The organism is Pseudomonadota bacterium, assembly GCA_026388275.1.
Lineage (GTDB): Bacteria > Desulfobacterota > Syntrophorhabdia > Syntrophorhabdales > Syntrophorhabdaceae > JAPLKB01.
In genome coordinates this window covers 1-55,162 of the sequence record JAPLKB010000004.1, presented here as the reverse complement: position 1 = coordinate 55,162, position 55,162 = coordinate 1, and the positions used below count along the sequence as shown (strand labels likewise).

General features: G+C 41.9%; 49 protein-coding genes, 3 tRNA genes and 1 riboswitch. Of the genes, 28 read left to right on the top strand and 24 right to left on the bottom strand.

The window, feature by feature from the left end:
- Positions 1-4,389: hypothetical protein (locus NT010_00780; protein ID MCX5804589.1), on the bottom strand; the 4,389-nt coding region annotated here is incomplete at its 3' end.
- A gap of 95 nt (positions 4,390-4,484) precedes the next feature.
- Positions 4,485-4,560: riboswitch (cyclic di-GMP riboswitch) on the bottom strand.
- A 237-nt stretch (positions 4,561-4,797) separates the two neighbouring features.
- Here NT010_00780 and NT010_00775 point away from each other — a divergent pair.
- Positions 4,798-5,853, top strand: a complete 1,056-nt coding sequence (locus tag NT010_00775) for a DUF933 domain-containing protein (GenBank protein MCX5804588.1) — start codon at positions 4,798-4,800, stop codon at positions 5,851-5,853.
- A gap of 47 nt (positions 5,854-5,900) precedes the next feature.
- Here NT010_00775 and bioA read toward each other — a convergent pair whose 3' ends face one another.
- From bioA to NT010_00750, 5 genes are all read right to left on the bottom strand, one after another.
- Positions 5,901-7,253 (bottom strand): adenosylmethionine--8-amino-7-oxononanoate transaminase, encoded by a 1,353-nt coding sequence (bioA, locus tag NT010_00770; GenBank protein MCX5804587.1) that lies wholly within the window; start codon positions 7,251-7,253, stop codon positions 5,901-5,903.
- 67 nt (positions 7,254-7,320) lie between these two features.
- The gene (locus tag NT010_00765) at positions 7,321-8,490 is read right to left on the bottom strand and encodes an 8-amino-7-oxononanoate synthase (protein ID MCX5804586.1); all 1,170 of its coding nucleotides are present in this window, start codon (positions 8,488-8,490) and stop codon (positions 7,321-7,323) included.
- 365 nt (positions 8,491-8,855) lie between these two features.
- Positions 8,856-10,574: a glutaconyl-CoA decarboxylase subunit alpha gene (locus tag NT010_00760; GenBank protein MCX5804585.1), complete on the bottom strand. Its 1,719-nt coding sequence runs from the start codon at positions 10,572-10,574 to the stop codon at positions 8,856-8,858.
- A gap of 231 nt (positions 10,575-10,805) precedes the next feature.
- A complete protein-coding gene (locus NT010_00755) occupies positions 10,806-10,958 on the bottom strand; it encodes a hypothetical protein (protein MCX5804584.1) in 153 nt (50 codons plus the stop codon).
- On the bottom strand, positions 10,958-12,268 hold the full coding sequence (locus NT010_00750) for an AMP-binding protein (protein ID MCX5804583.1): 1,311 nt from the start codon (positions 12,266-12,268) through the stop codon (positions 10,958-10,960). The genes NT010_00755 and NT010_00750 overlap by 1 nt, the downstream gene beginning before the upstream one ends.
- 306 nt (positions 12,269-12,574) lie before the next feature.
- Here NT010_00750 and NT010_00745 point away from each other — a divergent pair, with 306 nt between their 5' ends.
- Complete coding sequence (locus tag NT010_00745) at positions 12,575-13,612, top strand: pentapeptide repeat-containing protein (protein ID MCX5804582.1); 1,038 nt, start codon at positions 12,575-12,577, stop codon at positions 13,610-13,612.
- Position 13,613: 1 nt separating this feature from the next.
- Here the strand turns inward: NT010_00745 and NT010_00740 are convergent, their stop codons facing one another.
- Together NT010_00740 and NT010_00735 are read right to left on the bottom strand one after the other, a co-directional pair.
- Positions 13,614-15,626, bottom strand: a complete 2,013-nt coding sequence (locus NT010_00740) for a PAS domain S-box protein (protein MCX5804581.1) — start codon at positions 15,624-15,626, stop codon at positions 13,614-13,616.
- Positions 15,627-15,983: 357 nt separating this feature from the next.
- Positions 15,984-17,006, bottom strand: coding sequence for a TRAP transporter substrate-binding protein (locus NT010_00735; protein ID MCX5804580.1), 1,023 nt, complete (start codon positions 17,004-17,006; stop codon positions 15,984-15,986).
- A gap of 311 nt (positions 17,007-17,317) precedes the next feature.
- On the opposite strand from NT010_00735, the gene NT010_00730 reads away from it, so the two are divergent.
- Genes NT010_00730 through NT010_00705 form a run of 6 tightly spaced genes read left to right on the top strand, consistent with a single transcriptional unit; the run spans position 17,318 to position 22,120 of the window.
- The gene (locus tag NT010_00730; protein ID MCX5804579.1) at positions 17,318-17,638 is read left to right on the top strand and encodes a hypothetical protein; all 321 of its coding nucleotides are present in this window, start codon (positions 17,318-17,320) and stop codon (positions 17,636-17,638) included.
- 40 nt (positions 17,639-17,678) lie between these two features.
- Positions 17,679-18,542, top strand: coding sequence for a xanthine dehydrogenase family protein subunit M (locus NT010_00725; protein ID MCX5804578.1), 864 nt, complete (start codon positions 17,679-17,681; stop codon positions 18,540-18,542).
- 20 nt (positions 18,543-18,562) lie between these two features.
- Positions 18,563-19,048, top strand: a complete 486-nt coding sequence (locus NT010_00720; protein MCX5804577.1) for a (2Fe-2S)-binding protein — start codon at positions 18,563-18,565, stop codon at positions 19,046-19,048.
- A complete protein-coding gene (locus NT010_00715) occupies positions 19,045-21,354 on the top strand; it encodes a xanthine dehydrogenase family protein molybdopterin-binding subunit (protein ID MCX5804576.1) in 2,310 nt (769 codons plus the stop codon). Before NT010_00720 ends, NT010_00715 begins: the two co-directional genes overlap by 4 nt.
- A 20-nt stretch (positions 21,355-21,374) precedes the next feature.
- The gene (locus tag NT010_00710; protein ID MCX5804575.1) at positions 21,375-21,614 is read left to right on the top strand and encodes a hypothetical protein; all 240 of its coding nucleotides are present in this window, start codon (positions 21,375-21,377) and stop codon (positions 21,612-21,614) included.
- A 53-nt stretch (positions 21,615-21,667) separates the two neighbouring features.
- Positions 21,668-22,120, top strand: coding sequence for an SRPBCC domain-containing protein (locus NT010_00705; protein ID MCX5804574.1), 453 nt, complete (start codon positions 21,668-21,670; stop codon positions 22,118-22,120).
- Between the two features lie 384 nt (positions 22,121-22,504).
- Here the strand turns inward: NT010_00705 and NT010_00700 are convergent, their stop codons facing one another.
- Positions 22,505-23,812 (bottom strand): hypothetical protein, encoded by a 1,308-nt coding sequence (locus NT010_00700; protein MCX5804573.1) that lies wholly within the window; start codon positions 23,810-23,812, stop codon positions 22,505-22,507.
- A 297-nt stretch (positions 23,813-24,109) separates the two neighbouring features.
- On the opposite strand from NT010_00700, the gene NT010_00695 reads away from it, so the two are divergent.
- Both NT010_00695 and NT010_00690 read left to right on the top strand, forming a co-directional pair.
- A tRNA-Gly gene (locus NT010_00695) sits at positions 24,110-24,184 on the top strand.
- A gap of 144 nt (positions 24,185-24,328) precedes the next feature.
- Positions 24,329-24,403 (top strand) — tRNA-Cys (locus tag NT010_00690).
- A gap of 120 nt (positions 24,404-24,523) precedes the next feature.
- Here the strand turns inward: NT010_00690 and NT010_00685 are convergent.
- The 3 genes from NT010_00685 to NT010_00675 form a co-directional block, all read right to left on the bottom strand.
- A complete protein-coding gene (locus tag NT010_00685; protein ID MCX5804572.1) occupies positions 24,524-24,985 on the bottom strand; it encodes a hypothetical protein in 462 nt (153 codons plus the stop codon).
- Positions 24,986-25,085: 100 nt separating this feature from the next.
- On the bottom strand, positions 25,086-25,472 hold the full coding sequence (gene nifU, locus NT010_00680; GenBank protein ID MCX5804571.1) for a Fe-S cluster assembly scaffold protein NifU: 387 nt from the start codon (positions 25,470-25,472) through the stop codon (positions 25,086-25,088).
- 1 nt (position 25,473) lies between these two features.
- Positions 25,474-26,694 carry a cysteine desulfurase family protein gene (locus NT010_00675; GenBank protein MCX5804570.1) on the bottom strand — a complete coding sequence of 407 codons (1,221 nt, stop codon included), beginning with the start codon at positions 26,692-26,694 and terminating at the stop codon, positions 25,474-25,476.
- 204 nt (positions 26,695-26,898) lie between these two features.
- Here NT010_00675 and NT010_00670 point away from each other — a divergent pair, with 204 nt between their 5' ends.
- The 5 genes from NT010_00670 (at position 26,899) to NT010_00650 (ending at position 31,193) form a co-directional block, all read left to right on the top strand.
- Positions 26,899-28,038, top strand: a complete 1,140-nt coding sequence (locus NT010_00670) for an alanine--glyoxylate aminotransferase family protein (protein ID MCX5804569.1) — start codon at positions 26,899-26,901, stop codon at positions 28,036-28,038.
- Positions 28,035-28,694 carry an HAD-IA family hydrolase gene (locus NT010_00665; GenBank protein MCX5804568.1) on the top strand — a complete coding sequence of 220 codons (660 nt, stop codon included), beginning with the start codon at positions 28,035-28,037 and terminating at the stop codon, positions 28,692-28,694. Before NT010_00670 ends, NT010_00665 begins: the two co-directional genes overlap by 4 nt.
- A 382-nt stretch (positions 28,695-29,076) precedes the next feature.
- Positions 29,077-30,642, top strand: a complete 1,566-nt coding sequence (locus tag NT010_00660; GenBank protein ID MCX5804567.1) for a long-chain fatty acid--CoA ligase — start codon at positions 29,077-29,079, stop codon at positions 30,640-30,642.
- Positions 30,643-30,677: 35 nt separating this feature from the next.
- Positions 30,678-30,753 (top strand) — tRNA-Ala (locus NT010_00655).
- A 194-nt stretch (positions 30,754-30,947) separates the two neighbouring features.
- Positions 30,948-31,193 (top strand): cytoplasmic protein, encoded by a 246-nt coding sequence (locus tag NT010_00650; protein MCX5804566.1) that lies wholly within the window; start codon positions 30,948-30,950, stop codon positions 31,191-31,193.
- Between the two features lie 205 nt (positions 31,194-31,398).
- On the opposite strand, the gene NT010_00645 is transcribed toward NT010_00650, so the two are convergent.
- The 9 genes from NT010_00645 to NT010_00605 all read right to left on the bottom strand — a co-directional run bounded on the left by NT010_00645 (position 31,399) and on the right by NT010_00605 (position 41,076).
- A complete protein-coding gene (locus tag NT010_00645) occupies positions 31,399-33,861 on the bottom strand; it encodes a pitrilysin family protein (GenBank protein ID MCX5804565.1) in 2,463 nt (820 codons plus the stop codon).
- A gap of 82 nt (positions 33,862-33,943) precedes the next feature.
- Positions 33,944-34,540 carry an indolepyruvate oxidoreductase subunit beta gene (locus NT010_00640; protein ID MCX5804564.1) on the bottom strand — a complete coding sequence of 199 codons (597 nt, stop codon included), beginning with the start codon at positions 34,538-34,540 and terminating at the stop codon, positions 33,944-33,946.
- Positions 34,541-34,548: 8 nt separating this feature from the next.
- Positions 34,549-36,360, bottom strand: a complete 1,812-nt coding sequence (gene iorA / locus NT010_00635; GenBank protein ID MCX5804563.1) for an indolepyruvate ferredoxin oxidoreductase subunit alpha — start codon at positions 36,358-36,360, stop codon at positions 34,549-34,551.
- Positions 36,361-36,602: 242 nt separating this feature from the next.
- Complete coding sequence (locus NT010_00630) at positions 36,603-37,916, bottom strand: M20/M25/M40 family metallo-hydrolase (GenBank protein MCX5804562.1); 1,314 nt, start codon at positions 37,914-37,916, stop codon at positions 36,603-36,605.
- Positions 37,903-39,312 (bottom strand): diguanylate cyclase, encoded by a 1,410-nt coding sequence (locus NT010_00625; GenBank protein ID MCX5804561.1) that lies wholly within the window; start codon positions 39,310-39,312, stop codon positions 37,903-37,905. Before NT010_00625 ends, NT010_00630 begins: the two co-directional genes overlap by 14 nt.
- Positions 39,313-39,503: 191 nt before the next feature.
- The gene (locus NT010_00620; GenBank protein MCX5804560.1) at positions 39,504-39,722 is read right to left on the bottom strand and encodes a NifU family protein; all 219 of its coding nucleotides are present in this window, start codon (positions 39,720-39,722) and stop codon (positions 39,504-39,506) included.
- 173 nt (positions 39,723-39,895) lie between these two features.
- A complete protein-coding gene (locus NT010_00615) occupies positions 39,896-40,345 on the bottom strand; it encodes an Hsp20/alpha crystallin family protein (protein ID MCX5804559.1) in 450 nt (149 codons plus the stop codon).
- A 20-nt stretch (positions 40,346-40,365) separates the two neighbouring features.
- Entirely contained in the window at positions 40,366-40,638 is a 273-nt protein-coding gene (locus NT010_00610) for a hypothetical protein (protein ID MCX5804558.1), read from the bottom strand.
- Between the two features lie 177 nt (positions 40,639-40,815).
- Positions 40,816-41,076, bottom strand: a complete 261-nt coding sequence (locus NT010_00605) for a hypothetical protein (protein ID MCX5804557.1) — start codon at positions 41,074-41,076, stop codon at positions 40,816-40,818.
- A 66-nt stretch (positions 41,077-41,142) separates the two neighbouring features.
- On the opposite strand from NT010_00605, the gene NT010_00600 reads away from it, so the two are divergent.
- The 3 genes from NT010_00600 (at position 41,143) to NT010_00590 (ending at position 42,872) form a co-directional block, all read left to right on the top strand.
- Positions 41,143-41,877, top strand: a complete 735-nt coding sequence (locus tag NT010_00600; GenBank protein ID MCX5804556.1) for an alpha/beta hydrolase — start codon at positions 41,143-41,145, stop codon at positions 41,875-41,877.
- Between the two features lie 40 nt (positions 41,878-41,917).
- On the top strand, positions 41,918-42,349 hold the full coding sequence (locus tag NT010_00595) for a peptide chain release factor-like protein (GenBank protein ID MCX5804555.1): 432 nt from the start codon (positions 41,918-41,920) through the stop codon (positions 42,347-42,349).
- A gap of 226 nt (positions 42,350-42,575) precedes the next feature.
- Positions 42,576-42,872 (top strand): hypothetical protein, encoded by a 297-nt coding sequence (locus NT010_00590; GenBank protein MCX5804554.1) that lies wholly within the window; start codon positions 42,576-42,578, stop codon positions 42,870-42,872.
- A 75-nt stretch (positions 42,873-42,947) separates the two neighbouring features.
- Here the strand turns inward: NT010_00590 and NT010_00585 are convergent, their stop codons facing one another.
- From NT010_00585 to NT010_00575, 3 genes are all read right to left on the bottom strand, one after another.
- A complete protein-coding gene (locus NT010_00585) occupies positions 42,948-43,649 on the bottom strand; it encodes a hypothetical protein (protein MCX5804553.1) in 702 nt (233 codons plus the stop codon).
- 62 nt (positions 43,650-43,711) lie between these two features.
- Positions 43,712-45,115: a hypothetical protein gene (locus NT010_00580; GenBank protein MCX5804552.1), complete on the bottom strand. Its 1,404-nt coding sequence runs from the start codon at positions 45,113-45,115 to the stop codon at positions 43,712-43,714.
- On the bottom strand, positions 45,112-46,077 hold the full coding sequence (locus NT010_00575) for a glycosyltransferase family 4 protein (GenBank protein MCX5804551.1): 966 nt from the start codon (positions 46,075-46,077) through the stop codon (positions 45,112-45,114). The genes NT010_00580 and NT010_00575 overlap by 4 nt, the downstream gene beginning before the upstream one ends.
- A gap of 897 nt (positions 46,078-46,974) precedes the next feature.
- On the opposite strand from NT010_00575, the gene NT010_00570 reads away from it, so the two are divergent.
- The 10 genes from NT010_00570 to NT010_00525 form a co-directional block, all read left to right on the top strand.
- Complete coding sequence (locus NT010_00570) at positions 46,975-47,421, top strand: hypothetical protein (GenBank protein MCX5804550.1); 447 nt, start codon at positions 46,975-46,977, stop codon at positions 47,419-47,421.
- A 121-nt stretch (positions 47,422-47,542) separates the two neighbouring features.
- Positions 47,543-47,860: an antibiotic biosynthesis monooxygenase gene (locus NT010_00565; protein MCX5804549.1), complete on the top strand. Its 318-nt coding sequence runs from the start codon at positions 47,543-47,545 to the stop codon at positions 47,858-47,860.
- Positions 47,861-48,804: 944 nt separating this feature from the next.
- The gene (locus NT010_00560; GenBank protein MCX5804548.1) at positions 48,805-49,137 is read left to right on the top strand and encodes a hypothetical protein; all 333 of its coding nucleotides are present in this window, start codon (positions 48,805-48,807) and stop codon (positions 49,135-49,137) included.
- A 151-nt stretch (positions 49,138-49,288) separates the two neighbouring features.
- Positions 49,289-50,512 carry an acyl-CoA/acyl-ACP dehydrogenase gene (locus NT010_00555; protein ID MCX5804547.1) on the top strand — a complete coding sequence of 408 codons (1,224 nt, stop codon included), beginning with the start codon at positions 49,289-49,291 and terminating at the stop codon, positions 50,510-50,512.
- A 187-nt stretch (positions 50,513-50,699) separates the two neighbouring features.
- Complete coding sequence (locus tag NT010_00550; protein MCX5804546.1) at positions 50,700-51,986, top strand: FAD-dependent oxidoreductase; 1,287 nt, start codon at positions 50,700-50,702, stop codon at positions 51,984-51,986.
- Positions 51,983-52,267 (top strand): 4Fe-4S dicluster domain-containing protein, encoded by a 285-nt coding sequence (locus tag NT010_00545; protein MCX5804545.1) that lies wholly within the window; start codon positions 51,983-51,985, stop codon positions 52,265-52,267. The genes NT010_00550 and NT010_00545 overlap by 4 nt, the downstream gene beginning before the upstream one ends.
- 20 nt (positions 52,268-52,287) lie before the next feature.
- Complete coding sequence (locus NT010_00540) at positions 52,288-53,070, top strand: electron transfer flavoprotein subunit beta/FixA family protein (protein MCX5804544.1); 783 nt, start codon at positions 52,288-52,290, stop codon at positions 53,068-53,070.
- Positions 53,071-53,072: 2 nt separating this feature from the next.
- Positions 53,073-54,065, top strand: a complete 993-nt coding sequence (locus NT010_00535) for an electron transfer flavoprotein subunit alpha/FixB family protein (GenBank protein MCX5804543.1) — start codon at positions 53,073-53,075, stop codon at positions 54,063-54,065.
- A gap of 525 nt (positions 54,066-54,590) precedes the next feature.
- The gene (locus NT010_00530; GenBank protein MCX5804542.1) at positions 54,591-54,818 is read left to right on the top strand and encodes a dodecin family protein; all 228 of its coding nucleotides are present in this window, start codon (positions 54,591-54,593) and stop codon (positions 54,816-54,818) included.
- Between the two features lie 128 nt (positions 54,819-54,946).
- Positions 54,947-55,162: hypothetical protein (locus NT010_00525; protein ID MCX5804541.1), on the top strand; the 216-nt coding region annotated here is incomplete at its 3' end.

Here is a 55,162-nt window from a genome sequence, read left to right as displayed (position 1 = left end):
GAAACCTCCTGTAACAGTCAAATCCGTGTTGACATTAAATGTACCTGCATTTGTAACGCTTCCGTTAATAGTAAGAGCATTAACTCCTGATATATTTGCTGTACCGCCTGTATTATTATAGATATTGGCATATACATCACCGCCTGAATAATTAAAAGTACCTGTGTTAATAACAGCAGCTGCGCTCAGAGACCCTGCCTGCTGGTTGAAGGTACCGCCCTGGATGTCAACTATTGCCTGGGTTATGCTGCCCGTATTGGCGGTGGTGCCTGCAGTCTGGGTGTAGGTGCCGGAACCGGTGATTGATCCCTGGTTCACTACCGTGCCGGAATTTGTGATTGTACCATAGTTGTCCAGCCAGCCGCCGGCATTATTGTTCAGTGTGCCGGAGTTATTTACTATTGTGGAGTTGCCCAGATAGCCGGAGTTGTTCAGAGTACCTGAGTTAGTTAGCACGGTCATGTCGTTGTAAAGGTAGCCGTAGTTATTAAGCATGGCTCCGCTGTTATTGTTCAGCGTGCTGTAATAATTTTCCAGAGTGGCACCAGCATAATTATTCAGCGTGCCGGAGTTTGTAATCGTGCCCCAGTAGTTGGCCAGATAGCCCGAGTTATTCAGAGTGCCGTAGTTTGTCAGTGTGCTGCCGGAGCTATCCAACCAGGAACCATTCTGCATATAACCAACATTGGACAGGACAGCATAGTTCTGAAGATTGCCGCCTGCGTTCAGGTTTATGGTCCCAGCCCTGGTTTCGCCGAAGGTGAAATCAGTCCGTAAAATCAATGTACCGTTGTTATTCAGTGTGCCGTCTGTGAAATCATAGGAACTTCCTGCTGCGAGTTCCAGAGTGCCGTAGTTGTTAATATTGCCGTGGTTGTTCAAAGTGCCGCGGCTTGTCAGCGTACCTGAATTGTTCAGTGTAGAGCATATCCACCCGTAATTCCAGTCATAGTAATAGCCATTGACCGTCAGCGCTGAATAACTCTGCAGCGTGCCGCCTGCATTAAGGTTTATGGTGCCTGTTCTTGCTTCGCCGAAGGTTAAGTCAGTCCGGAAAATCAATGTGCCGGAATTATTCAGTGTACCGCCGGTAAAATCATAGGAGCTTCCTGCGGCAAGTTCGATCGTGCCGTTATTATTCAGCGTACCGTAGTTTCTCAGCGTGCTCCCCGAGTTATTACTCAGCGTACCGGAGTTGTTCAGGGTATAGCCTACTGTATTGGTCAGCACGGCATAGTTCTGGAGTGTACTCCCTGTGCTCATGTTCATGGTGCCGGCATTGGATGCGCCGAAGGTGAAGTCAGTCCGGAATATGAGCGTACCGTTGTTATTCAGCGTACCGCCGGTAAAGTTGTAGAAGCTGCCTGCGGCAAGTTCCATTACATTGTTGTTGTTCAGAACACCGGCATTGTTCAGTGCAGCGTAGCTCGTCAGTGTACCTGAGTTATTCAGCGTGCTGCCGGAGTTGTTATTCAGAATACCGAAGTTGTTAAGCGAATTTTCTGCCAGATTAGTAAGCACTGCATAATTTGTCAGTGTGCCGCCATTCATGTTTATGGTACCCGCCCTGGTTTCGCCGAAGGCAAAGTCAGTTCTGAATTTCAGGATGCCGGAATTATTCAGTGTGCCGCCGGTAAAGTCGTATGAGCTTCCTGCGGCAAGTTCGATCGTGCCAGTGTTATTAAGAACAGCGCTGTCTTTATTATTCAGTGTGCCGTAGTTTACCACAGTGCCTGCGTTGTCCTGTGTATGTCCATCCCGATTAGTCAGTACCGCATAATTCTTGAGCGTGCTTCCTGCATTGAGGTTAACAGTGCCTGCTTTGGTCTCGCCGAAGGCGAAATCACGGTTGAATTCCAAAGTTCCTGAATTATTCAGTGTGCCGCCCGTAAAATCATAAGAGTTCCCTGGGGCAAGGATCAGCGTACCGCCGGACATATTGTTCAGTGTACCGGGGTTGCTGAGGGTATAGCCTGCAGCACCGGTCAGTATTGCATAGTTGTTCAATTTACCGCCTGCTGTGAGATTCACAATGCCTGCCTTTGTTGCGCCGAAAGTGAAGTCACGTCTGAATATAAGTGTTCCGGAATTGTTCAGCGTACCTCCGGTAAAGTCATAAAAGCTTCCTGCAGCAAGTTCCAGAGTGCCTGTATTATTAAACACAGAGCCGACGTTGTTGAGCGTGCCATAGTTTATCAGAGTCCCGGGATTGGCCTGCGTATGCCCTGCCGGATTGGTCAGCACTGCATAGTTCTTGAGCGTGCTTCCTGCCGTGAGATTCACAATGCCTGCCTTTGTTGCGCCGAAAGTGAAGTCACGTCTGAATATAAGTGTGCCGGAATTATTCAGCGTACCGCCGGTAAAGTCATAAAAGCTTCCTGCAGCAAGCTCCAGCGTACCGGTGTTATTCATCGTGGCGCTGTTTTTGTTATACAATGTATTGTAGTTTACCAGTGTGCCGGCATTGTCCTGGGTATACCCTGCTGTATTTGTCAGCACCGCATAATTTTTTAGCGTACCGCCTGCATTGAGGTTCACAATGCCTGACTTTGTTCCGCCGAAGGTAAAATCATTATGGAATAAAAGTGTTCCTGAATTGCTCAGCGTGCCGCCTGTAAAATCATAGGAACTGCTTGCGGTGAGATCGAATGTACCGGTATTGTTGAATGTGCTAAAGGTTAACGATCCTCCGGAATAGTTGAAGATGCCGCTGTTGGTTATTCCTGGCGCTGTGAGACTGCCTGCCTGCTGATTAAAGGTGCCGCTCTGGATGTTTATTGATGCCTGGCTCATGCTCCCTGTGTTGGTAGTTGTACCGGCTGTCTGTCTGTACGTGCCGGTACCGATGATATATCCGGAGTTTGTCAGTGTACCGGAGTTTGTCAGTGTACCGGAGTTGTTAAAGGTGCCGGTGGAATTATTGTTAAGTATACCGGAACTGGTCAGTGCAGCGCCGGATTTGTTTTCCAGTACCCAGGAGTTGTTCAGCGTACCTGAGTTGGTGAGAGTACCTGTGTTGGCAAGCCAGCCGGAGTTGCCGTAAATGTTCAGTGTGCCTGCATTCGTTAGAGTACCTGAGTTGTTCATCGTACCGTAATTGTTCAGCGTGGCTCCGGAGTAATTGGTCGTGGAGGGACTGTTTAAAGTATAGCCTGCTGAGTTCGTCAGTACTGCATAGTTATGGAGCGTACTTCCCGTATTGAGGTTAATGACACCTGCATTAGCTGCGCCGAAGGTAAAGTCGCGGCCGAATATCAGCGCGCCTGAGTTGTTCAGCGTACCGCCGGTAAAGTTGTAGAAACTGCCTGCGGCCAGATTCAATGTACCTGAGTTGTTTAGTATACCGTAGTTGTTCAGTATACCGCCGGAGTTATTGTTTAGTGTACCGGCGTTGCCCTGGGTATGTCCTGCAAGGTTAGTGAGCACTGCATAGTTCTGCAGGGTGCCCCCATTGAGATTAACAGCGCCTGCCTTTGTTTCGCCTAAAGTGAAGTCGCGTCTGAATATAAGTGTACCAGAATTATTCAGCGTACCGCCGGTAAAGTCATAGGAGCTTCCTGCGGCAAGGATCAGCGTACTTCTGCTGTCGCTGTTGTCGATTGTGCCGTAGTTGTTCAGCGTACCGGTGTTGTTGATGGTGCCGCCGCCGCCCCATGCATTGTCCAGTATACCATAGTTAGTCAGGGTGCCTGAGTTGTTGATGGTACCCAGTTGGTTAAGTATCTTGGCACCGGAGCTGTTTATCAGCGTACCGGAATTGTTAAAAGTACCGTAGCGGTTATATAGGTAAGTGCCGTTGTTGGTCATAGTACCGGCGTTATTCACCACGGCTTCGTTTTGAATCCCTCCTGTGCTTGTAAATGCCCAGACAGCGCCGGCGTAATTGTTTACTACGGACTGATTGTAGTTCTTTAAAATGCCCTCAAAGACCGTGTTATTGTAGTTGTTAAAAACACCCGAACTTACCGATGGTAACAAGTTGCCCTGGTAGAAGTAGTAATAACTGGTAACATTCCCGTAGTTGTTCACAGTGCCGTTGTTATAGAAAGTATTGCCGTTCCGGAGGAAGGCATTGCCGTCACCGATCGCCCAATCATAGTGGATGATGTTTACAGTGCCGTTGTTGGTATAGGTGGCGTTATTGTACAGCCCGGCAGGGCTACCCAAGATCCAGTTCAACCAGTCCGGTGAGAAGTTCATTGTGGCATAGTTTTCCAAATTCGCATAGTTGTACATAGATTCGCTCCAGGTCGAATCCGTAACATATGTGGGATATGTTCCCGCAGGCCATTCTCTCCACGCCCGTGCCTGATCCGGCACAGCCAGAGTTATGAAGCACACTGTACATGCCAGTAAGAATATGGATAAAATGGTCTTTTTTGTTTTCATACGATTGTCCTTTTTACGATGTATGATTTTGATGCCTCGGGGTTAACGGATGCATGGAAACTGCCTGGCATAATCTCTCCTGTTGTTCAATAACTCACGGCAGTCCAGCTTGCACTTGCAAGGCCCGTGACTTTCTGTCCCATCCTTGCGAATGGATTAGCCTTATCGTTATTGATTGTTACAAAATATTTATATTGTATGTAGGATAAGTACGTATCTTTGTGTAGGATATTCAGCAAAATCATTCGGCAGTACAATTTGGTAAAATCCCTGAAGGAAATCCCCGGAGTACAAATCCTTGTCATGCATGCCTTATTCAGGTATAATATCGGTTGTAAATAAAAAAAGCCAAGCAACAAATCTCACACCGGCATCAATGCCCGTTCCGGTTGGCAATGAGAGGAGAAGATGAATATTTCAGTCATAGGCAGTACAGGATGCGGTAAAACAACGCTCTTTCAGGCACTAAGCGGCATAGCCTCAGAAAGCAAGCCCAACTCGGATGCTGTCGCGGTGATCGACGTCCCTGACGAGCGCGTTGATAAATTGACGGAAATTTTTAAACCTAAAAAGACGATATACGCACGAATAGCATTATCCGATACTGTAGCAATTGAAGAAGGCAACGTAAGAAGTGAAACAATAAGTGCTAAAACCCTACGGGAAATGCGCAACAGCGACGCATTCATACTTGTTCTGCGCAACTTTGACAACGGGAATCCAGTAGATATCTCAGGTGAATTCTATACGATCTTTAATGAGTTCATCTTTGCAGACATTCTGCAGATTGAAACACGTCTGGAGAGGATGCGCAAGCAGCAGGGCAAAAAGGAAAGCAATGCTCTTGCCCAGGAAGAGGCCCTGCTTGTCGAATGTCTCGACCATTTGAACACCGACAAACCCCTTGCCACCCTCGAATCCCTTAAAGAACACGGAAAAGAACTAAGGGGTTTTCAGTTTCTCTCTCAAAAACCCATGATGGCTGTTTTAAACTGTGATGAAGAGAAGCTGGCTGCCTCCGAATCCGCGATTGACGACATCAGAAAAATTATTCCATCCCATATCCCGATAATAACTGCCTGCGCTAAACTCGAAGCCGAATTTGCGCTTATGGAGCCTGAGGAAAAAGCTGTTTTTATGGAAGAATACGGTATTAAAGAATCAGTGGCCGGACGCATTATACGGCTTGCCTTTGAAACGCTCGGCCTTATCTCATTCTTGACTGTTGGAGATGATGAATGCCGTGCCTGGCCGATTAAAAACGGGATGAATGCCCAGGAGGCTGCCGGGGCGATTCACACTGATCTTTCACAGAAATTTATACGTGCAGAGACGGTTTCCTATGACGACTTCATGCGCTACAACGGTTTTGCAGGATGCAAAAAAGCCGGTGTCTGGCGGCTTGAAGGCAAAACCTACATTGTGCAGGACGGGGATATACTCAATATCAGGGCAGGGAACTGATTCGCCATCGGCTAACGCCGGTGGCTTTCCATAAGAATATATTGGAATTATGTGCCCGTTACAGCCTTTATGCTCTCGTAGGTTACATTTACAAGTTCCTGAAGTGTACTTTCCTCTATGGCAAGAGGCGGCATAAGAACGATTACATCGCCGAGGGGGCGAATGATGACGCCTCTTTTTCTTGCTTCCATGATTACCTGTTGGCCAATTTTTTCTTTCGGCTGATAAGGATGTTTTGTCTTTTTGCTTTTTACAAGTTCTATGCCTACCATAAAACCTGCCTGACGTATCTCCCCGACGTGAGAGAGCCCGTTAAACTTCTGTAATTCCCTGGTTAGCAGAGCTATCTTTGTTTGCAGGTTTTCCAGTGTGCTCTCTTTTTTGTAAAGGTTAAGATTTTCTATTGCTACGCTGCATGCGACAGGATTCCCTGTGTATGTATGTCCATGGAAGAATGTTTTGAAATCCTCGAATTGACCGAGAAAGCCTTTGAAAATCTCATCAGTTGCCAGAGTTGCAGCAAGCGGGAGGTAACCGCCGGTAACGCCTTTAGCAAGACACAGAAAATCAGGTTCAACTCCTTCTTTTTCACAGGCAAACATTGTGCCGGTTCTACCAAAACCGGTAGCTACTTCATCAGCAATGAACAACAGCCCGTTGTCTTTGGCTATTTTATATATTGCAGAGAGAAAACCTTCGGGTTGGACGATAATACCGGCAGCTCCCTGGACAACAGGCTCGATGATTACAGCGCAAACTTCATCTCTGTGTTTTCTGACAACTTCTTCAAACTGTTGAATACAAGCCATGCCGCACGATTCTTTTTCAAGCTTTAAAGGACATCTGTAACAATAGGGTGCGGGAGACTTGTAAGTTTTGAAAAGCAACGGTCCGTAGACTTTGTGAAAAAGATCAATGCCGCCTACACTTACAGCGCCGATCGTATCGCCGTGATATCCGTTTGTAAAGGATATGAAACGTTTTCTCTTTTTTTCTCCCTTTTGCTGCCAGTACTGGTAAGCCATCTTAAGGGCAATCTCAACAGATGTTGAACCATTATCTGAGTAAAAAACTTTAGACAGGCTTTTTGGAGAAATATCAATAAGCATTTTAGCAAGAACAACGGATGGAACATTGGCAATACCGAGCAAGGTTGAATGGCATAGGGCCTCTGCCTGTTTTTTAATTGCTTCTACCAACTCCTTTTTCCCATGGCCATGGATAATTACCCATAGAGAGGATATTCCATCAATGTATCTTTTACCATCAATGTCAACAAGGTAGCACCCTTCACCCTTCTCTATTACCAGCGGATGCATATCCATATAGTCTTTCATCTGAGTAAAAGGATGCCAGATGTATGTTTTGTCCCACTCAGTCAGTTTTTCTTTGTCGTACACGATTCCTCCATTAAAAATTGCAGGGGTCAAGAGTAAAATCCTGGTTTAACTAAACGCATCGCTACTTTTATATAAGCCCCATCTTTTTCCCGGCATCAATAAGTGTCTCTATGGCATAATCCATATCTTCCTTCGTAAAGCCTCTCACAATAGTTAACCTGAGCCTGGATGCCCCCTCCGGTATGGTAGGCGGACGTATGGCCTGCAGAAAGAGCCCCTTTTTCAAAAGAATGTCCTGCATTTTCACTGTTTTTTTATCCTCTCCGACAACTATTGGTACAATAGGGCCTGTACTGTTTTTTAAATCAAAACCGGCCTTGAGGAGATTTGTTCTTACATATTCGATGTTTTGCCATAATTCATCCTTAAAAGATGTGTTATTTTCAATAAGCCTTAAAGCTGCAAGTGATGCAGCCAGGGATGACATAGGCAATGCCGTCGTATACATAAATGTCCGGGCTCTATTTATAAGAAATTCTATTACTATTGGATCTGCTAATGCAAAAGCACCGAATGAACCAAGCGCTTTGCCGAAGGTTGCCATATGTGTATCCATTTTTCCGGATAAACCGAATGATTCTTCGACGCCGGTACCCTTTTCGCCAAAAATACCTGTTCCATGTGCATCGTCCAGCATCATGTGTGCCCCATACTTTTCCTTAAGCTGATACAAATCCTTCAGGGGGGCAATATCGCCGTCCATGCTGAAAACAGATTCTGTAAGAATAAATTTTTTACCACGGGCCCTGTCCTTTTTTAGTTTTTTTTCAAGATCATTTGCATCGCTATGCTTGTATATTACTTTTTTTGCACGGGAGAGCCGGGTACTGTCTATAAGGCTTGAATGGTTCAGTTCATCTGTGAAGATTACATCCCCCTCCTGTGTGATTGTAGAGACTATCCCGATGTTAGCCATATACCCGTTTGAAAAAATAAGTCCGCTTTCATAACCTTTATATTCCGCAATTTCATGTTCAAGCGTCTTACACAGATCGATACTGCCTGATACACTCCGGGAGGAACATATACCGGCGCCGTATTTATCAATAGCATCTCTGGCAGCATCAACGACATCAGGGTGAACATGTAAAGAAAGATAACTATTTGAGCATAAGTTGAGATACTCCTTTGAATTGTAAAGTATCTTTACGGCAGAGATGGGCTTTACATATTTTAATGACCTGTAATTGCCTGTTTCTTTAAAATATTCCAGTATTTCATAGATTCTTTTACGCATTGTATAGTACCTGCATTTCGAGCTTCCTGCAAAATTTTGTATTTATTGTCCTTTTATATTATTCCGGCAGAAGAAGAAATCTCCACTCGCAAAGCAACACCTTGTGATTTTAAACACGTCCCGGATTCTTGCCTGCACAGAAAAACGACTTTAAATACATTTGCAAAAGGCTCATTTAATAGTTTTATAACCTGATTCAAATGCGGCAATGTCTGTTTCCGCCAAAAAAATAATATATAATCGAAAAAGTTTATAGCACTAACAGCCTGCGCCTGTCAACATGTATGACAACAATGGTTGACTGGCTCATAAAAAAACAGGGTGGATAAAAAATCCACCCTGTTTTTTATTTAAATTGTTAAGATTTAACCTTTGATAATTCTTGGTAAAATCATCTGGTGCTGTGGTGTAATAGATTCCGGATTCTGATAGCAGCAATTTGCAAATGCAACAAGATAGGTTCTCAATGCAGGCAGTGCTACTACTTCGTCAACCATACCTGTTTTTGCACAGTAGGACGGCCTTGACTTATCAACATACTCCTGTACGGTTTTATTCATTGATTCAATTACCGGTGCAAGAGGTTTGCCTGCATCTTTTTCTTTCACAAGCCTTCTTGCAAAGCTTGCAGCCGCTGCAGTTTCACCGTGCATAACATAGATCTCTGTTGTTGCAACGCCGAGCGTAAAAGCGTTGTTATTGTTGGCCTGAGGACCTGCCATGATATAGTGAGCTGCTGCTGTGCCTTTTCTTAATATAACTGTCATCATAGGAAGACCGCTCTGTTCGATAGAATAAATAAGAGCCTGACCAAGACCGAGGAGCTCTGCTTTTTCAGCGATATCTCCAACGTCAATTCCCGATGTATCCTGGAGCCATACCATGGGGATTCTGTCTCTGCCACAGAGAGTAACAAACTCATTAATTTTGATAAGTCCTTCGCGGTAAAACTTGCCGCCTATGCCGGGATATGGTGCATACTTAGGATAGCCCTTCGGCAACATACCCTGTCTGTTTGCTACAATACCGATAAGGAATCCATCTATTTTCACAAGGCCTGTGTAAAGCTCAAAACCAAAATCAGGTCTAAATTCCATATGTTCGCTTCCATCAACCAGCCTTGCCATGAACTGTTCTGCGTCATAGACCATCTTCTGATTAAACGCTAATATGCTATATAAATCTTCTGCCGGGAATTTTGGTTCTGCCGGTGCTGCTACCCTGAAGAAACTTGCGTCGTAGGCGGGAAGTTTCACTACCCATGATTTGAGAGAGTCAAGAAGACTTTCTTCGGTTGGATGTACTTCTCTGAAAAATCCTGTATGATCATAGTGAATCTCAACCCTACCGGGCGGTATTGATTTAAATTTTCTTGTTGCTTCAATTAACTGCTCGGCCATTGCCTCATCAAAATATCCTTTAGGGGCCATACCGCTGACGATGCCTGCACCGCCTACTGCGATGTTGCAGTCTTTATGGGCAAGAAGCAAAGTAGGAGAAATACCCTGATAACCGCCGCCTGCCGGGTTGGTTCCATAAATGACAGCAAGGACAGGGATACCGAGTTTATTGAGTTCTGCATGTCTGAAAAATGTTGTACCGTTACCGCGCCTGTTGGCATAGACTTTTTCCTGCTCAGTGAGTTTAACGCCGCTGCAGTTGACAAGCCATACGAGAGGGCAATGAAGCCTTTTTGCAATATCCGTTACTCTGAGTATGTTGTCAGCCTGACCGGCAATCCATGCACCAGCCATGACTTTGTTGTCAAAACCTATAATGACACACCATCTTCCGTTAATTCTTCCAAGACCATCAACTACGCCTGTTGTTCCGGATTCTTCATCCATGGGATCATACAACATATGGAGAGGTGCCCATGTACCGGGATCAAGAATATACTCAAGTCTCTGATGAACTGTCCATTCACCTCTTTTATTCAATGTTTCCTTTGGAAGACCAGCTTTCATCTTCTCTTCAACAAGTGCCGCTATTTCCTGTTCTACTTTTTTGATCTGTTCCGCATTTGCTGCATTGACCTTAACTGGCTTGCCCCAGTCCTGCATTTTTTCAAAATATGGTCTCATGTATTGCCTCCAGTGGGTTTTTGAATATTTGTAATTATTTTCACAATTATATTTTTAATACCATGTATTTGTCAAGATAAAATACAAAAAACACGGAAATTATAATAACAATAATCAATTGATACGTATAATGAGTTTGCCATGTGATATTTTTCATTTCCTTATGATTGATAGAAGATTTTGATTGCCCCGCAGTTTTTTGCGGGGCAATCAAAATCATATATGATTTTACTAATCTGTTGCAGGCGTTATAAATTTCAGGATGTATATAAACTTCAGGATTATGCTTGCGTTTTTAGCAATGGCATTGTTGTCGCCTGCCAGAACTCTCAACTTTTCAGCGCTCTCTTCAATCTTCTTTATTTCGTTTCTGATCTCGTCCATTAGTGTCCTCCTCTCATATCTTTGTATCGTTTTGCCTTGAGGTCATACCGTGGCAAAGCTCCTGGAGGCTCAACTTTCACTTTGCATGATAGATTTGTTTTGATTTTATGTGCTTCACCTGCTCTCTTGGCCACATCTTCGGCTGCTTCCTTGCTGAGGGATTGATCAACTTCAATCCTCAGAAGAATATTGTCCATGATGTCTTCACGAGTAACAACAAGTTCGTATTCAATAATTTCCGGAAAATCCGCTCTGATAAACTGTTCAACTGTTTTCGGTGAGAAAAGTACACCACGAATCTTGCTGATATCATCTACCCTGCCGACAATCTCCATCAGCTTTTTAGATGTTCTCCCGCATCCACAGGAGTCGGGACCTTTGATTGCCACATCATTTGTATTAAAACGAATTACAGGGAAAGACCTTCTGCCAAGAGGGGTAATAACTATTACGCCCTGCTCACCCACTTCCACCTCTTTTGAGAGGGTTTCGCGATCAAGCATTTCAAGAAGGAAAAAAGGTTCTATTATATGAAGCCCTTTCTGTTCTTTACACATACTTGCAAAACCGCATGTTTCAGTGCTGCCGATATGATCAAACATCTTGCAGCCATATGTTGCCTCAATCCGTAAGCGTGTTGCTTCAGGAAGAGGTTCGCCTGCGCCTATAGCCCTCTCAATCCCGAGCGACTTCGGGTCAATGCCCATTGATATGGCTTCCTGGGCAATATTGAGAAGATATGTTGGAGTACCTGCCAGTGCATTTGCTTTGAGCTCTACGATTTTGTTAACCCTTCCTTTTGTATCAAGGGCTCCACCAGGCACAACTTCACATCCTATCTTTTCTGCAGCGTAATGTGCTTCCCAGAATGCTACATATACGTTGTATCCGAAGGGTAGAAAAACCCTGTGCCAGGGTCTGAATCCTGCCATCCAGAGTATATGGCACCATGACTCAATCCTCCACTGCCAACTTTCGTAGCTCTCAGGAACATAGACAGGCCTTCCGGTTGTTCCGCTTGTCTGCCTGAAGCTGGAAACTTCTTCGATATTAATACCAAGAAGTCCTCCATACGGAAAGGGTTCGACATCTTCCTGCCATTTTCTCAGTTCTTCTTTGTAAGTGAAGGGTACCTTTTTGATATCTTCAAATGTTTTGATATCTTCGACATCTATTCCCTTCAATTTTTCTTTGTAGAGATTTGAGTTGGCTTTGCCATAGGAAAACAAGGTTTTGAAATATGAGAATTCAACAGCATCCAACTTTTCTCTGGGTAACGTTTCGGTATACTTGTTCCAGAATTCATTCATAATTACCACCCCTTTAGTTTCATATTGTGAAACAGTGTTTCTATTATATTAAAATAATTTAAAAATAAACAAAGTTATTGTCAAGTAAATTTTACCTTTATTTTCCATGCTTTCTCAATATAATAACGATATATTTATAAATATTAATATAGTTAAAAACATCGATATCTTTATAGACCGTGCCGTAAGTAAACTGTTGAAATTGTTTTGCAAATAAATTTATAAATTATGTAATCTCAAATTTTATACTTGCTTTGTAAATTTATTAAGCGTAAATAAAATTAACCATTTTTTGGAGAAATGATAATGACAAACAAACAACAAATAGCAATATTGCTTCAGGGTGCTGAAGCATGGAATAAATGGAGAGAACAGAACCATGACAAACAGATTGATCTTAGGGGTATAGATTTAGAGAAAGCGAGCTTAAAAGATATAAACTTTTCCCATGCCAGACTTGAGGGTGCCAACCTCTCCTTTGCACAACTTGAAAATGCAGATTTTACGCATGCAAATCTGAAAGGTGCCAACCTTTCCCATGCACAGCTTAAAAAGGCACATTTTGCCTTTGCACATCTGGAACAGACAGTACTTCTCTTTGCCAATATGAAGGGAGCGGACCTCCGCGGCGCAAACCTGCATAATGCATCATTAGAGGATGCATACCTGCAGAATGCTGATTTGTCTCACACACACCTCGAAAATGCCATGCTTGCCTATGCAAACTTTAAAAATGCATATTTGGTGGACGCCAACTTGAAGGGTGCCAACTTGAAGGCTGCAAATCTGGAAGGAGCAAATGTCACCTCTGCTGCATATGATAAAAAAATCCTATTAAGGCTGTTAAAGGAAACGAGATTAAATCCAACAGCCCTTTGGAAAAGAAGATTCGATATAATGCTGGATACTACCATGCGGTGCAGAGGTGCCTATGTTGCCTGTTATGGAAGCCAGAGATTCAGAGCTTTTATTCAGGATCAGGATTATTTAGAGGAACTCACGGAAACCGGTTTTGGAAGTTTCTTATGTTTTGTCTGGTGGATACTCTCAAATTGCGGAAGATCTATTACCAGATGGGCCGTCTGGTCATCCCTATTGATAATGTTATTTGCCTTCATATTCTTTTTTATGGGCTCTAACCACTTTTATAATCCAAAACTCGAGTTTAATTTTATAACCATGATTTATTACAGCGTAGTAACCTTTACTACGCTCGGGGGTGATATCTTTCCGAATACATCGACTGCGGCAATTGTAACAATCGCAGAAGTTTTGATAGGATATATTATGCTTGGCGGACTCATAAGTATCTTTGCAAGTAAACTTGCAAGGAGAGGGAGTTGAATCAGAGTATTATCTGAGAATCTCCTAAAACTTCCTGAACTTTCATTACAAGCACAAAAGGGGTAAAGGGCTTAGAGATAAAATGCACCTTACCTTTGAGTATTTCTTCATGCGGTATACGCTCATCTGTATATCCGGACATGAGTATGGCCTTCATTTGTGGATATCTTGCTTTGAGCATATCCACCAGTACCGTACCCTTCTTTCCCGGCAGAACCACATCTGTTATAAGTAGGTCTATCGGGCCTTCATTTGCTTCAACTTTTGAAATTGCATCATCGACGCTGATACCGGCAATAACGTTATAGTCCAAACCTTCCAGTACATCTGTTACCATATTTAATATACCCGATTCATCTTCTACCACCAGTATTGTTGCTTTTCCGGATAAAATTAAAGAGTTCGCAGGAGGCAAAGAGGCATCCGCAGTTTCTTTATCTGGCACCAGTGCAGGAAAACAGATTGTAAAAATACTCCCCTTGTCTTCCTCGCTGTCCACCGATATATTGCCGCCAAATTGCTTAACAATACTATAAACAACGGAAAGTCCCAACCCTATCCCATCCGGCCTGATAGTATAAAAGGGTTCAAAGATATGTGCCAATATTGATGGGAGTATTCCTGTGCCAGTGTCGGCAATTGTCAGGAGAACATATTCTCCAGGGAGCATGTCCTTGTTTGTACGGCAATAATCGGCATCAAAATGTCTATTAATGGTTGTAATGCTTAAAGTTCCGCCTGTAGGCATTGCATCCCTTGCATTTACTGAGAGGTTTAAAACAAGTTGTTCTATCAGTGATGGATCTGCTTTTATCAAGCTAATGTCAGGATCAAGAAAAAGATCGTATTGAATGTCTTCACCCAGGAGTCGTTTCAACATCTTTTCCATTTTCAGGACAATATCGTTTAAATTGATGTCGCTTAGTTTTAGAAGCTGACTACGGCTTAATGAGAGAAGCTGTTGGCATAGCTTAAGGGCACGCCCGGATGTTTCCTGTATGCTTACAATTTCTTTATAGCCTGAATCGTCCGGCTTAATTTTATAAATAAGAAGTGCTAAATTTCCCATGATTGTAGTGAGGAGGTTGCTGAAATCGTGCGCCATTCCGCCAGCCAGCCTTCCAACTGCTTCAATTTTTTGTGATTGGATGAGTTGAACTTCAAGCCTCTTTCTTTTTGTTATATCTTCAACAGTACCTTCATAATAAAGAATATTTCCTTTTTTATCACGAATTGCCCGGGCGTTTATAGACACCCAGTTCATACTTCTGTCTTTTTTATGCATCTGGGCTTCAAAATTGTAAATCAGACTACGCTCTCGCAACAATCGTAGAAATTCACTGCGGCGGTTTGGATCTGCAAAAAACTCCGAGGCTATTTCAACAACAGTATCAATTAAATCCTCTGGCGAGTTATAGCCCAATATGCGGGCAAGGGCATTATTTACATTAAGGAACCGACCTTCAGGCGTTGTTTGAAAAACTCCCTCTATGACATTTTCATATGTTATACGATATTTTTTCTCAAGCTGTTTTAATGCCTTTTCTGCATTTTTTCTTTCGGTGGTATCCATGGAAAACATTGCAACTTTTGATACCTGTCCTTCAGGATTAAAAACCGGGTAAAGATAGTTATCGTAATATTTGCTATTATAGGCATCTTCAAAATGGACTATTTTACCTGTAAAAAATGCTTCATCAATGTGTTTTTTTATTTTTTTAGCAGCCTCCGGTGTAAAAAAGCTGAGAAGCTCCATGCCAATAAGTTCGTCTCTGCCCATGTTTAGTCTATTGCCGGCAGCTTCATTTCCAAGGGTTATTTTCCCTTGATTATTTATTAAAAAAACAGCCTCAGGGTTTGAATTGAGTAAAATATGCACAAGCTCTTCATATTTTGTTCGTTCATCCTCTAATTTGTTATACTCTTCCTCTTTTGCTTTTATGGTGTTAAGAGAGTAGCGCAGCCATTGCAACTCCTTTAAAAGCTCTTCTCTGGTTTTTTCTTCATCATTCATGCCAATTTACCTGAATCTTTCAAAAAATATATTTAATTATAGCACACAAGATAATAATTATGTAATCCATCAGTATTAGAGGGCACAGGATATGTCCTCTGGCATGGAGGCTGTTTCAATAGTGAACCTGATGGAGTTGTTTGGAACTTTTGCTTATGCAAGGGTTTAATCGCGAGGGAAGTGCTGAGCGACAAAGACCGGGCTTACTCACCTCACGATGGTTTGCTTAGGACAACCCAACACTGTTGACAGTGACATATTCGGGTTAATAACAAAAAAACAAAATATTGCGAATAAATTAGTGTATAAAAAAAGAGGGATGCTGGGCATCCCTCTTTAATTTAATTACAGGGTTAATCAGTTCTTCTTCAGGAAGTCAAGACAGAACTTCAATGCCTCGTCGCCGGGAAGACCTTTTGCCTTGATATCGTTTGCATACTGATCGAGCAATGGTCTTACGGCTGCTGCCCATCTCGCATCCTCTTCTTTTGATAATGGTATGACCTTATTTCCTTTTTTCAAAGTAAATTCTCTGCCTGATTTGTCGATTTCATCCCAGACTTTTCCCTGCTTTTCTAACCACTCAGCGCTAACTTCGTTAAATATTTTTTGTATGTCAGGAGGTAGAGCATCCCATTTAGCTTTATTCATTACAACAAACATGCCTGCTGTGTAGGCTGAGCCGTAACACTCGGTCGTGGATTTAATGATTTCACCCCATTTCCAGCCTTCAAGGGCTTCAAATGGAGCCATAGATCCTTCAACAACGCCTGTGCGTAATGCGTCGTATGTCTCAGGCATCGGTGCGCCAACCGGAGCGCCGCCTAATTTCTGTACGATAGGCACTACGCTTCCCTGAGCCCTTATTTTCATACCTTTAAGGTCTTCGAGCTTATATACCGGCTTTTTGGTATGCACTATGCCGGGGCCATGGGCATGTAAGTATAAAACATGGACCTCGTCGAGTTCTTTCGGTTTAAATTTCTTATAGAACTCATTTATAAGCTTAGTTGCAACTGTCCCGCTCTTATAGCCAAGAGGCAGATCAATCATTGCCATCATAGGGAATTTTCCCCTTGAGTAACCGAGAACACTAAAACCGATATCGGCAATGCCTTTTACTACGCTATCGTAAGTTTGAGGTGCCGGTGTCAGTGTGCCGCCAGGAAAATATGTTATTTTAACTCTGCCGTTTGTCCTTTTTTCGATCTCTTTGCACCATTGTTCTGAAACAATGCTGTTTTTATGACCTGCCTGAAAAAAGTTGGAATAGTTAAGTGAAATTACCTTTTGTGCTGCTGCGCCATCAGGGAATGAGACAAGACAGAAAGATACAAATAATACTAAAAGAAAAAAACGATAAAATAAGTTGCCTTTCATGGTTAACTCCTCCTCTTAAATTACTTACTTACCCTAAATTAATAGCAATTATAACTTGTTTGTCAACATAATATTTGTATACAATAATTATTTATTTTTTGCAATAAAGAATTATTTAGGGTCATCATTATTGTGTTCACTATAGTAAACAAATAAAGTATTAAATAACTGTTAAAATTACAGTGTGTTGTAAATGATTAGTTTATTATGGTAAAAATATAATATTAAAATATCTTGACATTTTAATAAATATTGTAAATAATTTCACTTATAGTTGATCTTTTCGAAAATAGAGTTTTCATGGAGTTTTCATGGCAAAAATAAAGATGACATGTCCGATTTCAAAAGGGGTTTGCACTGAATGTGCCATATACAGGGGAAGACATTTTTATCTGTGTTTTTCCAAGGAGTATCGTGGTGTGTCCCTTGGACCAAGCCAGATTGATGATTTAAAGGCTCAATACAAAAAGGAGCATGAGGTCCAGGACAATAAATTCGGGATGCCGGATGATATCCACATGAGTCCGAAGTGGATACAAAATGTTGAAGATATAACGGGGGAGATAGCGGAAGTGGGAAAAAAGCTGAAAACGAGGGAAGGGCAAAGAAAAGAAAAAAAAGAGAAGCAATAAGAGAGCAGAAGAGGACAATAATGAAAGAAAGGAGAGGACTATGATTAACGATTTTAATTACCTAAAGCCTGGTACGCTTAAGGAAATGCTTGCCATGTATGCTGAGCATGAAGATTGCAAGGTGATATGCGGCGGCCAGTCATTACTTATTGTAATGAGGCAGGGAATGATTTCCCCGGAATACATGCTTGATATCAAGCATGTCAAGGAACTCGATTATATCAAGTTCAATGCTAAAGATGGGCTGAGAATCGGCGCTACAACAACTCACCGTACCATTGAAAAATCCGATGTGGTTAAGAAACACTATCCTGTATTGGTTTCAATGGAGAACAAGCTTGCCTCAATCCAGGTTAGAAACTGGGGTACCATCGGCGGCAATCTTGCACATGCAGATTCTGCAGGAGACCCCGGAGCTGTCCTGATCGCATTAAAGGCAAATATAAAGATAGGAAACGCAAAAGGCGAAAGAACAGTACCGCTTGATGAGTTCTTTGTCGACTATTTTGAAACAGTCATGGATCATGAACTGGTATTGGAAGTACATGTACCTGCTCCTGAGCCGAAATCCGGTGCAGCCTATCAGAAATTCAACCTCCTTGACAGCGATATGGGCATTGTTGGAACTGCTGCGGCTGTTACACTTGACGGCAAAGGTAAATGTAAAGATGTACGTGTTGTTCTCGGCAATGCCGGCCCGACACCGAAAAGGGTGAAGAGAATTGAAGATTTGTTAATTGGAAAGGCATATGATGAAAAACTGTTTGCTGAAGCAGGCGCAATAGCATCCGAAGACAGTGAGCCTGTTGCTGATATCCATGGTTCAGAGGAGCATAGAAGGCATATACTGGGTGTACTGACAAAGAGGATGCTGAAACAGGCCTGGGAACAAGCAAAAGGCTAACCGAGAAAGGAGGATAGAATATGGAAAAGAAATTACTAACGCTCAATGTAAACGGGCAGGATTATGAGCTATATATAAACCCGAAAACACTTTTAGTGGAAGCGATAAGAGATCATATAGGCTTAACAGGAACAAAAAGGGGATGTGATACGGTATCCTGCGGTGCATGTACATTAATGATCGATGGTATGGCCATAAAGTCATGTTCGGTACTTGCAGTACAGGCAGAGGGTCACCAGATAACCACTGTTGAAGGGCTGGAAGTAAACGGAGAACTGGCGCCTATCCAGAAGGCATTTATTGATAACGGTTCCTACCAGTGCGGTTTTTGTGCTCCTGGTATGATTATGTCTGCACAGGCATTGCTCAATGAGAGCAAGAGTCTTACCGAACGGGAGATTAAAGAAGGCATTGAAGGAAATATATGCCGTTGCACCGGCTATAATAGCATTGTCCGGGCAATAGATGGAGCGGCAAAAGGTAAATATACGGAGGCAAAATCATGAACAAATACACCGTAATCAACCCACACTCAAAATTCACGGTACTAAATACCCATGTCCATAATATAGACGGCGTAGCAAAAGTGACCGGCAGGGCAGAATATACCTTCGACATTAAGCTGCCGGGTATGCTCTATGGTAAAATTCTACGCAGCCCGCACCCTCATGCAAAAATTCTGAATATTGATTACAGCAGGGCGATGGAGATTCCAGGTGTTTATGGTGTTGTGACAGGCAAGGATACCTTGGGAATTAAACAGGGTATATGGCGGCGTTACAAAGACCTTTGCGATGAGCAGATACTGCCCGTCGATAAAGTCCGTTATATTGGTGAGCCTGTTGCAGCAGTAGCTGCCATAACCGAAGAAATTGCAGAAAAAGCTCTTGACTATATTGATGTCGAATATGAAGTACTCCAGGGAGTTTATGAACCGCTTGACGCTATAAAGAAAGATGCACCTGAAATACATGAAGGATTCGAGCGTAATATCAATGTTACCCGCCATATCGAGTGGGGCGAAGTGGAAGAAGCATTTGATGAAGCAGAGTATGTCAGAGAAGACTGGTTCAAGTGCGGCGGCCAGGCACATATGTGTATGGAAACCCGCGCAGCCGTATCAAGTTATACTCCTGAGAAAAAAATGACCATTTATTCATCCAACCAGTCTGCTTACTATATGCAGGCACTTATGGCCGGTGTACTCGGGATGAGAGAGGGCGATGTGCGTGTCATAGCTCAGTATGTCGGCGGCGGTTTCGGCGGCAAATTTGAACTCGACGGCGCAATCTTCTGCAGCGCTATACTTTCCATGAAGCTCTTCAGACCTGTTAAGATTATTTATACAAGAGAAGAGGATTTCATTGCTACAAAGCGTCGTACCCCCATGTTCTACTATGTGCGGACCGGCGTGAAAAAAGACGGCACCTTCTGTGCCCGTGAAGCCAAGGTGTTTACTAACGGCGGCGCATACACGGGTATGGGTGCAACAGCGCTTTACCTTACAGGCTTTTTTCACTCTTTCCCTTACAGATGGAAGGGCTACCGGTATGATGGCTACAGGGTATACACCAATACATTGCCATCTACATCAATGCGCGGTTTCGGCGCTCCTCAGGCTATGTGGTGTTCGGAGCAGCAGATCGAATGGATCGCCGCTGATCTTGGGCTTGATCCTATAGAAATGAGAAGAAAAAACTCCCACTATGAAGGCTACGAAGTACCGGGCCAGGCAACAATCGCCAGTTGCGGCATTGATCAGTGCTACGATGAAATCAAAAAATGGATCGCATCAAAAGGCAAATTGCCGGCAAATAGATCTATCGGCCTCTCTGCCTGTGGTTTTATGTCAGGCGGTATCTTCAACTGGTTTGACACCCCTTACTCATTCTCCTCTGCAGTAGTTACCATTAATCAGGACGGAACTGTGGAACTGCATATAGGCGCACAGGAAATAGGCCAGGGTTCAAATACGACAATGGCCATTATCTGCGCAGAGGCACTGGGTGTTAAAGTAGGAGATATTAAAGTACATTCGGGCGATACCGATCACTGTCCTGCCGATCTCGGCGCATGGGGTTCAAGACAGACCCTTATGACAGGCAATGCTACAAAGATGGCAGCAGAAAGTGCAAAAAAACAGCTTCTTGAGTTCGCATACGCGCAGTCAGGATTAAACATTGTATACGACCTTGATATAAAAGACGGATGGGTACATGCCATTGCCCGCCCGGAAAGAGGTGAAGAATTCGTTCAATTAGTAAGGAAGGCGCTCCGCGGTAAAGACGGTCAGAGGATTGTCGGCAGAGGCTACTATACACCTCACCGTAAAGGCATGATCTCCCCGGCATACAGTTACATGCTTCAGGGTGTTGAGGTTGAGGTTGATGAGGAAACAGGGAAGATCACGCTTGTCGACAGTATGACAGCTCATGACTGCGGTCAGCCAATCAACCATCTCGGGCTTATCGGTCAGCTTGAAGGTGCATTCTCCATGGCTGCCGGCTATGGTTACCTTGAATACATGCCCTACGAAGACGGCAAGTTAATGAACCCGAACCTGGTGGATTACAAGATGATCCGTTCCACAGAGATGCCCCCGGCAAACATTGCAGAGATTGACACATACGAGCCGGAAGGACCATACGGTGCAAAAGAAGCCGGCGAAGGTCTTACCAACCCGACTGCCGCAGCAATAGGCAATGCGCTTTTCCATCGTTTTGGCATACAAATGAAGGAATGCCCTGTAAGGCCTGAGATGATTCTCAATGCTTTAAAGGAAAAGAAAGAAAAAGAAGCACAAGGGAAATAATAAACGAGGAGGAATAAAACATGAGCGATCCGACAAATGATCCCGTAATTTGCCCTGTATGCGGTAAAAAAGCAAAAACAGGCAGTGCAATAGATTGTGCCAGACATATGTTCGGCACAGGCGATAAGCCTCACAGAGAGTGGGTTAATGCTCAGGGCCTGTCATTCATAGACCTTTTAATTGATCAGGCAACAACCCCTGGAAACGCGAGCTATCAGATTTTGGCCGATGTCATTGAAAAAACACGTCCAAAAAAGTAAACGGTAATCAGAAAGATAGCGATGAAGATTATTTCTATGAAAAGGAGGTTTTAATGGTTATTGAGGGAAGTTTTACGGTAGATGCACCAATTGATAAGTTGTTTGATTTTATGCTGAAACCGGAAAGTATCATGACATGCATACCGGGAACAGAATCAGTCAGGATTATTGACGATAATTCCTATGAATGCATTGTAAAGCAGAAGGTCGGTATTATTACAGCAAAACTGAAGTTCATAAACAGGATGACCAAAGTTGAGAAACCGACGCACCTTGAGATTGAAGGAGAAGGCGAAGATGTAACAAAGCTTGGTCATTTCAAGAACAAGACCTCTGTAGATCTTAAAGAAGTATCACCAGGCAAAGTTGAAGTTGCATACAAGTCTGATGTAAGTATTGTTGGCAAACTTGCCATGTTCGGCGACAGGATTATGAGAGCAAAGGCAAAAGATGTCGAAAAGGATTTCACAAAAAACCTTCAGGAAAAGTTAAAAGCAATAGTATAAAACCTTTTCCAAGAAGTATGAAAAAAACAACAGGGTTTCTCAATCGAGAAACCCTGTTGTTTTTTTCATATGTGTACCTTAAAAGACTGAATCTGCTTTTTAGAGAAGGTGTTAAAGTGCTTCAGGTTTAGAAGAAAATAACGGTCAAACTCTCCTGTATAGACTAGATTAACATGGGTAATGAATCGCACATTGGGAGGAGTTCATTAAGTATTCCTTATATCTTTCTCGATGTTCTGCGTGAACGGCAATCATATGTTTTTATGAATGATGGATTGAAAAGAAAGAATATGGAAAAAGACCATCAATAATAGGGTGCAAGAGACATTAATAAAAAAATGGGGAGCTTGTAGCTCCCCATTTAAATGCTTTTGCTGTTTCTTCTTAGAAGAAATAGATAGCGCCGATTCTGAAACTGTGGTTTATGCCTTTCGTGTCATAAAAGTTGGCGTTGGCGATATTCGCTAGGTTTGCATAGCGTGTGTAAACATTGATATACTCAAAACCTACCCTGAGTGCAGGACTGACATCGTACATGATGTTGGCAGTAATCTGCTGGTTGTTCCGTATTTCTGCAAGACCAGCAGCAGCAGCAGCACTAGGACTCTGAGCCTGGCTCCAATTCTGAACCATATAGCCGTAGAAACCGTTTACAAAGACATTATTGGTTAAGTAATATTGAAGATGTGCATAACCGCCTGATATAGTCGGTGCGGCAATGTCAGCGGTAATAGCATTTCCATAAGCATAAGCGAAGCCGCCACTGTTGGGTGCAAAATTGAGCTGATTGCCCGTGTTCTGACCAGTAAAGACACTAAATGCTGCCAAAAACGCACCTGCCTTATTTTCTTTCTTCTGGGGAATTACGGGGATTATAGCTTTTGCTTCCCATAACCAGGAAGTAAGGTTTTTGTCGCTAATTTTCTGTACAGTAGTAGCGGTACTGGCCTGTGAAATATACTGTGTCCTTGTTTTTCCGATAAATCCACCGGTGCTGAAGAGCATCTTCCAGGGACCTACAGTTCCGCAGGAATCGGTGGACCATGTGATATCACCGGCTAAAAAGGGCATTCCGCTTAAATTAGCGCCGGCTGGTGCTCCGCCTGGGCCACCACCATTCATATTACCGCTGTTTATCACGCCAATATTTATGGCCCAATTCTTGCCGAACATCTGATTGAACATTATCTGCTGTGTATTCGGAGTCCCCTTGTTATATGCGGTTACTGTAGAGAAGTTAAACGCATTGCCAGACCAGGTCGGCATCGTACTGGTAGGCGAAGGGAGCTGACCTATAGTAAGGCTTGATGACGGCCACATGAGTTTCATGAATGCAAATTTCATGTCAAATGAACCAGCATTGACGGCCGCCCACTGCCCGGTAAAATCACCGGATAGAAAGGCCATTGTCTTTGCGCCCCATGCATCCGGACCTTTTATTAGGAAGTTAAGTTCTGTCTGAGCGGCACTCATGAAAAAATTGCCTGTTTCGTCGGGCATGTTCTGATTTGACATGTAGCCAGTCCTCTGGGCAGCGAGAAGAGCAGAACCTATATTCTGAGTGTTGTAGCCTGTCTCAAACTCTATATAACCGCCAATCGTTACGTCCCACCTGCTTGTTGCGCTTCCTGCATAGGTAATTGCAGGTACTGCAAGAAATAAAGCAAGCATAATAATAATAATCTTCTTCATTCCTACCTCCGTTTTTGTTTTTAATTTACTAAATTTACTATTAGGAAAACTATTGAAAATAAGCACTTCACCTCCTTTTATTAAATATTTTTAATTTATAGCAATGATGCAAATATTTGTCAAGAAAAAAATTAAAATATTTTAAGAAATGGTGATGAACTCTTAAAAAGCTCAAAACCGTTGCTATGCTAAAGCTTTTCATCTTAAGTGTTTTAATCGGGGAAATTGAGTCGGAACTGCTTTTGGCATTATCCTTTTTATTGACATACGATTTGGTTTATATTATATAAAACACACGCGGGAATAACTCAGCGGTAGAGTGCAACCTTGCCAAGGTTGAAGTCGCGGGTTCAAATCCCGTTTCCCGCTCCAAAAAAAATAAAATGTCGCGGGTTAAAGCATTGCCCGCTCGAGAAAAGTCAGTCGATAGTTATTAGTGAATAGTCGTTAGTAACTTATCAAAAAGATTAAGCTATTCACTATAACTAAATTAATTCTTATTTACTAAAGTTAAGCGGCGGCATAGCCAAGCGGTAAGGCGACGGTCTGCAAAACCGTTATTCTCCGGTTCAAATCCGGATGCCGCCTCCAATTATTCCAATCCCAAATCAAACACTTATGACGATCTGCCGGAACAAAAAGAAATGAAAATCTATTTTCAGGGAAAACAACAGCAATCATAAAGATATAGTCAGAAGAATTTATCAATCTTTATTCAATAACAAAATCCCACACGGTGTCTTCAATCCAGATGCAATAGTAGCCTCTACCTATTAACGCCTTAGGCTTTAAAATATAAAGATCACTGCTTTTATTTTTAATGTCAATCTCTATGTCTTTTCCAAAAGCGAAACGAGGCTTTCCTACAGAAGATGCCTGGAAAAAGAGAAGGGGGTTAAGAGTTAGTATATCTATGTTATATTTGCCAAATACGATGAAATATTCAATATTCTTAAGGAAAAAATGTGCAGGGTTATTGCTTTCAATAAAAAGTAACCCTTGTTCATTGAAAACCATATTCGGCAAAAGCCTGATTAAGGATTCGTCTGTTTTAATATAAACGCCAGGCTCCTTAGGTTTGATATTGTCGTCTTTTCCATACAGTGGAGCTACAACAAGTAGAACAAGGAGCATGCAAATACATATTGTAGATATAACATTAACAGTTTTCATATATATTATCTCCATGATATCAGGTTGTTAGACTCAGCTTAAAACAGGTTCATAACCCTTCTGTTTTAAGAAAAAGGGTCGACTGAATATATGTTTGTCTTCAGCCCTGCTCTTTTTTCTTTTTGTAATCCTCAAGGGCAACTTTTAGAGCTTCTTCTGCAAGAACCGAGCAGTGCTGTTTTGCCGGTGGTAAGCCTCCCAGTGCCTCTGTGACGGCTTCATTCGATATGCGGAGCGCCTCATCTATCGTTTTGCCTTTTATAAGTTCCGTTGTCATACTGCTTGATGCAATTGCTGCACCGCACCCGAAGGTCTTGAATTTAGCATCTACTATCTTATCGCCCTCGATCTTCAGATATAGCTTCATAACATCACCACAGGCCGGATTTCCTACCTCTCCTACACCGTCAGCATCCTCTATCTCGCCCATATTTCTCGGGTTCATAAAATGGTCCATCACTTTGTCACTATATGGCCCTTTTGCCATTTTATACCTCCTTTCCCATACTTATTCCTGATTTTCTGGCTTTTTCGTAAAGAGGCGACATCCCCATCAGCCGTTTTACAATGCCCGGTATAACAGAAAGGACGTGCTCCACTTCTTCTGTTTTGTTGTCCTTTCCAAGAGAAAAAGAAATAGAACCGCTGCATATCTCCGGTGGCACACCCACTGCGGTGAGCACATGTGATGCCCTCAAGCCTGTTTCGTCAACCGCCATCATGTTTGAAGCACAGGCGCTACCGCTTGCTGAAGCAATTCCGTTCAGATTGAGCCATAAAAGTAAGGATTCACCTTCAACAAATTCAATCCAGAAACTTGTATGACCAGGCAATCTCTTAGTCGGATGACCTGTGAAATGTATATATTCTATGGATGATGCAAGGCCATCCCATAGCCTCCTTGATAATCTTGTTAATCCTTCCACTCTTTCGTCCATCTCTTCCATAGCGATACGGGCAGCCTCGCCAAAACCGACAATTCCAGGAACATTTTCTGTACCTGCTCTGTAACCCATTTCCTGAGATCCCCCCTGTATAAAAGATATAAGTTTTGTACCTCTTTTCATATATAGGGCCGCAACTCCTTTAGGACCGTAAAACTGATGAGGAGATATGGTCATTGTATCAACGCCCAGGTTTTTTACATCAACCGGTATTCTGCCACAAGTTCCTGTGCCATCTGAGTGTAGTAATACGCCGCGTTCCATTAAAAACAGAGCAATTTCTTCAATAGGCTCAATTGTTCCTATTTCCAGATTGGCATGCATGACTGATACAAGTATTGTATTATCAGTTAACTTGTTCTTTAAGTCTTCGAGGTCAACTATGCCGTAATTGTCTACCTTTATAAAATCAACTTCAAAACCAAATTTTCTTAGGAAATCTGCCTGATTCATAACAGAATAATGTTCAATATCCGAAATGAGTATCTTCTTCCCCTTATCTTTGTTGGCAAGTGCCAATCCTTTTATGGCTAAGTTATTCGATTCGGTGGCTGAGCCGGTAAAGATAATCTCTTCTTTTTCTGCATTCACGAGTTTTGCAACTTTATTCCGCGCCTCATCTATGGCCTTATTCGGCATCCCGCCTTCCTCGATAAGGGCTGATGAAGGGTTTCCAAATTGTTCGATGAAATAAGGCAGCATTGCATCAAGCACCTGTCGGTCTACAGGTGTTGTTGATGCGTGGTCTAAATATATCCTATCCATGTTGGAAATATAACACAATAAAATTATTTTGTGAACCTTAATTGAATTGCACACAGCAGCTCTGTAAATCCTTCCTGTATCATAAAATCTATGTAATTTTAAGATGGAGGAGACAGCATTTTTCTTGTGTTTTTGACGATATTTTGGTAAAAATAACAATTATTTTAAGTATTTTAGCATAACTTATTAATTGAGGAGGTAACAGTGCAAAAAAGATATCTGCTCGCACCCGGACCAACTGCAATACCGCCGGAAGTGCTTCTGAAAATGGCTGAGCCGATGATTCACCACAGAAATCCTCTTTTCGAGACAGTGGTGGAAGATGTAAGGTTAAATCTTAAATACCTCTTTGGAACGAAGAATGAGGTCTTGATATTTACATCCTCCGGCACCGGCGCGATGGAGGGTGCCGTAACAAACATGCTCTCCCCGGGAGATAAAGCTATATGTATACGAAGCGGAAAATTCGGGGAAAGATGGACCAATATTTGTAAGGCCTACGGTGTTGAAGCAATAAATATAGATATCCCTTGGGGAGATATCCTTGATCCTGCTGTTGTAGAAAAAACTCTGGAAGCTAACACTGATGCAAAGGCTGTATATATGCAGGCTACTGAAACTTCAACAGGGGCAAGATTTCCTGTCAAAGAAATTGCGGCTATTGTAAAAAAATACCCAGGCACACTGATGGTTACAGACGGCATTACCGGCGTCGGCATATTTGAATTGCCCATGGATGCCTGGAATATTGATATTCTCATCGGCGGTTCCCAGAAAGCCCTCATGCTCCCTCCGGGCCTTGCCTTTGCAGGAGTCAGTGATAAGGCATGGGAATTTAATAAGACATCAAAAATTCCAAAGTTTTATTTTAACTGGGCGAAAGAACTTGCAAATTTGCAGAAAAATCAAACCAATTTTACTCCTGCAATTTCACTTATTATTGGTTTAAGGGAGTCTTTGCGAATTATAAGGGAGGAAGGACTTGAAAATGCTTACAAGAGGATCGACGGTCTTGCACGGGCAACTCGTGAAGCGGCAGAAGCAATAGGTTTAAAAATATTCGCAAAAGACCCTAGCCCTGCTGTAACTGCCATTTGTGCGCCTGACGGGATTGACGGTCAGGAAATCTATAAAATGCTCTGGAAAAAGTATGGAGTTACCGGAGCAGGAGGACAGGGCCAGTTAAAAGGCAAGGCTTTCAGGATTGCGACCCTTGGTTATGCAGACAAATATGATGTTATAACTGCTATCGCTGCCCTTGAATTTACATTGAGAGACCTGGGATATAAGTTTCAGATGGGTTCAGGCGTTGCAAGGGCAATGGACTGCTTAAAAGACTTATGATGATTAAAGCAATAATTTTTGATTTTGATGGTACGTTGACACCATTAAGCCTGGATTTTGCCTTTTTAAAGGGGGAAATAGCGAACATTGCAAGAAGATACACGACAGAAGAGATAATAAAAAAAATAGAAAGCAATTTTATCATTGAGATGATTCGCAAGATCGAGGAGAGGCTTGATGGGACATCAGCAGCCGAAGAATTTCAAAAAAAGGCCTTTGACCGGCTCAAATTCCTCGAACTTGAATCAGCAATGAATAAAGATGTTTATCCCTATACAAGAGATGTACTAAAAAATCTGAAAGTTAAAGGAGTAAAGACAGGTATTATTACAAGAACCTGCATTGATGTTGTAAGACGTGTTTTTGTTGATATAGATAATTACATCGATGTAACTGTAACAAGGGAAGACACAAAACATGTCAAACCCGATCCTATTCACGCATTCGCAGCGCTCCGTATGCTTGGCGTTCTCCCTGACGAATCGATGATGGTGGGTGACCATCCCACTGATGTAATGGCCGGTATAGGGGCAGGCATGATGACTGTGGGGGTGCTTACCGGTAGGACACAAAGAGAAGATTTTGAAGAAATAGGCGCAACCTTTATTATGGATGATATAAGGGACATACTCAATTTGGAAGTCATTAAGTCGTAATAGATCCATACAGGCAAACATGTGAGCGAGAGGGGGTGGCTCCAACGGCTTTGCCGGTGGAGGGGGCGACGTGAGCCCCGGTGTAAATGAAGGTAAGTGTGATAAATAGCTCACAAAGTGAGCGAGAGGGGGTGGCTCCAACGGCTTTGCCGGTGGAGGGGGCGACGTGAGCCCCGGTGTAAATGAAGGTAAGTGTGATAAATAGGGTGTAAATGAAGGTAAGTGTGATAAATAGCTCACAAAGTGAGCGAGAGGGGGTGGCTCCAACGGCTTTGCCGGTGGAGGGGGCGACGTGAGCCCCGGTAATAGAAAATAAACATCTTTCATAAATAATTTACTGACATCGTTTAAGAAATATGTATACAATATATTGTAAGGAATCATGAAAGACGAACGCAATAACTTGATAAATGTTGCGGATTGGATAACAAAATGGGCGAAGATCCAACCTGAAAAGATCGCAATAATTTCTGAAGGAAAACCATATAAATACTGTGAATTAAATTCAAATATCAACAAGCTGTCTAATTTATTTCTTCAACTGGGTATAAAAAAAAGTGACAGAGTTGCTCTTTTGATGCGTAATAGCAGACAGTATATAGAAATATTTTTTGCATTGTCCAGGGTCGGAGCTATTCTTGTACCCCTCAATTGGCGGCTTGCATTGCCCGAACTTACATTAATTGTACAGGACAGCGGTGCGGATATTGTTATATTCGATTATGAGTTCATGGGAAATGCAGAAAAGCTGAAGAGAATATTGCATGTGCACACCTATATTGCTTGTGAGCCCGGCGAAGATTCAAAAGGACAGGAAACACCTTCCTGGGCGATAGATTATGCAAATTATTTGCAGCGTTTTCCTGAAACCAAGCCTGATTTATCATGGTCAGCAGGAGACGATGACCCGCATATACTTATGTATACTTCCGGTACCACGGGTTCGCCTAAAGGTGCAGTGCTTTCGCATAGGAAGACATTTTTTAATGTCCTTAATGCAGGCATATATTATGACATGACAAAAGCGGATATAGGAATTGTAGTAAGACCACTTTTTCATTCAGGCGGGCTTATTGTTGAAATGGCGCCAGTTATTTACAGAGGCGGTACTATTGTCATACAAAGAAAATTCCAGCCTGAGGATATACTTAAAACTATAGAAAAATACAGAGTTACGGTCCTGGAATTGCCTGCAATTGTTTATAGCTTTATACTTAATGAATGCAGGATAGAGGACTACAACCTCAGTTCTCTAAAATGCTGTTTTACAGGCGGAGAAAGAGTCCCTGTATCTCTCTTAGAGGCTTACGCTAAAAAAGGCCTCACGCTTTCCCAGGTATATGGACTTACGGAAGCTTCCACTCTTTTCTGGCTGCCTATGGAAAATGCAATTGAGAAAATGGGTTCTGTAGGACAACCGGTGATGCATAGTGAGGTAGGTATTTTTGATGAAAATGGAAATCATGTCAAAATAGGAGAGATAGGAGAGGTTGTTGTAAAAGGGCCGATAGTCATGAACGGATACTGGAACAGGGATGATTTAACTGACGAGGTAATAAAAGATGGCTGGTTTTATACAGGCGACCTTGCAAGGATAGATGAGGATGGTTTTGTTTATATTGTTGACAGAAAAAAGGATATGTTTATCAGCGGTGGAGAGAATGTTTATCCGGCAGGGATAGAGAAAGTGCTTCTCAGCCATCAGGCCATTGTTGATATAGCAGTTGTAGGTGTGCCAGATGAAAAATGGGGTGAGGTAGGCAGGGCATTTATTGTGGTCAGAAATGGGCATTCTATAACAACTGACGAAATTTATCAGTTTTTAAAGGATAAGCTCGCAAAATATAAAATTCCAAAATATATAGAATTTGTTGATAAATTGCCAAAAACAGCATCAGGAAAAATAAAGAAGCTTCTTTTGAAGGAAACTGAAAACAAAACTGATTGACATTTCTGGCTGTTATTGCTATAAATCAGGTCAGTGGGGCTGTAGCTCAGATGGGAGAGTACTTGACTGGCAGTCAAGGTGTCGAGGGTTCAATCCCCTTCAGCTCCACCATTATTTTCAGATATTCAGGCCATCTTATTGATGGTCTCTTTTTTTGTGAGGCTGATAATACATATATTTTAGGTATAACTTTTGAGGTGTGCCCTGAGGTCGTGGGATATATGCGACTCCAGTTCAATCCATGTTTATTTTGTCGCCATCTGCGAGATAGTTTGTGTAAAAAAATATTAAGTAAGGAGTTTTTTATGGCAAAACACTCCCATCGTTTCGTAGAAACTTTTGAAGGTTTTTCAGGATATGGTCTGGACAGGAAATCCGATGAGAATACAGTGCAATTGTATCTGCAGAAGTTTTCTGATGACCATTTGATGAAAACAATTTTAAAACGGATGACCGATGACGATTTGACTGAGATATTTGAGATTACAGGTAAAATGTTGAAAAAATATCTAACTGAGCCTGAATATCATCAATTGTTTCTCAAAGATTAGAAAAGATAAATCACAAAAGTACTTTTATCCTGCACAAGTTTCTATGTTACTGAGAAGATTTTTCATTGCACTCGAATTATTAGTTTTTCATTCTAAAAGACAGGCTTCTTTCAAGACAAATGGATCGTACTATATAATACGTCGAGGATTGCGAGGAGGAGGCAACAAAGTTATATGATTGAAGGCGAATTGGTATAAACTGGCTCTACGGTCTGCCCCCTACCGAAATATCAACCATCTTATCAATAGAGAGATATTTCCTTGCCGCTTTATCCACATCTTCTTTCTTTATTGCCTGAATGTGTTTCGGCCATACCTTGAAATACCCTGGTTCCCCTCTGTATATCGTATCAAGACACATACTCATAGCTTTTACGCTGTTGGCCTGCATATGTATATAGTGTGTTCCGATAAGATATCTTTTGGCATCCTCAACTTCTTTTTCTGTAAATCCTTCTGATAAAATCCTTTCTATTTCGGCATACACTATCTTCCGCACTTCTTCAGTCAGTTTTTTATCTGTCCCGATATATATGCCCATCCCGCCAACTTCATAAGCCATCTGGTTGAAAAATGTCAGCGCATAGGCATAAGGTTTTTCTTCTCTCAATATCTTGTGTATTCTTCCTCCCATACCGGATAGGACTGAATCCATTACCTCTACGGCATATCTGTCTTCACTGAGCACGCCCGGGCCTAAAAAACCGAAAACAAGATGTGTCTGCACTATTTCTTTATCTATATGCTGTATGCTCTTCTGCACTGCCGAAACCGGTTTATTCTGCAGAAAACTGGCCTCGCCCGACCAGTCTGAAAACATCTTTCGAAAAAGACTTTCGATCTTTTTCTCATCAACATCACCTGATATAGCCAGTACTGCATTTGAAGGGGTTATAAATTTTTTATAGACTCCTTCAAGCTCATCAAGTTTTATGGACCCTATATCAGGTTCTCTGCCGACAGGGTCTCTACTATATGGATGCCCTTTGTACAAAATTTCATTGAACCGTATAAATGTATAACCTACCGGGTCATCATCCTGCTGCCTGATCTCAGAAAGGACATCTTCCTTGACTTTTTTCAGTTCATCTTCCTTTAAACTGGTCGAAGTAAGCAAATCCTTAAGAAGACCGAAAACTTCCTCAATATCCTTGCTAAGAAATTTTCCGGAAAGTCCGAAAGTGTTTTTCCCGCTGAATGCAGATACGTTACCGGCAAGGAAGTCTATTTCCTGTGCAATTTTTGTTGCATCCTTGTCTTTTGTGCCTTTTAACAACATTTTGGAGAGAACGTTAAATATGCCGTTCTTTCCCGGAGCTTCTTCTTTTACTCCGCCAATGAAACCTGCCCGAAAGGCAAAAGTCGGCGATGCCTGTTCTTTGTTTACGACGCATTTTAATCCGTTTTTTAGCTGGAATGTATAGGGATTGGATGCACTTTTCGGCAGCAATGCAGCAAGGGCTTTGTATTTCCCACTAATATACTTGTCCATTACCATTATTATATCGTCCCTGTTAACCTGGTCTATTTTTGCCAAAAATTTGTCAACAAAGTACGGATCGCCTGTTAAAGTCTGAAAATTACCTACCTGTCTTGCTTTTCCCTGAACTGTCTCTATTGAATATACATATGACGCCTTAATCATGTTTTTCGCTTTCTGTATTTCCGATGGCGTTGGCCCTTCCTTTCGCAACACTGAAACCTCTTTTTCTATCTCTGCAATTATCAAAGGATAATCCTTGCCTTTAAAAGTTGCATAAAAAACGAACAAGCCTTCTCCTTTAGGGTTAAACAAGTATGTAGAACTGTCAGTAACAATCCCTTTTTTGTTTTTTAGTTGTTTCTGAAGACGAGAGCTTTCACCTTCACCGAGGATTGTCCCCAAGACCTCCAATGCAGGTATATCTTCATGTGTTATAGAAGGAACATTATACGAAAAAGCAAGATAGCTCTCTTTTATATTTTTCTCAATAATTTTGATCTTTTCCCTGTTTCCAGTTACATCATTATCCTTTTTGTTTTCAAGGGTTGCTTTGTCTCTGCTGTTATCTCCTGCAAAATGTTTTTTTATCAATTCATCGGCCTTTGCCTCTTCAAAATCGCCGGTTATGACAAGAACCATATTGTCAGGTGTATAATGCGTTTTAAAATATTGACGTATATCATCCCTGCTTATATCTTTAACAGTATCTTCGTATCCTATGATAGGTCTGCCATAGGGATTGTCCTCATAGCTCAGGGAAAACAGCTCTTTAAAAAGCTTCCGTTGAGGATCATCTTCTCCCATTTTGATTTCTTCAAGGACAACCTTTTTCTCTTTAGCAATCTCATCTTCCGGAAAGGCCGGGTTCTTTACTGCATCAACAAGTATCGTAAAGCCTTCTTCAAAGGCATTTTTTGGTATCACAACATGATAGACAGTATTATCATGAGAAGTAAACGCATTAATATTGCCACCCAGCGATTCTATTTTTGAAGCCATCTCATTGGCCTTCACCTTATCCGTGCCTTTAAATATAAGGTGCTCAATAAAATGGGTGATGCCCGCAATTTTTTGTTCCTCATATATGCTGCCTGTTTTCACCCAGACCTGAACCGCTATGACACCAGTGTTTTTTTGCTGTTCAAGGATATATTGCAACCCGTTATCCAATGAAAATATATTCATAGAATGCACCGTCCCGCTAAAGAGTGATATGCAAAAGATACAAGCAAGGAAGATAACTTTACACAAAATAAAAAAAAGGCCCTTAAAGGGCCTTTCTCCCTTCATTGAAGGCTTTGATATTTAGCTCATGAAGCTTTTCTTTCATCAATCCCTTAATTGCATTTATCCATGCCGCTTCCTTTATTTCAGGAAAAAATTTGGAGAAGGCGCCGATGAGAACCACATTTGCAGCTTGCACGTTCCCGAGTTTGCCTGCAATTTCCTGTCCGTTTATCACATTAACATTCTCTTTAAAGTATTTTTTGAATACTTCCTCAACACCTTGAGGATACTTTGCCAGACCAAGGTTTACTGCTGGTGGAAAAACTTCCTGCTTATTGATTAAAATCTTTCCGTCTGCTTTTACCCAGTTTATATATCTGAGGGACTCAAGGAGTTCAAAGGAAAGAAGAAAATCAACATCTCCATATTTGATAAGAGGTGAGTACACCTTTTTCCCGAATCTGAAATGGGTGGTAACATCTCCGCCCCTTTGTGCCATTCCGTGGACTTCGCTCTTCTTTACATCGTAGCCGGCGTTAAGAAATACCTCGGTCAAAATATTGCTTGCGAGGATTGTGCCTTGACCACCGACACCTGAAAGAAATATATTCGTAACTTTATCATTTTTTTTCATCATCCACCTCCTCACCTTTTACCGGGAACAATGGCTTCGTATTTACAAATCTGAGTACAGATATCACAACCTACGCAGACTCCCTTGTCAATAAACACAGTTCCTTTTCTCTTGTGGCCATCCTTTGTTGCCCCTGCCCCTTCTCTCCAACTGATTGCAGGACATCCTATCTCAAGACACATTTTGCAGCCTCTGCAATTATCTTCATTGATTACAAAGAACGGGTTTTTGAATTTCCTGTTTGCCCGCTTCAGCATAATACAGGGGCTGTTTACTGTGATGATTACTGAAGGCTCATCCTTTGCCAGCTCTTCTTTTATTATTTTCGTGGTCTCTTCTAATTTGTAAGGATCAACCTTTTTTATGCTTTTAACGCCCAGAGCCTTTACAAGTACTTCATAATCGACCATATTGGTAGATTCCTGCCTTACAGTAAAACCTGTGCCTGCATGTTCCTGATGGCCTGTCATGCCCGTTATTCTGTTGTCAAGGATGATAGTGGTGGAATTTCCCTTATTATACACAACATCCATTAGAGGCGCTACACCGCTGTGCAGGAAAGTGGAATCACCGAGAACAGCACACATCTTTCCAAGCCCTTCTTTCCCGAATACCTTCATTGCACCGTGTGCTCCTCCAATACCTGCGCCCATACATATACAAGTGTGGAGCGCCTGAAGCGGGGGTGCTGCTGTAAGGGTATAACAACCAATATCACCGAAGACAAAAGTGCCAAGCTTCTTCAATGCATAAAACAAGGCTCTGTGTGAGCAGCCTGCACATAAATTTGGCGGTCTTCTTGGCAAGTCTTCTGGTTTTATCTTGATTTTCGGTGCTTTGTACTTCTTGCCCTTCAAAGCCTGCTCAATAATCTCCGGGGACAGTTCGTACATATTAGGTATCAGATCCTTTCCATGGAATACCTTGTAACCCATAGCTTTTATCTCTGTTTCAAAGAACGGATCAAGTTCTTCGACGATGATAACCCTCTTTACCTTCTTATAAAATTCTGCAATCATCTTTTTTGGAAGCGGCCATATCATGCCAAGCTTCAGGAAAGAGTATTCCGGAAAAACCTCTTTTGCATAGAGGTAGCTTACACCGCTTGCAATAATGCCTATACTTGGATCATTAATCTCCATCTTGTTAAATTTAAATCCATCTGCATAGGCTTCAAGTTTTCTCATTCTTTCTTCAATAAATTTACGTCTTACACGGACATATGCCGGCACCATGACATATTTAGTTGCATTCTTCGGATCAAGCCCTATCGGTATCTTGGATTCTTTCCTGTCTTCAAGCACTACAGGAGAATCGGAATGCGATACTCTTGTTTCGCCGCGCAGCAATACAGGTGTATCAAACTCTTCGCTGATATCAAAGGCAATCTTTGTAAAATCTTTGCACTCCTGAGCATCGCCTGGTTCCAGCATGGGAACCTTTGCAAATCTTGCCCAGTTGCGACTGTCCTGTTCGTTCTGCGAGCTGTGGACATTAGGATCATCAGCTACAACAATTACCATACCGCCTTTAATCCCTGTATAGGCAAGCGTCATGAAAGGGTCTGAGGCAACGTTCAATCCGACATGCTTCATTGAAGCCATAACTCTTGCACCTGCTATTGACGCTCCACTTGCAACTTCAACCGCCACTTTTTCGTTGGGAGACCATTCAGCATAAATATCGGGATAATTGTCGGCAATTTCCTGTAATATTTCACTGCTCGGTGTTCCCGGATATGCAGATGCGAACTTTACGCCTGCTTCCCAGGCGCCTCTTGCAATTGCACTGTTTCCTTGCAGCACTTTTATCTCTTTTTTCATATTGCCCCCATTCGGCTTTTCAGCCAAAAAATTTTATTTACAGTAACTTTTCACCTCCTTTATCATCTTTTTATATCAAAATTATTTGCATTAAATGACTATTTCATTATTATTTTCAACAGAAAAAATGGCTTTTGTCAAGAATATAACGCAAATTCAGATTCATAATTTGTATACGGAATTTCAGATTGGATGTTTTATATGAATTCCCATGTTATCACTCTTACGGATGATGTCATGTCTTAAATGTCGGAATATGAGGCAAGAAACTTCACAATTTCGTAAGTACCTTCCAAGCCTTCTTTAAGCGCTTCAATGGATATTCTCTCATTTTTGCCATGCATCCTGAGAAACTCATCGTTTGTGAATGTTGCCGGGAAAAAACCATATGACAGAGCTCCAAGGTTCCTGAAATAACGCAAATCTGAAGCACCGGTCATTAAAAATGGAAGGACAGGAATAGGCCCTTTCAACTTTTTTACAATCTGCCGGATACCGCTGAAATAGTTGTTATTATATCCTGATGGGACTGATTTGCTTGTCCCGGACCCGATCTGCTCAATTTCAACATCATCTCCGCATAGTTTCTTGATTTTCTTAAAAAACGCATCATGACTTTCTGTCGGCAGGAGCCTTGCGTCAAAATATGCCTGTGATGCAGCAGGAATTACATTAACCTTGTCGCCGCCTTTCAGTATTGTAAGGGTAACCGTATTTCGTAATAATGCATTATACGAAGGATCATCCTCCAGAAAGTTCATGAAATGCTCATTTTTAAGCATCTCTTTTAAGTTGGTATATACAAAACCCTTGCCTTTTTTGCCCTTTAAAATACCGTTCATATACGCATTTACAATGCTGGTTGGCTTAAAAGGCCAATCATACGACAATATTGCTTTTGCAGCATTTACAATTTTTTCGTTTGCATTGTTTCTGTGCGGTTTAGACCCATGGCCGCCTATTCCTGTTGCCTTAATCATAAACTGACTTAATTTTTTTTCATCCACGGCAATCTGGGCATGTTGAAAACCACCATCGCTTATAATACATCCACCTTCACTCAGTACAAAAGAGGCGTCGCTAAGCTCCCTGACCTGATGCAGCATATATTCTAATCCGTATTTCCCGCCCACTTCCTCATCGCAGGTAGCAAGGAAAATTATATCTCTTTCCGGTATAATGCCTTTTTTATATAATTCGATGAATGAGAGAAGCTGGCACACGATCTGCGCCTTCATGTCAATTGCGCCTCTTCCGTACATAAACCCATCTTTTATCTCCGCACCAAAGGGGTCTGCTTCCCACTCGTCGGCTATTGCCGGCACAACATCAACATGGCCAAGCAATATGACAGGCTTGCCTTTCTTTTTCCCTTCAATACGTGAAATAATATTTGCTCTTTTAGGGACAGGCAAATAGATTTCTGTGCTTAGACCTTCTTTTTGAAGGATATTTTCAAGGAAGAGGATGGCCTTTTCTTCATTACCCGGGGGATTTGAAGTGTCAATTTTTATAAATTCTCTTAATATTTCTGTTGCAATATCAATTTTTATCATAACAAACCCTGTTTTTCCCTGTATTTTTTGATTTGTACATATTTTCATCAACAATCGTTATAATTTTATTTACGTCCAACCCCTGAGAAAAAGGGGCCGCCCCGCCGCTAATAGTAATCTTTATACTTTTATCTTCGTATAAAAAATTTTCATTTTCTATATCTTTTCTTAAACGTTCGCTAACCTTAACTCCCTGCACTAAAAATGTCTCCGGCATGATTACCAGAAATTCTTCCCCGCCATATCTTCCAACCATATCAATGACTCTCAAGCCATTTTTTAATATCTCTGCAACTCTCTTCAATACGTAGTCTCCTGCAAGATGTCCGAACGTATCATTAACCTTCTTAAAATCATCTATGTCAAAAAGTGCAATTGTGAGCTGGGAACCGTACCTTGTTGATCTTTCAATCTCATCTTCCAGGGCATTAACAATAAAAGCATGGTTATAAACACCTGTAAGACCGTCATAAATAGAAAGATCTTTAATTTCATTAAAAAGCCTTATCTTTTCAAGTGTTAAGGAGACATGAGAACAAAACCTGTTGAATATGACCTGTTCATCAGAAGTAAAAGGCAGAGCCCTGAACAACCCCGCATAGCCATATACCCGGTTCTTTGATGAAAAGTCGGATACAATATATACAAAATCTTTTTCGTCGGAATCGGGAACTGATTTGTCAATATCAATAATTACTTTTGCCCGTGTTTCCACAGATGATAATTCGATTATTTGTTTTAAAAAAGTATTTGATACAAAATCCAAAAGCTGCTTGCTTGCCTCAATGTTCGGAGATATCTGCATAACGACTGCGTCATCCTTCTGCATTAATGACGCAAATACATCAAAAGAAATAAACGTTTTGATGAGAGTATAAAAGTTCTCCATCACAAATACCGGATCTTCAGTCTCCCCGATCATATGATGAAGGTTTTTTAAAAAATCGAGCTCAATTAAATTTAACTTTTCAGTTTCACGCTGTTTATTTACTTCCTGCATCAACTCGGATGCCTTAAGGAACTCACTGTAATAAATTATTGCGTTATTTACGATATGATACAATTCCTCCAAGCTGTTAAAGGGCTTTGTTAAAAAAGAATAAGCTCCCCTCCTTAAAGACTCAAGATTCTTCTCTTTATCAGCATATCCTGTCATCATGATAACAGGCAAATTCGGTCTTAACTTTTTTATCTGTTCTAAAAGATCAATCCCGGAGATTTTAGGTAAACGAATATCAAGAAGGACTGCAAATGGGTTTTTTTCTTTTAATTCCTTCTCTATGTCAGGTGGCGTACTGTATGTATAGGAGGTTACTCCGTAGTCGCTAAAATACTCTTTTAAAACAATATTCAGATCATCATCGTCGTCAATAATTAATATTCGTTTGTTTTTCATATTATAAAAAAAGAAGGGGGGACATATCCCCCCTTGCTTTTTGTTACTTCTTAGTTTTCTTTTCCTTTTTCGAAGTTGTCTTTTTTGTAGCTTTTTTCGGTGTCGCCTTATCTCCCTTCATTCCACACGTTGCCACAATAACCACCTCCTTTTTAAAAAATGATATTTTAATTAAAATATTTTGTCAATAATTATATAGAAATGACTTCTTTAACTTCAGGTATTTCATCTTTAAGCTGTTTTTCTACTCCCATTTTTAAAGTCATCGCACTCATGGGGCAACTGCCGCATGCTCCCCGAAGCTTAACCTTTACTACACCGTCAACCACATCAATAAGCTCTATGTCTCCCCCGTCTCTCTGTAAAAACGGCCTTATTTTCTCTATTGCTTTCTCAACTTTTTCTTTCATTGTGACCTCCTGTTTTGTTATTAAACCCTATGTAAGGATTTTTTGATTATAATTTTAAAAGGCTTTATAAATATTTCCTATTTGTATAAACTTTGAATCCACGCAGGAACAGGTTTTTCCGGACTTTATGTTTATATTTAAAGCTTAATGCTTCCTCAAAATGAGGAGGGATTTTATTCAACTTCTATTTTTATCTCCTTTGGCACTGCTTTTTGGGACTTTGGAACAGTTATCTTAAGAACACCATCTTTATATGTTGCTTTCGCTTTATCTCCTACCACTTCGGTGGGAAGCTGTAAAACCCTCTGAAATGTACCATGCATCCTTTCAGATCTGTAATAATTTTCCTCTTTTGTTTCTTCCTCTCTTTTTCTCTCTCCCTTAATTGTAAGCTTGCCATCAACAATAGATATGGAGACTTCCTTCGGGTTTATAGCAGGCAGGTCAAGCGTTACCACAACATCCTTTTTGGTCTCATTCACATCCACAGCAGGAAGCCAACCACCCTCCTGTATCGACGGAAAGCCTGTTCTCCCGAAAAAGTCTTCAAAAAGTTTATCCATTTCATCTTTTAATGTCGGAAATCTCAGCTCCCATAAACCTCTTCCTGGCACTAACGTCATAATGGTTACCTCCGTATATTCTATTTATTTATATTACTTTCCATTAAAGATTTCTTCCAAAAACTTACGATACCCAGGGGACGGAAAAAAAGTTGAACCATCTCCCATTCTTCTTCGCCCATTTTGTTGAATAAACTCGACAGATTGTCAAGCTGCTCCATGCCTACTTTATGAACCTCGCACTCACCATCAGGACGACATGCATATACAATATTATTTTCCGGGTCAATAACAACGCCTTCTTTACTTAAGTCTTCCATAGAAAATATCTTTACCAAATATTCATATTTCATCTTAGTTTACCCCGTTTTTTAATCTGTATAAATACATTCACGCTTACTGTTGAAGACTTTTTGTTTTTCAGCTTCAGAAATATGCTGCTTGAAATGGAATGTTTTATTTGCATTATTAATAAATAATAATGCACCGTATCTGTTTTTTAAAGGGGTTATGAGACCTATTCATCCATTTTATTCATTAAGCTTTTTTCTCAGAATATCGTTTGTTTTCAGAATTTCATGTGCATCTTTGCCGGCAATCTCCCAGCTATACACACCTTTTCCGTCTTTTTTAAGCTTGATCTTTACTTCACCTTTCATGTTTTTCTTAAGTTCATCCATCTCTTTTTTGTATTGGACTTCATTGCTTTTTTCATCTGCAACATTTTGCTTTAATGTAACATCTGTTCCTTTGCTGCAGGAAATAAGCAAAAAAATAAGTAAAAAAATCATGAGGAATCTCATAACCTCATGATATAATTTCTCCATGATTTATTGCAATACAATTCTGGAGGTTATATGAATATTCATGCAGTGAGGTACGGGAAAGGAGAAAAAGTAATTTTTATTCACGGGGCAGGTGGTAATGCCAGGTCATGGTACTTTCAGAAAGAATATCTGAAAGCTTCAATGGAAGTAATTTTAATAGATTTACCTGGGCATGGCGTGGATGCAGACGGCTCAGGGCTCAATACATTGGCAGGGTACATAGATTATTTGAAAGAAGTAATTCTCGAACTGGGCATAGATAAATGTTATATGGTGGGACATTCAATGGGTGGAGCAATAACCATGTCTTTTGCACTCTCCTTTCCCCATATTTTAAAGGGTATCGTACTTATTACAACAGGGGCAAAGCTCAGAGTTTTTCCTGAAATCCTTGAAGGATTAAAAAAGGATAAAGAGAGCGCTGTAAGGAATATAATGAATTATGCCTTCTCAAAAAAGGCTCCGGCAAGCTTAAAAGAAAGCGGTGTTAAAGACATGATGACTTGCAAAGCAGAGGTAATATACGGTGATTTTTTTGCCTGTGAAGGTTTTGACTTAATGGATTCGGTAAATAAAATAAAAATACCTGCATTGATCATCTGCGGGAATGATGATGTTCTTACACCACCAAAATATTCTGAGTATCTTCATGAGCAGTTAGAAGGGTCACGGCTTGTGACAATAGAAGATGCAGGCCATATGCCGACGCTTGAAAAATCGGATGAAGTAAACAGAGCGATCCATGATTGGATCGCGTCGCGCTAAAAGCAGGGTACGGGAAACTGTAACCCAGGGATAATAATATATGTCTTTCTTAAAATATGGAGTAAGCTCTGAAAAAGAAAAAATGCTTGAAGAAAAGATGGAGGAGCTTGGCATCAAAGAGGTGGATATTATAGAAAAATTTGTGCATTCAAGCGGCCACGGCGGCCAGAATGTAAATAAAGTTTCAACCTGTGTATATTTGAAACATCTGCCCACAGGGATTGAGGTAAAATGTCAGCAGGAACGTTCTCAATCACTGAACAGGTTTTTTGCACGCAGGATTCTTATTGAAAAAATAGAAAACATGATACTTGGCAAAAGGAGCATGAGGGAACAGGCGATTGAAAAAATACGAAGACAGAAACGTAGACGCTCTAAACGCGCAAAGGAGAAGGTGCTCGAATTAAAGCATATTCAGTCGAGAAAAAAACAATCCAGGGCTTTTGATGCTGAAGATCCTGCTGAGTATTAAATCCTGACATTTCAAAAAATTATAAGTTTTTTCATGCTTAGACTATCCTTTCTATGATTTTAGTGGTACTATTTGATATATTTTCACTGTTATTTTACATGTTCATTCTGACGGGCTTCAGTTCTTTGATAATCCCGAAGAGGGGCATTTGTTGAGTCCGGAACAAAAAGAATAACCTGCAATGGAGTGTGGCACTGTTATGTACTAAAACTTAAGGAGGCTTTAAATGGGAAAATACGGAGGCTTTAAAAGCGAAAAAAGAAAGAAAGAAAGTGCCAGGCTGAAAAAACAGGAAGAAAAGCGACAGCGCCGATTCGGGCAAAAAGCAGAAGATGTTTCCGAGGGACAGGAAGGAGAGTTGATAGAGGGACAGGAAGGAGAGTTGATAGAGGGACAGGAAGGAGAGTTGATAGAGGGACAGGAAGGAGAGTTGATAGAAGGGCAGGAAGTTGCTGAGGAGCAGGAGAACGCGGCGGAAGAGGAAGCTGCTGGAGAAAAGGAAGACGTAAAGACATCGCCCTGAGAAAATAGGGGACATGCTGCGTCTTATTTATAATTATAGTTTATTACCCCCGATCAGGCCAATGGTTTTAAACGCTTAATCCCGAATCTTTTTGCACCTGTTTACGCAGTTTTTACACATAAGCTTCGCATTATAAAGCTCATAAAATCTTTCAGGGTGCTTATAATAAAGATATTCCCACTGGATAATAATAATAACAGATAAAAACAGGATTGAATATGTCCAGAAAGAAGGAATAAATATTAAAGGCGAAAAGGCCATAAGATATCCCCAGTTGTTTATCCTGCAGGTATTACAACACTTATTCTGAATGATTGTCTTAAAAGGACACCACACGGTAATACAGAACTGATCCATGAATATGAAGAAGATAACAATAATAATGAGCCACATCGGATCAAGCAATCCGGCAACCCACCAGAAGCCTATATCAAGAACAAGCAGCGTCCAGTAAATTGCAGAGCGCATTGCCCCGAAATTCATCTTTTTTATATAATCTGCGAGCCTTTGTTGCTTTGCGCTGCTATCCTCACCGGCCTGAACATAATTTCTTCCGTAAATTTTGCCAAGGTTAATCTTCGGGTTCATCCGGGGGATAAAACGTTTTATCAATATCAAGACCGCAAGAAGCCATAGAACATGGTAAACCTTAAATAAAGAAAAATCATAAGTAAATGATTTTACAAGGATATGGGGATAACAAATCGCAAGAACCAACGATATTGCTAAAACCCCTCCTTTCACAGAAAGCTTAAGAATGTTGTTGTTTTTATGCATAAATATGTTCCTGATTCTAACAAATTTTCGTTGTATTGACAAACAGAGTCTGCTTAAAAACTTTACCAGGATTCGCGTTGAAGGCCGGATACTCCTTCATAGACAATTTCTTCTTTCAATGATTCTTTCTGTACATCTCTGAAGACCTTTTTCTTATCAAGATTTATGCCCTTTGTTGCCTTCAGGAATAAACGCATCCTGTCGTTCATGCTTATTCGCCTTGGAATTGTAGTATTCAATTGTACCAGCATCCGTTTCAGCCTTTCTTCTTCTATGACAACGAAGAGGATATCTTCCACGTCCAGGAGGACAAAGCTGCAGTCATTCAGTACAAATATATTGCACCCCTTCAGGTCTCTGTGGGCGATTTTTTTCTTGAAGAGCAACGCAAGAAATTGGGAGAATTCTTCAATAAAGGCTGCTTTCCTGTCTCTGTCCATAAGGTCGTAGGTCTTATCAAGATACCTGTCAAACTCAACACCTGAACCGGCAAGGTCTTCCATGGCAATGTACCCCCAGGAAGAAAGAGAAGGACGTTTCAAGCAATACGGTTCGGGCGTTACACGAAGATCTAAGTATTTTAATGCAACATGGTTTTTCCATGCCAGTTCAAGTCTTCTTCTGTTACGATAATATTTCCGTATATGATTAATGTGCCTCTCAACGACGATCTTTTTATCTTTCTTGATTAACCTAACAGGCTGGCCGTCCACAGGGATTTCCGTCTCTGCCATACAGAAATAATCTCCTCTGACGATTATTTTTGAGGTATTTTCAAAGGCCCTTTTCTGTTTTTTTCTGATCCACCTTTCCCACAGCCTTCCCATTTCTTCTTCAACGTACGCTCTTATATTCTGCCCGCCGTATTTGCTGAAAAAAAGATATTTTTCATCTTCCGTCATATCGTCGTACAGCATGGTAATCGCATGGGACAGACTTGACACCTCGTCTTTCAAACCGATATGCCCTTTAAATTGCATTTTATGCAAATCAATAAGATATAGATTATCACTGTAAACAATAATATTGTTCAGATGGAGATCATTATGCACTACCCCTTGTGCCTTTAACGTCCTGAGAAGATCTGCAAGCTTCAACAGGAGCCCTGACCGATCTTTGCTTTCAAAGAATACGTTGACAAAGGTGTCTCCCTCTATCCGTTCCTGGACTATATATGAACCTTTGTCTGAAATGCCGTACCCGAGCGGTTCAGGGGTCATAACAGAGAGTGCAAGCAGCCTTTTCCCTGCTTTGTATTCTTTCTTGCCCCTTGGCGATACCTTATTCCTTATATAACCGGAAACGTTCTTTTCCTTGAAGAATTTTATAAATATTCCTTTGCCCTTATAATCGCAGGCAAAATAACCTCTTTTCATTTCTTCTTGAAAGGGAAGATCGCTCAATGCGACAATCAGCCCGTTTTCATCTAAAAACCACTTTATGCTGTCGGTTGTTTGAGATTTCATATGCTGCCTATTATTTCAGCTACTTTAGAACCCCAGAGCTTCAAAGAATACTTTGTTTCAGCAAACTCCCTCGCTGCCTTTCCCATATTGTTTCTTAAAGCTGCATTATTTGAGAGCATCTCAACAGCATCTTTCCAGCCGGGCAGATCATTCCGTAAAAAACCATTTACCCCGTCTTTTATTATATCATTTGCAACACCAACGGGATGAGCTATAGACGGAAGTCCTGTTGCCATATACTGAATGAGCTTGAGCCCGCACTTGCCCTGTGACCATATATCGTCCCTTGCAGGCATGATCCCTGCATCAAAGCTCAAGAGTAATGATTTTTCTTTGTCTTTCTCCCACTTTTCAAATACTATCCCTTCGCTCTCCATGCCGGAAGGCTTATCTGCCACAAATTTAAATATTACATTCCCGTTGTGACGAAAAGAAAGAAAAAGTTCTCTAATATCAGATATATATTTTAATGTGGAACTGCTTCCCATCCAGCCGACTACAAGGGGGCCATGTTCTTCATGTACTTTCACCGGGTATTCGTCAGTATCGACAACTGTAGGTACGTAATATGTACCTGCGTTTTTGTACTTTTTTGCTTCACTTAAGAGAAAGGGGTTTCCGCAAAATACCGCATCAGCACATTTCACAGTCATTTTAAAGCGGGACCTTCTGGTTGTGCTCTCTTTCCTTGTGCCGTACATGACTGCATCATCATAATCGTATACGATCTTTTTTGCACACTGCCTTAAGGCAAAGAGTTTCAGGGGGTTTAAAAGCAGTCTTTGCAGATAGACCACATCAGCCTGGCTTGCATGTTTTAGTATCTTTGAAAAATTGGTTCTGGTGGTAAGTAGCTCAATTTCAAACCCCTTTTTTTCAAGATACGGGAAATATTGATGAATTCTGTAGCCTTTCGGATTTTCACTGTTAAATATATTGTGGGTAAAAAAGAGTATTTTCATTAAGTTACCGGGGCTAACGTCGCCCCCTCCACCGGCATAGCCGTCGGAGCCACCCCCTCTCGCTCACCTTGTGAGCTATTTATCACACTGACCTTCATTTAAACCGGGACACCCGCAAGCGGGTACCCGGTCGCCCCCTCTCCTTTCCGTATGCACGAAGGATGTCCGCTCACGCCGGGACGCAAGTAAATGCATTTACGTCCTGCGTCCGAAGGAGTATAGCGACTGAACGTCCTTCTTCTCTCGGTTAAATGGGAGCCACCCCTTCTCACTTACCATACAAGCTGAATAAACTCTTTGCATATGTTCATAATTTTATGAGTTTTTAATATAACAAAACCACCTGGCACAATCAATAATATTCCCATGGTCCTTAACATCCACATCTAAAGCCCTGAAAGTTCACACTACGCGGTTTCTGCTTAAAGCTAAATATTTCTTCCCGAAGTTCACACTGCGTGGCTTTTGCCTGAGGCACAAAGCTCCTGCCTGAGCTAATGATCCTCAAAGGCTACCTTGTAGTGCTGTATTTGAAGTGGTAATAACAGTATGCTCCACCCTTTGCTGTGCGAGAAGATCCTGTGTAGCTCTATTAGCGTATCGCTATGTTCCGGTTGACATAATAGTTTTGGCTGCTATAACAGTATTAGGCACCCGCAACTTTAGCGCCCTGTGTATATTACGCTGGGATGGGATGGAGTAGAGGGAAATGACCGAACGGCAAAACGTATACCGGCTTTTATTGTGTTCGGCTTTCTATGTTCTAAGGAGACAGTAACGGAGTCGAGCTTTGTAGAGGATACATCTAAAATGCCACTATGAAGCCTCCAAGGTGATTCTCGGAACTGTGCAGAGGCTTTTTTGATTTGAGTCTTTCAAATCATAAGAGAGGAGGTGATGAACATAGTTGCTAAGAATTATTTGGTAATGGGCCAAGTTGCAAATGTGGACATGATACCGGTCGGCGATGTAGAAGGGTATTCATTAGCCATATTTGAGCGCAGAGATCTGGGGCAAGTAGACAACGAGGTTGCAGTGGTAACATCATGGGTTCAAGGTGACCTTATAAAAGGAAGCGGTCCTATGCGAGGATATACGCGGTACGTTCATGAGGATACTTCAACAATTATTTCCAAGACTCAATATACCTCCATGTGGAGTTCTGAATTGAAAACCGGCCTTTATGAGGAGAGCAAAAGAGAGTTTGTTATGGACACAGACCGGTTCACAGGAATCAAGGGTGGCTCATTCTGGAAGGGTAAACAGGTTACCCCTATATCCAAGGAGACAAGAAGTGATTGGATTGTTCAGGGCACCATGACCTACACCCTACTTTCCGGGTAATCCAAGGGACGGAAAATCTGGATTAGCCGGCTTTAGATTCAATCGAACCGGAGAGACACGGGATGAGGAGTATGTGGTATAGACCTTATGCTGCAAATATTTAGAAATTAGGAGGTTTGAAATGTATATAAGAATGACTTTTTTCAAGGTTAAACCGGGCACAATGGATGAATTGCGTAATGTCTATGTTAATGAGGTAATTCCAGCCCATAAGGAACACAAAGTTCGTTTTGTACATTTAATGGAAGCACTTGATTCGAAGGATGTGGGCATTTCTGTGACAGCATGGGATACCAAGGGTGATCTTGAAACCTATCAGAAAAGTGGGGATTACCAGAAAATTCTTTCAAAATTTCGGTCACTGCTCGCCGAGGACCCAACCATGAATTCATATGAGGTCACCGCAAGTTCTGAACCAATAATATTGCGAATCTTTTAGGAGGTATCATGGTTATACTTTTTGTGCAACACTGAATCATTATATGCGGTGTTGCACAAAAAGTCTCGAATGTCATTTTGAAGGTCCTTGGAAAACGACTCGTCGAGGCTTTTTCAAAGGACCTTCAGCCTATTATGTTTATCAGAAAAGGTTTACAGGGGTTTTGATACCAATTCGCCTTCAATCATATAACTTCGTTGCCTCCTCTTCGCGCTCCTCTATTTCTGGGACACCCGCAAGCGGGTACCCGGTCGCCCCCTCCACAAGCAAAGAACGACCCGCAAGCGGGTACCCCGGCCTCCCCTTCTCGCTCACTGTGTGAGCTAATGCCTGCGTCGGCTCGTCGTCGTCGCCTCGTTCTATGCATGAAACCGAATTGGTATGAGTTGGCACAATACTCGAATTACGGAAAAGTAGGTGCAGCAAGTAATTTTGCTATCTTAATTTTGAAAAAATAGAAGTAAGAATTTTATCAGCTGCTTTCCTAAGTTGATACTGCGTGGTTTTTGCCAAAGACGCTGCTTTCTTACCGAAATGCACACTGCGTGGCTTTTTCCTGAGGTACAAGCTCCTTTCTGTTATCAACGGATTTGATAAAATGAGAGAGATACTTGCTTCCAAATACAAAGCTGCTCTATACGCATTCGAGGGAGTCTATTGAATACCGAATGAAATGTGCAAATGCCTGGCGGATTGTTTTCTGTCCCTGGAAAACACGGCTGTCTTCCTGTAAACAGATACCAAAAGATTTTCTTTGAAATACAACGTTACAACTCGTAATACACTGAAAAGATTGTTCTCACACGTGAGGATAAATCCATGAGTAATCACCGATACAATCAATCTCTTTTGTCAACTAAGGTTTTCAGAACCTCAGAATCAGGTATTTCCCTATTTACTGGTTGGTCAGAAAGAGATAGAATGCAGCATAAGAAAATGATGCCATGAAAACACCAAACCTTTTTAAAGTACTAAGACGAATTCTTCCACTTGCTGCTATTTTCATTATCCTTATTTTTTCAATTTCAGTTTTCGATGTTCAGGGTAATGACGATGGCTTGTATTTTCCGTGGTCACAATATCTGAGTTCAGATGACCAGGATGATGATCCGGGTCTTGATGAGGGCGGTGCATGTACAGACATCAACGCCGAGATGTTTGCTGACATTCCCGAACCTCAATTATCGTCAGAACATTTGCTCAAAAGAGAAGCCGGGTTGCAAGTTCTCACCTGCATTATTGCTTCACACACTAACAGAGCACCTCCACAAATTTAACAACAAGTAAAAAACTCACAAAAATCACAATTAAAGAGCAGTGTTACATTCAGGGTTAGTTTATCGTAATATCCTCGGTTATCAACATAGCCGGGTTTACCACGGCAACTGAATGAAGAACTAAATAAAACTATATAGAAGGAGAAAAGAAATGATGGAATTCAGATTAACCAAAGAACAGGAGATGTTCAAACGAAGTATTCGTGAATATAGCGAAAAAAACATCTTTCCTCGCGCAAGAGAGATTGATGAGAAAGAAGCCGGTATTCCCGAAGATATCATCCAGGGGCTTTCCGATCTGGGTGCATTTGGCTGTTGCATTCCGGAAGAATATGACGGCTGCGCCGTGCCTGGCCAGGGCCTCCAATATGCCAACATAGCGATTCATGAATTGGCAAGAGCCGAACTGAGCATGTCTCTGCCGGTTTATGCATTGCTGACAATTGGCTGGGGCGGATATTTCCTTAATGTTGCTGCCAGTAAGGAACTGAAACAGGAGATTTTACCGAAGATTGCCTCAGGTGAATGGCCCTGGGGTATCAATGTGACCGAGCCGGGTGGTGGCTCCGATGTTGCTGCTGTCAAATGTCAAGCTATCAGGAAAGACGACAAGTACATCCTCAATGGTGAAAAAGCATATATCAGTCTGACCAATGAAAGCCAGACCAAGGGCGGCGGACACAGCAGCCTTCTCGTCACCGATCCTGCAAAGGGCCTCAAGGGCGGCATGTCGATGTTTGCCATTATTCCGAACCAGTTGAAAGGCATGACATCCCACGTTTACAAGGATATGGGCCGTATGGGGCTTTCCACCGGTGGCTTTGTCTACAAGAATTCGGAATTGGACAAAAAGTATCTGATTGGAGAGGAAGGTAAAGGTTTCTATCTGGCCATGGAAGGGTTCAATCCTGCCAGAGCGCTGGTAGCTGCGGCATGTCTCGGCGGCGCGGAAAAATGTCTTGAAATCGCAGTTGATTACGCCAAGCAGAGATATGCATTCGGACGCCCGATCAGCAGATTCCAAGGCATATCCTTTGATCTGGCAGAGGATTACCACAAACTGGAAATGGCAAAACTGATGCTGCAAAAGGGCTGTTGGATGATTGATACATACTATTCCGAACCGGGCAGTTTTACTCAGAAAGACATCAATATTGTTATTGCCCAGTGTAAGCTGGAAGCGCCTCTTCTTTCGGTTGAGATTGCAAAACATGCGATTATGGTTCTGGGTGCCTTTGGCTACACTAAAGAGTCTCCTCTTGAGATGGCGATGAGAGGCCTCATGTCGTACGTATCCGGTGCTGAAGGAGCATACAACATCATGAAGACGATTATTGCCAGGGATGCTTTCGGCCCTGAATTTGTCGACAAGTAGCGGGATTATGTAACTTATTTTACAAACCTCGAACTAAGGGTAAGGGACAGTTCAAAATTGGATGGGCGGAGCTTTTCGTCCCTTACCGTGGGCAGGGTGAAAACTCAGTCCACGAGACCCGGTTTGTTGCTTACCGGAAACGGTGTAAGGTTATTGTGCAGGTAAAGAATGATATGAGGAAATGCAAATGGATAAATTTGAAGTTATTATAGTGGGTGGTGGATTAGCTGGTTTAGCGGCTGCATATACCCTGGCTTCTGATGGGCTCGAAGTGCTGATCGTGGAGAGGGGAGATTACTGTGGCGCCAAGAACGTCACTGGCGGCAGGTTATATCTCAATCCCATCAGACAGCTATTGCCCGATATATGGGAGGAAGCTCCTCTGGAGAGGCATGTCTGCCAGGAGAAAATCACGATGATGACAGATACTTCATCGACTACTATGACGTTTGCCACACAAGCGTTCAGGGAAAAACCTTATCATAGTTATACGATTCTAAGGGCGAACTTTGATAACTGGTTTGCTGACAAGGTAAGCGAGGCAGGCGGCGTTATCATCACTAAGAATAAAGTGGATGATCTTATCATGGAAAACGGTAAGGTTATAGGAATAAAAGCAGGAGAGGATGAACTTGGCGCCGATGTAGTACTTGCTGCCGATGGAGTAATGTCGGTCATTGCAGAAAAAGCAGGTCTGAGAAAGCCGCACGTACCCCAGGGGTTTGCCGTGGCTATTAAGGAAGTCATTGAGCTGGCGCCCCGGATTATTGAGGACAGGTTTAACCTGAATGATGGGGAAGGCGCTGCCAATGTGTTTATGGGATCAATCAGTAAGGGCATGTTCGGAGGAGGATTCCTTTACACTAACAGAAACAGCGTATCTCTTGGATTGGTAGTAAAAATATCGGACTTGTTGCACAAAGAACCGGCGATTGATATGCCCCAGCTTTTTGAGGATTTTAAAAACCGTCCTGAAATCAATACCCTGATCCAAGGGGGAGATTCCATCGAATATTCGGCGCATGTGATTCCCGAAGGTGGGATGGAGGGCGTACCTCAACTTTTTGGTGATGGCATACTCGTCTCAGGCGATGCAGCCGGATTTGCGCTAAATGCCGGTCTTACTGTCAGGGGGATGGAGTTTGCTGTTGCTTCAGGAGTGCTGGCAGCAAAAGCTATCAAAAACGCCAGGGAAAATAATGATTTTTCAAAGCAATCACTTTCTTATTACAAAAAACTGCTTGAGGATAGTTTTGTTTTGAAAGACCTGGCTACGTTCAAAAATGCTCCGATGTTTCTCGACAATCCAAGGCTATATAATGTTTACCCGAATATAGTGAGCGACGTACTGGAGAAGGTTATGTTCATCGGGGCCGACCCAAAACGCAAACTATCTGCTACGGCAGTCCGGGAAATGAGGAGTAAGTTCAGATTTTCAATGATCAAGGATGTTTTTGGGGTGTTCAAGCTATGAAAACACAAATAAATGTTAAAGAAAAATTGGGATTGGATACCATTAAAATCCACGAGGAAAAACATATCTCTGTGGATCAGATGGTTTGCAAGAGTTGTAAGGGAAGATACTGCCTCCATGTTTGTCCGGCACAGGTGTATACGCTGAACAAGGAAAACTTAGTGGTGCTTGATTTGGATGGTTGTCTCGAATGCGGTACATGCCTAATTGCCTGTACTCCAAAGTCTATAAGCTGGGAGTACCCCCGCGGCGGTTTTGGTGTTCAGTTCAAATGTGGATAGAATAAAGCAGAAAAGGAGTAATGATGAATTTCATTGTTTGTTTAAAACAGATTGTTGACCTTCAGCAGGTCAGAATTAAGAAGGATACGAGAGAAGCAGTATTGGAAGGTTTGCCGTTTTTATTCAGTGACATGGATATGAATGCGCTGGAGGCCGCAGTAGGAATAAGAGAAAAAGATGGCGGAAAAGTAATTGCCTTGTGTATCGGTAATACAAAACTGAACGATACCATAAAAGATGCCCTGGCACGTGGTGCGGATGAAGCTGTGTTGATCATTGATCCTGTCTTCGATAATCTCGATTCCAGGGGGAAAGCAGAGGTTCTGGCAACATCCATCCAGAAAATGGGTCACTATGATGCCATATTCATGGGTGAAGGTTCTGCTGATAGTTATTCGGGCCAGACATGCGGTAGACTTGCGGAACTGCTGGATATACCGGAGATTAGTTATGTCAGCAAGCTGGAATTCACCAATGGAAAGGCGAGAGCTACCCGGAGTATGGATGACTGTTATGAGGTTGTAGAGTCATCATTGCCGGCAATGCTTACTTTCACCAGCGAAATCAATTCGCCCAGGATACCATCTCTGATGCAGATTGTGAAAGCCGGTAAGAAACCGGTACAGTTGTGGAAGGGCGTTGATCTTAATGTCCCGGCCGATAAACTTGCGAAAGAGGTTGAACTTGTAAGCAACATTGCGCCGGCAGAACAAAGGAAGATGTTGATATTTGAGGGAGAGGCGAAAGATGTTGCAGCCAGCGTTGTTGATTCGCTTATTAAAGAAGGAGTATTAGGGAGGTAACTATGTCAGGGATATTAATATTTAGCGATAAGGATCAGGCAGCCTACGAGCTGCTTTCCAAAGGGAAAGAGATAAAAGCTGCCCTTTATCAACCGAGAAAGGAAGACTATCCAAGGGGCTCCCGTTTCCCGTTGGCCGCGGCAATCCTGGGAAAAGGGGCGAGAGAGAGAGCAACGGAGTACTTTGCCTATGGCGCCCAGGATGTGTACATTTCTGAAGCGGATGCGTTTAATGTCTTTTATGCGGATGTTTATGCAGATGCTATCTGCCAAATAGCAGACACCTATGGGTTTAATATTGTCGTGATAGGATCGACCCGCAGAGGGAAGGATCTGGCCGGGAGGGTTGCCCAGAAGATGGAAGCCGGCTGCGCGACGGATATAATCGATATCGAATTAAAAGGCAAAGATGTCCTACTGCATCGTTACATGCTCGGTGGCAACACGGTAACTTCTGAGTTGATTAAAACACCAAAGAAGGTTTTTGCAGTTATGCCCAAGGCATTTGCGCTGGGAGAAAAACAGCCTGTCGATGGTAATAAAATTATCGAACCCGATCTCAAGGTGAAGGACTCGAAGTACACGCTGCTAGAACGAAAGGAAAAGGTAGGGGAATCCGTCAATCTGGAAGATGCACAGACATTGGTCTGCGTGGGTAGGGGTTTGGACAAGAAAGAAGATATCTCTATCATTAAGGATCTGGCTAAAGCCCTGAAAGGAGAAATAGGATGTACAAGGCCTCTGTCACACGATATACGGTGGTTGCCTGAGAACCGAGAAGTCGGGTTATCCGGTAAAAAATGCAAACCCAACCTGTGCTTCTCTGTTGGAATATCGGGGCAAATCCAGCATACGGTAGGTATCCGCGATTCTAAAATAATTGTGGCGATCAATAAAGATAAAAGTGCTCCTATTTTCAAAATAGCCGACTATGGTATTGTAGGTGATCTTTATGAAGTGATACCGAAAATAGTTGAGGAAATAGGTAAGTTGTAGTTAATGTTTTCGCATTTGCCTTTTTCCCTTGGGCTGTACCAACTTTGAGTGGGTTTGTTGGTGCAGCCCAAAACAGCTATTGATTACAAATTGTATAATTTGGCCCTGATTGGGGTTACCCCTTTTAAGGGTTACATCTATCATTGAAAAAGAAGCTGACATGGAGGTTGTTGCAGAAACGAGCGATATCATGAGAATTAATAAGACCGGCATAAAGAGCACGGAAGAGATTCAAAAGGTCATCGGGATATAGCCGGGGATGTTTGGAAGTAGAATTCAAATATTAGTCAACACAAACAATTGTTTTGGAGGATATGTGGCAATCCGTTTCAATTTATTCTGTAAAAAACCAACCCGTGATAACATACGGGTGGACGTCGATTCGCATTTATGAAAGGGGTATGATTATTTGCTTGCAGGTGTTGCCCTTAAAACGTGAAACACGCATATACGATCCTGACATGTCGTATAGCTATGTTGTTAGTTCTATATAGATGTTATCAAAAACCAATAAAGGAGGCAAAGATGATAGGTACAGAAGAGGGAAGTGTTTATAAAATGATCGAAGTGGTAGGTGTAAGCTCAACTTCATGGGAAGATGCTGCGACGAACGCCATTAGAACCACCAGCAAATCAATTCATGATTTACGTATTGCTAAGGTACTTGAGCAGGATATCGTAATAGAAGAGGGCAAACCGACAAGATACCGCGCAAAACTTAGTATCTCATTCAAGTATCATGGGGACAAATAAGCTTGCTTAAACAAAAATGTTAAAAAAGATGGGGTTTAAAAAAGCCATGCGAATAAATGCAAATGGTTATGAAAGACATAACACATTTATTGTAAGTCTGGCTAAAATTCATTTCAAGTAAGGGGGATATTATGGAAAAATATGTGTATTTTTTTGGTGGAAATAAGGCGGAAGGCGGAGATGACTTTAAAAATCTGTTGGGCGGAAAAGGCGCAGGACTTGCAGGGATGGTAAATCTCGGGATACCTGTTCCTCCTGGTTTTACTATAACCACAGAGGCATGTGTTTACTTTTACAAGCACGATGAGACATTCCCCGAAGGCCTGAAAGAACAAGTGGTTAAG

Bases quoted from the DNA above. Each gene is read 5' to 3' on its own strand.
- NT010_00775 (MCX5804588.1), top strand. From the start codon at position 4,798: ATGAATATTTCAGTCATAGGCAGTACAGGATGCGGTAAAACAACGCTC.
- NT010_00765 (MCX5804586.1), bottom strand. From the start codon at position 8,490: ATGCGTAAAAGAATCTATGAAATACTGGAATATTTTAAAGAAACAGGC.
- NT010_00760 (MCX5804585.1), bottom strand. From the start codon at position 10,574: ATGAGACCATATTTTGAAAAAATGCAGGACTGGGGCAAGCCAGTTAAG.
- NT010_00755 (MCX5804584.1), bottom strand. From the start codon at position 10,958: ATGGACGAGATCAGAAACGAAATAAAGAAGATTGAAGAGAGCGCTGAA.
- NT010_00750 (MCX5804583.1), bottom strand. From the start codon at position 12,268: ATGAATGAATTCTGGAACAAGTATACCGAAACGTTACCCAGAGAAAAG.
- NT010_00745 (MCX5804582.1), top strand. From the start codon at position 12,575: ATGACAAACAAACAACAAATAGCAATATTGCTTCAGGGTGCTGAAGCA.
- NT010_00740 (MCX5804581.1), bottom strand. From the start codon at position 15,626: ATGAATGATGAAGAAAAAACCAGAGAAGAGCTTTTAAAGGAGTTGCAA.
- NT010_00735 (MCX5804580.1), bottom strand. From the start codon at position 17,006: ATGAAAGGCAACTTATTTTATCGTTTTTTTCTTTTAGTATTATTTGTA.
- NT010_00730 (MCX5804579.1), top strand. From the start codon at position 17,318: ATGGCAAAAATAAAGATGACATGTCCGATTTCAAAAGGGGTTTGCACT.
- NT010_00725 (MCX5804578.1), top strand. From the start codon at position 17,679: ATGATTAACGATTTTAATTACCTAAAGCCTGGTACGCTTAAGGAAATG.
- NT010_00720 (MCX5804577.1), top strand. From the start codon at position 18,563: ATGGAAAAGAAATTACTAACGCTCAATGTAAACGGGCAGGATTATGAG.
- NT010_00715 (MCX5804576.1), top strand. From the start codon at position 19,045: ATGAACAAATACACCGTAATCAACCCACACTCAAAATTCACGGTACTA.
- NT010_00710 (MCX5804575.1), top strand. From the start codon at position 21,375: ATGAGCGATCCGACAAATGATCCCGTAATTTGCCCTGTATGCGGTAAA.
- NT010_00705 (MCX5804574.1), top strand. From the start codon at position 21,668: ATGGTTATTGAGGGAAGTTTTACGGTAGATGCACCAATTGATAAGTTG.
- NT010_00700 (MCX5804573.1), bottom strand. From the start codon at position 23,812: ATGAAGAAGATTATTATTATTATGCTTGCTTTATTTCTTGCAGTACCT.
- NT010_00685 (MCX5804572.1), bottom strand. From the start codon at position 24,985: ATGAAAACTGTTAATGTTATATCTACAATATGTATTTGCATGCTCCTT.
- nifU (MCX5804571.1), bottom strand. From the start codon at position 25,472: ATGGCAAAAGGGCCATATAGTGACAAAGTGATGGACCATTTTATGAAC.
- NT010_00675 (MCX5804570.1), bottom strand. From the start codon at position 26,694: ATGGATAGGATATATTTAGACCACGCATCAACAACACCTGTAGACCGA.
- NT010_00665 (MCX5804568.1), top strand. From the start codon at position 28,035: ATGATGATTAAAGCAATAATTTTTGATTTTGATGGTACGTTGACACCA.
- NT010_00660 (MCX5804567.1), top strand. From the start codon at position 29,077: ATGAAAGACGAACGCAATAACTTGATAAATGTTGCGGATTGGATAACA.
- NT010_00650 (MCX5804566.1), top strand. From the start codon at position 30,948: ATGGCAAAACACTCCCATCGTTTCGTAGAAACTTTTGAAGGTTTTTCA.
- NT010_00645 (MCX5804565.1), bottom strand. From the start codon at position 33,861: ATGAATATATTTTCATTGGATAACGGGTTGCAATATATCCTTGAACAG.
- NT010_00640 (MCX5804564.1), bottom strand. From the start codon at position 34,540: ATGATGAAAAAAAATGATAAAGTTACGAATATATTTCTTTCAGGTGTC.
- iorA (MCX5804563.1), bottom strand. From the start codon at position 36,360: ATGAAAAAAGAGATAAAAGTGCTGCAAGGAAACAGTGCAATTGCAAGA.
- NT010_00630 (MCX5804562.1), bottom strand. From the start codon at position 37,916: ATGATAAAAATTGATATTGCAACAGAAATATTAAGAGAATTTATAAAA.
- NT010_00625 (MCX5804561.1), bottom strand. From the start codon at position 39,312: ATGAAAAACAAACGAATATTAATTATTGACGACGATGATGATCTGAAT.
- NT010_00620 (MCX5804560.1), bottom strand. From the start codon at position 39,722: ATGAAAGAAAAAGTTGAGAAAGCAATAGAGAAAATAAGGCCGTTTTTA.
- NT010_00615 (MCX5804559.1), bottom strand. From the start codon at position 40,345: ATGACGTTAGTGCCAGGAAGAGGTTTATGGGAGCTGAGATTTCCGACA.
- NT010_00610 (MCX5804558.1), bottom strand. From the start codon at position 40,638: ATGAAATATGAATATTTGGTAAAGATATTTTCTATGGAAGACTTAAGT.
- NT010_00605 (MCX5804557.1), bottom strand. From the start codon at position 41,076: ATGATTTTTTTACTTATTTTTTTGCTTATTTCCTGCAGCAAAGGAACA.
- NT010_00600 (MCX5804556.1), top strand. From the start codon at position 41,143: ATGAATATTCATGCAGTGAGGTACGGGAAAGGAGAAAAAGTAATTTTT.
- NT010_00595 (MCX5804555.1), top strand. From the start codon at position 41,918: ATGTCTTTCTTAAAATATGGAGTAAGCTCTGAAAAAGAAAAAATGCTT.
- NT010_00590 (MCX5804554.1), top strand. From the start codon at position 42,576: ATGGGAAAATACGGAGGCTTTAAAAGCGAAAAAAGAAAGAAAGAAAGT.
- NT010_00585 (MCX5804553.1), bottom strand. From the start codon at position 43,649: ATGCATAAAAACAACAACATTCTTAAGCTTTCTGTGAAAGGAGGGGTT.
- NT010_00580 (MCX5804552.1), bottom strand. From the start codon at position 45,115: ATGAAATCTCAAACAACCGACAGCATAAAGTGGTTTTTAGATGAAAAC.
- NT010_00575 (MCX5804551.1), bottom strand. From the start codon at position 46,077: ATGAAAATACTCTTTTTTACCCACAATATATTTAACAGTGAAAATCCG.
- NT010_00570 (MCX5804550.1), top strand. From the start codon at position 46,975: ATGAACATAGTTGCTAAGAATTATTTGGTAATGGGCCAAGTTGCAAAT.
- NT010_00565 (MCX5804549.1), top strand. From the start codon at position 47,543: ATGTATATAAGAATGACTTTTTTCAAGGTTAAACCGGGCACAATGGAT.
- NT010_00560 (MCX5804548.1), top strand. From the start codon at position 48,805: ATGAAAACACCAAACCTTTTTAAAGTACTAAGACGAATTCTTCCACTT.
- NT010_00555 (MCX5804547.1), top strand. From the start codon at position 49,289: ATGATGGAATTCAGATTAACCAAAGAACAGGAGATGTTCAAACGAAGT.
- NT010_00550 (MCX5804546.1), top strand. From the start codon at position 50,700: ATGGATAAATTTGAAGTTATTATAGTGGGTGGTGGATTAGCTGGTTTA.
- NT010_00545 (MCX5804545.1), top strand. From the start codon at position 51,983: ATGAAAACACAAATAAATGTTAAAGAAAAATTGGGATTGGATACCATT.
- NT010_00540 (MCX5804544.1), top strand. From the start codon at position 52,288: ATGATGAATTTCATTGTTTGTTTAAAACAGATTGTTGACCTTCAGCAG.
- NT010_00535 (MCX5804543.1), top strand. From the start codon at position 53,073: ATGTCAGGGATATTAATATTTAGCGATAAGGATCAGGCAGCCTACGAG.
- NT010_00530 (MCX5804542.1), top strand. From the start codon at position 54,591: ATGATAGGTACAGAAGAGGGAAGTGTTTATAAAATGATCGAAGTGGTA.